Origin of the sequence: Collinsella aerofaciens, from assembly GCF_015555045.1 — a bacterium.
GTDB lineage: Bacteria > Actinomycetota > Coriobacteriia > Coriobacteriales > Coriobacteriaceae > Collinsella > Collinsella aerofaciens_W.
In genome coordinates, this window is the sequence record NZ_JADNJQ010000008.1 from 1 (window position 1) to 48,127 (window position 48,127).

The following is a 48,127-nucleotide window of genomic DNA, read 5'->3' on the forward strand; positions in this document are numbered from 1 at the left end:
CATTGTGGCATCCCGAGCCCGCGGAAAGAAGCTGCGCCGCGGGGGAGGCGACCCAAATGGCTTTCTCATATCGTCTTGCGTTGTATACACGTTGTGCTTTGGGACCTACCTCCCCCGTATGCGCTCTTACTCTTTGGCTGTATTTTGAGTCCTTCTAGTGTATTTGAGCGATAATTACTCGCATTGGCGTTAGGGAGGGCTTGATGTTTACCGTATTTGTCTTGGGCAATATTGCTTCGGGTAAGTCGACGGCCTGCCGCTATTTCGAATCTCGTGGCGCTATGCTTATCGATCTGGATGAGCTTGCAAAATCTCTGTATGTGCCGGGCTCTGATATCGTCAATACTCTCGCGGATGAATTCGGTTGGGACATTTTGGATGAGGAAGGCGGCATTCGCCGCAGCATCCTCGCTTCTCGAGCTTTCGCTTCTCCTGATTCGGTCGCACGGCTCAATGGCATCGTGCATCCCGTTCTGATTGAACAGCTTTCGCTTAGGATTCTCGATCCGGTTTGTTGTACGGTTTCATCTCCCCGTTATCCCTTTGCGGTGGTCGAGGTTTCAGCTCCGACTGGTTTTGAGGATGCATTTGGCTTGGCTGATGAAATTCTGGTCATTAGCGCCCCTTTGTCAGTTCGTCGCGAGCGCGCTATTCAACGTGGCATGGAGCCATCTGATTTCGATGCCCGTTCTGCTTGCCAGCCCGATGAGTCTGCGCTGTGCAATCTCGCTACAACGGTGATTGATAATTCGGCAGCCGATAATTCGCTCTTTGAGCAGCTTGACTCATGGCTTGCATGCCACGGGTTTATAGATACTCCGGATAAGGAGGAGGCCGATGCCTAAGGCACGTTTCTTTACGTGGTATCGCGTGGCGCCACTTGCCGTTGTGTTCGTCTTCGGCCTTATTTCGCTCGTCTACTCGTGTGCCCCTGCCGCTTTCTTTAAGCCGCTGTATCCGATTGACTACGAGGCGTATGTAAAGCAATCCAGTATATCGCATAATCTGGATCCGTATCTGGTGTGCGCTGTCATTAAGTCGGAATCGAATTGGGATCCCGAGGCCGAGTCGAATCAGGGTGCTCAGGGATTGATGCAGCTGATGCCCGAGACTGCCCAGGATATGATTGCCAAGGGCCTTGTCGACGGAGGGGAGTATTCGGCCGACAATCTTAACGATCCGGCTACGAATATCGAGTTTGGCTGCGCATACCTCTCGTATCTTCTCGCCTATTTCAACGGGTCGACGGATAGTGCCATCGCCGCCTATAACGCCGGCATGGGCAATGTCGACGGATGGGCGCAGCAGGGTACGTCGCTTCATAATGCAATTACCTTTCCCGAGACGCAGGTGTATCTGATTCGTGTCAATAATGCCTGGGCTCGCTACAAGACCCTCTATCCCGATCGGTTCGTATAGGACTATGCCTGCCGCCTGCGTATACTGCAGATATATGAGTTAGGAGTATCCATGGCGGAATTTGAAGTAGAACGCGTTGGTGGTGAACTTAAGCGCTTTGGCGTTGAAGGCTCTGACGTGCCGTTTAAGGTCGTGTCTCCCTATGACCCTGCAGGCTCTCAGCCTAAAGCCATTGAGTCGCTTGTGCAGGGTGTGAGGGACGGAGACCGCTATCAGGTTTTGCTGGGCGTGACTGGTTCGGGCAAGACCTTCACGATGGCAAAGACTATTGAGGCCCTGGGAAAGCCGACGCTGGTCATGGCTCCGAATAAAACGCTCGCCGCTCAGCTTGCGAGCGAGCTCAAAGAGTTCTTTCCCAACAACGCTGTGGTCTACTTCGTCTCGTACTACGACTACTATCAGCCCGAGGCGTATGTGCCGCAAAGCGATACATATATCGAGAAAGACTCCTCGATTAACGAAGAGGTTGAGATGCTGCGACATCAGGCGACCGCATCGCTGCTCTCTCGACGCGATGTGATCGTTGTCGCATCGGTCTCGTGTATCTATGGCATTGGCTCTCCTGAGGACTATGCAGGTCTGGCTCCAAACGTCGACAAGAAGGTGCCGCTCGAGCGCGATGACTTTATCCATGCACTTATCGACATTCAATATGATCGCAATGACTATGACCTGGCACGCGGCACGTTCCGCGTGCGCGGCGATGTTGTCGACGTGTATCCGCCTTATGCCGAGCATCCGTTGCGGTTTGAGTTCTTTGGCGACGAGGTCGAGCTGATTGCCGAGATCGATGAGGTCACCGGTGAGATGCTTCGTGAGTACGAGGCCATCCCTGTATGGCCGGCATCGCACTACGTGACCGAGAAGCCGAAGGTCAAGGCGGCTCTGAAATCGATCAGCGAAGAGTGCGAGAAGCGCGTGGCGGAGCTCAAGGCGACCGACAAGTTGCTCGAGGCGCAGCGTCTGCAGCAGCGCACCGATTATGATCTTGAGATGCTCGAGACGATGGGCTTTTGCAACGGCATCGAGAACTACTCGCGTCATCTGGACGGTCGCAAGCCGGGTGAGCCGCCGTTTACCCTAATCGATTACTTTCCCAAGGATATGCTCTGCATCATCGATGAGAGCCATGTGACGGTGCCGCAGATTCGCGGCATGCACGAAGGTGACCGCTCGCGTAAGGTGACGCTGGTGGAACACGGTTTTCGCCTGCCCTCGGCGCTCGATAACCGCCCGCTTCGTTTCGATGAGTTTGAGGCAAGGATACCCCAGTTTATCTATGTTTCGGCCACGCCGGGCGACTACGAGCTGCGGGTGAGCCAAAACGATGTGGAGCAGATTATTCGTCCGACTGGCCTGCTCGACCCCAAGATTGACGTGCGTCCAGTTCGCGGCCAGATTGACGATCTTGAGGACGAGATTCGCGAGCGCGTTGCCCGCAAGGAGCGCGTGCTGGTGACCACGTTGACCAAGCGCATGGCCGAGGACCTGACCGACCATCTGCTCGACGCAGGCATTAAGGTCAATTACATGCACTCTGATACGGCGACAATGGACCGTGTCGAGATCCTGCGAACGCTGCGCGAGGGCAAGATCGATGTTCTCGTTGGCATCAACCTGCTTCGCGAGGGCTTGGATCTCCCCGAGGTCTCACTGGTGGCAATTCTCGATGCCGATAAGGAAGGCTTCTTGCGCAACCGCCGTTCGCTGATTCAGACGATTGGCCGTGCGGCCCGTAACGCCGATGGTGAAGTCATCATGTATGCAGACGTTGTGACCGATTCGATGAAAGAGGCCATCGAGGAGACGCAGCGCCGTCGCGAGATTCAGATGGCATATAACGAAGAACATGGCATTGTGCCCAAGACAGTGCGCAAGGCCATCAACGACATCTCAAGTTTTATTGCCGAGGCCGAAAAAACTGTGGGCTCCAAGGGACGCTCGAAGGGCGACTCTCTTGGCCATGGCGCATTCTATACGCCCGATGAGTCGGGCGAGGGCGGTGTGCCGGAAACGGTGGCGCCCGAGCAGACACTTGCGGAGCAGTTGGAAGAACTGCCGCATGACGAGCTTGTGCGGATCGTCGAAACCATGGAAGAGGATATACGTAACGCTTCTGCCGCTATGGACTTTGAGGAGGCGGCGCGCCTGCGCGATGCCGTCGTTCAGATTCGGGCGATGCTCGAGGGTGCGTCTGAGGACGAGACGATCGAGCGCTTACGCTCGCAGGCCCGCAAGGGTTCCACGTTCGCATCGGGCAGAAAACGCCAGGGTGCACGGTTTAAGAAATAGCGAACAGGCCCCGAGTTCCCTGTGGAGCTCGGGGCCTGTGTCTTTTGCGCGCTGGAATTCGTGCGTTAGAGGTCCGCGATCAGGGCTTCGGCACAACGGATGCCGTCGGTGGCCGCGCTCATGATGCCGCCGGCATATCCAGCTCCCTCACCACAAGGGTAGAGGCCCGGGGTCGACACGGCATGGCACGTTCGGTCTCGGGTGACAGTGACCGGTGAGCTCGAACGAGTCTCCACGCCGGTAAGAACGGCATCGGGACGGTCGTAGCCTCGTAGCTTTTTTCCGAGTAGGGGAAGTCCCAGGCGGAGCGACTCGACGATATGCTGCGGCAGGGCTTCGTCAATTGTCGTCCAGGTCACACCGAGCGGATAGGTGGGCTTTACCTTTCCGGGCGCCTTGCTGGCGCGTCCTGCGAGGAAATCTCCGACGAGTTGTGCCGGTGCGTTCCAGTTGGAACCGCCCAGGCGATAGGCGGCCGCCTCGCAGGCGCGCTGGAGCTCGATGCCGGCGAGCGGGTCATCGTTGGGAAGGTCCTCAGGCGTGACGTTAACGAGCAGGGCGGCGTTTGCGTTGCGTCCGTCGCGGGCATTGAGGCTGGCGCCGTTGACGCACAGGTGGCCCTGCTCGGAAGAGGCGGCGACAACCTGCCCGCCGGGGCACATGCAAAACGAGAACACGCTGCGGCCGTTGGGAAGATGGGCGACGAGCTTGTAGGGGGCTGCTCCGAGGGCAGGATGTCCCGCCAAGGCTCCATATTGGGCTCGGTCGATGTCGCGCTGCGGATGCTCGATGCGAACGCCCATGGCAAAGGTCTTTTGTGCGAGGGCCACGTTGTGGTCCTTAAGGAGCTCAAAAATATCGCGAGCAGAATGCCCACAGGCGAGGATGAGGTGCTTTGTTTCGATTGGCTCGTAAGCGGCGTCTTGGGACGATTGGACATCGATACCGGTGATGGCGCCAGACGCGTCGGTGCGAATGTCGACGAGCTTCGTTCGATAACGGACGACACCTCCGAGCTGCTCGGTGCGCTGGGATATAGCGGTGACAACCTTGGGAAGGATGTCGGAGCCAATGTGCGGCTTGGCATCCCACAGAATATCGCGGGGCGCACCCGCCTCGACGAAGGTTTCGAGGATAAGGCGATGGGCGGGATTTTTTGTTCCCGTATTGAGCTTGCCGTCCGAGAAGGTCCCCGCGCCGCCCAGACCAAACTGAATATTGCTCTCGGGGTCGAGGATGCGCTCCTTTAGAAAGAGGTCGATCGCCTGCGAGCGGCGAAATGCCGGGTCGCCGCGCTCGATAAGCAAGGGCTTAAGACCTGCTTCGGCGAGCGTGAGCGCAGCGAAAAGGCCGGCGCATCCGGCGCCGACAACGACGGGGCGCTCTTTGGATGCGTCGGAAATGGGGGAGGGGAATGAAGGCTCATCGTCTTCTATCGCGCGTACGAGCGAGCGGTCACGTTCGGAAACGCTGTCGACCGCTTCTCGCTCGAGGTGGGGACTGGTCAGCTCAACACGAAAGCTCAGGATAAAATGGACGTCTCGTTTTTTGCGAGCGTCGATTGACTTGCGGTGGAGCTCGATGGACTTGATCTCGGAGTCTTTGCAACGTAGGACGCGCTTGGCGACTCGCTTGCCAACAATGAGGCAGGCATTTTCATCGCCGGCTTCATCGAGCGAAGCGTTGACTTGGGTGATTTCGATCATCGAGGTCTCCTTAGAGGCAAGAAAGAGGCCGTCCGGTATCCCAGACAGCCCGAATGCGTTTTTGATTATAGACTGCGCGGCTACAGGCTGCTTGCAGCGCGAATGCCCGAGAGCCATGCCCACGCAAGGTTAAAGCCTCCGCAATCGGCGTCGATGTCGAGCGCTTCGCCGCAGACGTAAAGCGGGGCGTCGACAACGCTGCGCGCGCGTAGACTGGGTGTTGAGATACTCTCGACAGATACGCCACCACGCGTGACCTGTGCCGAGCGCTCCTCGGCTGTTCCCTCAACGAGCAACTTAAAGTGCTTGAGGATCGAGACCAGGTGGATGACATCGTTGGAGCCTGGATGGCACCGCTCGAACGCCGTGCAGACGACGCGGGAGAGTTGCGGGGCGAGCATGCCGTCGAGCCAACGGGGATCGCGGGGCGAAAAGCCGCCGAGCAGCTCAACGCGCCGGTTGAGCATATCGAGCAGCTCGTCTTTGGAGAGGTCGGGGAAAACGTCGAGCAGGATCGTATCACCGCGCTGGATACGACGGGAGAGGTTGAAGACAGCGACGCCCGAGATGCCGAAGGCTCGAAACAGGACTTCACCGTCTTCGTGCCAGAGCTCATTATGATTGCGGGCGAGCGTCAAGCGGGCGCGGACGCGCAGGCCGTCCAACGTCTTGAGTGCCGCCCGATCGCCGACGACCGTTGCCGATACGGGGCAGAGGATGGGGCGCAGCGAAGTGAGGGGGAGGCTAAACGTATCGGCGATACCGGTGGGGTTGCCACCCGTGGCGATAATTACGGCATGTGCCTCCAGGGCCTCGTTCTTGCGAGGGACATCGGCGAGCGCTTTCCGAAGCGAGCGGAGCTCCGTTTTTCGGTCGTCGTGCTTTTTTGCCTTGAGCGCCCGCGCTGGACGGTCTATTTGGAGTGTCCAGCCTTCGGAAGCTTTGTGCGCCGAGGCAACGTTGGCTCCGCAGATTAAGGTAATACCTAGGCGGTCGCAAACGTTGAGAAGCGCGTCGCGCACCGATTCTGCGCGAAGGGAGCGCGGGTATAGCCGGCCTTCCTCGGAGGTTGTCATGATGCCCAGCGAGGAGAAGAAACCCATAAGCTCTTGTTCGGGTTGGGAGCCCATGACAGATTCGACGAATGCGGGGTGGTTATACCGCTGAGGATCAATCGATTCGTTGGAGAGGTTGCAGCGGCCGTTACCGGTCGCAAGGAGCTTTAGGCCGCAGGCGACATCGCGCTCAACGATGCAGACGCTTTTGCCAGCACGTGCGGCCGTAATGGCGGCGGCGAGGCCTGAAGCCCCGCCGCCGATTACCAGGACGTCATAGAAGGCGCTCGTGTTCACTTAGGCCTCGTCGGTCTCGTGCGGGGTAATAGCCTCGACGGCAGAGACTGCCTTGGGCAACATGCCATCGGGCAGCGCGGTCTCAACCTCGCCCTTATCGCAGGCCTCGGCGAGTGCCGGATTAATGGGAAGCGTGCCCAAGATGTCGAGGTTATAGCGCTCTGCGACCTCGGGGAGCTTGCTTTTGCCAAAGACCTCGATCTTCTTGCCGCAGTCGGGGCACTCGATATAGCTCATGTTCTCGACGATGCCCAGAATGGGGACGTTCATCTTCTCGGCCATGTTGACCGCCTTGGCGACGATCATCGAGACCAGGTCCTGCGGGCTCGTGACGATGACGATGCCGTCGACGGGCAGCGACTGGAAGACGGTGAGCGCGACGTCGCCTGTTCCCGGAGGCATGTCGACCAGCAGGTAGTCGATGGGGCCCCACGAGGTCTCGCTCCAGAACTGCCTAATGGCGCCTGCGATGACCGGACCGCGCCAAAGGACGGGGTCGGTCTCGTTTTGGAGCAGAAGGTTGGAGCTCATGACCTTGACGCCGTGCTCGGAGATTTCGGGCAGCATGAGGTTGCCAAGGGCATGGACGTGGCGTCCGCTCATGCCGAACATCTTGGGGATAGAGGGACCGGTGATGTCGGCATCGAGGACGCCGACCTTGTGGCCGTGACGGGCAAGCTCGGTGGCGATGGCACCGGTGACAAACGACTTGCCGACACCGCCCTTGCCGGAAAGCACGGCGATGACGCGTTTGACCTCGGACAGCGTGTTCTCCTCAAATTGCGACGGCGACGTTTGTCCGCCGGCGGCCTGTGCGTGCTCGCAACCCATGTATGACTCCTTTGTATATGTTGGGGCCGGAGCCCCGTGATGTGACACGAGCGTCATTGTACCCTCGTTTGCGAGCGGGAGTCATTTGCGATGCATTTGGGCCGAGCGTGCTTGCAATACGATGGGCCCAAGCGAATGGGCGGGCTTACTGAACTTTGCTGGCGAACTCGAGGTATTGCATGCGCTGCAGCTTGTCGATCGTCGAGGCGTATGGGCTGTCTTCAGATTCCAAGTCGTAGCGCAGCCCGTCGGCACCAAGGTAGCCGGCGACATTGATGGTGGGCACATCTGACCTTGTTGCAAGCAGGGCCTTTTGATAGTCGGTGAGCGGGGCGCCGATCTTATTAAGGGTAATGGCTGCAACCTCGTTTGCCCCGACGGTGTCGTAGACGTTGAGCTCGGTATTGCCGGCGATTTCATAGTTAGCCCAGACAAAATATGTCGACTGATAGATACGGAAAGCGTGGCTTGCCGTATCTTCCTGAGGGTACAGCTCGTCGTTGAGAGTCGTTGCGGCGCTCGGCTGATGGTCGCCAAAAAAGACAAGGACAACCGGTCTGCCGATATTGCGGAGCTCGTTGATAAAGTACTCGAGGTCCCGGTCGGATGCGTTGATGCAGGTGAGATAGGTGTTGAGCGCGCTATTGGCGCCCTCGCTGGCTCCCTCGACCCAATAGTTTGTCAGCTCCTCGGCGGGAACGGTGCCATAGTCGTAGCCGCCGTGATTTTGCATCGTGACGTCAAAGATGAACTGTGGGGCTTCGTCGGTTCTAAGCAGGTCGAGTATCTTGTCGTAGGTGGCGTAGTCGCATACGCCGGCATGGTAACAGGGCGCACCTTCGAAATCGCCGATCGAAAGAAAGTCTCCAAAGCCCAGCTGCTGATAGATTTTATCTCGATGGTAGTTGACGGGGTTTTGCGGGTGCATAGCGGTAGCGGTATACCCAAGCTCCTTAAGGTCCTTTGCCAGGCTGTTGACACCATTCATCTGATATAGCTGATAGGGGATTTTGCCTAATCCGACAAAGGCCGTTGTCGCTCCGGTCAAAAATTCGAATTCGGAGTTCGCCGTTCCGCCACCGGCGACCGAAGCGAGCATGGTGCCGCGAACAAGTGTGTCGGGAAGCGAGTTGTAGAATGCGGGGCCGGTGTACCCGGCCGCCTGGAGCTGCTCAAAGCACGAAAGGTCGCTAAAACTCTCGTTCATGACGGCAACAATCGTCGGCTTGATTTCATTGAACTGGGCAACGGCCGCCGCGCGCTGCTCGCTCGAGCCATACGTGCTGTCGTAGGTGGCGGCGAGCTCCTGCTCGATGCTCTGCGCCTCATCGGGCGTATAGTCTTCGGGCCTCTCAATAGGCAACTCGTTGACCATTTCGGTGAACGAAGTGATAAAACCCTGAGACGCATACGTGGTGATGGGCTGCCAACGGTCAAATCCAAAATCCAGCGCCTGCTCCAAGTCGATGCTGGAAAAGCCCGAGAGCCCCACAACGGTCACTAGCAGAAAAGCGCAGAGGTTAGCGGCGATTGCGGGGAAGACATGGGTGGGCGTACGGAGCTTTCGCGGTCGGATAAGCGAAAGAAGCCCCAGGGAAATCTCCAGCAGGGCGAGAGAGGTTACGATTCCGGCGGTAAAGGTAAACTCGTATCCCTCGCTCACTTCCATTGCAGTGCCAAGGGCCAAGATATCGCTTGGCAGGATGGCTTCGCCTTTAAACGTTATGACGAAGTGCTCGGCAATGCCAAGGATGCAACAGGCGACGGGCACGAGGGCCATGACGCCCCCATGACGCTGTCCCAGCAGATAAAGGGAGAGCAGAACCGTCGCGAGCAGCCCGACGGAAAACCCGAATGAGTTGGCGGGAATGTGATAGAACGTTTCGTTGCAGGCAATTTCGAGTGAAACGAACGAGAGCGCTGAAACAGCGGCGATGACAAGGATGTCACGGCAAATACAGGCAACCGTTCCCGTCTCAAGATCGGTTTGGTCAATAAGTCCCGAAACCAAGGGCTCGACAAGAAGTATGACGGCGGCAGCACCGAGCGCCGAATAAGAAAGGACCCATAGGGAACTGTCCTCATTTACGAGCAATTGATTCGTAATCCATGCAGCTACCACGCCGAGCGGGATGAGGAGCGTCGCGCACCAAAAGACGCGGGCAATGGGCGGCTTTTCATTGTGTTTGATTGAAAAATACACGCGCACGACGACGGCGGCCACGATAAGGACGGCGATGAATATGGGCAGATTGGCCATGTCGCTCGAAGTGATTTCAAGGGGGATATCTTCGGTCATGGACGTTCCTCTGTTACAGCAAATTAAGTTCAGTATTAGATTACTGTAACCTTTCCACGGCATTTCGAGAAACAAAGCGCCCGATACGCAAAGCTAAAGGTCTGCGAATCTTGTATTACGAACATCTGTGCGCGTCGAGTGCGCTAAACTCATCGGCAGTATGATTCGATGCAATAGGAGGCAAGGAGCTTCCATGTCTGATTCTTCTATCGTTATTCGCGGCGCTCGTGAGCACAACCTCCGTGATATCGATGTTTCCATTCCGCGTGACCAACTCGTGGTCATTACCGGTCTTTCTGGCTCGGGCAAGAGTTCGCTGGCATTTGACACTATCTATGCCGAGGGCCAGCGTCGATACGTCGAGAGCCTTTCGAGCTATGCGCGCCAGTTCTTGGGCCAGATGGACAAACCCGACTTGGATTCAATCGACGGCCTTTCGCCGGCGGTGTCGATCGACCAAAAGACGACGTCTAAAAACCCTCGCTCGACGGTTGGCACCGTAACCGAGATTTATGACTATCTGCGCCTGCTGTTCGCCCGTGTGGGCACCCCGCACTGTCCCGAATGCGGCCGCGTCATTGAGCGCCAGACGACCGACCAGGTTGCCGACAAAGTCTTGGCGGCGGGGGAGGGCCGCCGCGCGTTTGTGCTGGCACCGGTGGTGCGCGGGCGAAAAGGCGAGTACACCAAACTGTTTGAGGACCTTCGCGCCGAGGGCTTTAGCCGCGTGCGTGTCGACGGCGAAGTGCGCTCGCTCGACGATCCGATCGATCTGGACAAGAAGTTCAAGCACGATATCGAGGTCGTGGTCGATCGCATCGTGATCCGTGAGAATTCTCTGGGCCGTATCGCCGAGTCTGTTGAGCAGGCGACCGCGCTGGCTCACGGCAATGTAAACGTGTACATGCTGCCCGATCGTGATGCTCCCGAGGGGACCGAGGGCGAGCTGCTGGAGTATTCGTTGGCCTTGGCGTGCCCGGAGCATGGACACTCCATTGACGATCTTCAGCCGCGTGATTTTTCGTTTAACGCTCCCTATGGCGCATGTCCTGAGTGCGATGGCCTGGGCTTTAAGAAAACCGTTGATGCCGAGGCGCTGATCGAGGACCCCTCGAAGTCCATTGCCGACGGAGTCTTTGGTAGCCTGTTTGGCAATTCGAACTACTACCCGCAGATTTTTGCTGCGGTCTGTAAACACTTTAAGGTGGGCACCGATACGCCGTGGGAGGACTTGCCCCCTCGCGTACGTCGTGCATTCTTGGATGGCCTGGGCGATACGAAGATCTCGGTTGACTACCAAAAGCTCGACGGACGTCGTAGCCAGTGGGATACCAAGTTTTCGGGCGTTCGCAACATCCTGTACGAACGCTATACCGAGACGACGAACGAGAACACCAAGGCGCGCTTGGAGAAGTACATTCGCGAGGAACCGTGCTCGAGCTGCCACGGCGCTCGTTTGCGCCCTGAGATGCTCGCCGTCACCGTGGGCGGCAAGTCCATTTACGAGGTTTGTTGCCTGTCGTGCCGTGAGTCGCTCGAGTTTTTTGAGGGCCTGGAGCTCACCGAGCGCCAACAGTTTATCGGCGGGCGCATCGTCAAGGAAATCCTGGAGCGCTTGCGTTTTCTGGTCGATGTTGGACTCGACTATCTGACGCTCGATCGTGCCTCGGCGACGCTTTCTGGTGGCGAGGCGCAGCGTATTCGCCTGGCAACGCAGATCGGCGCGGGTCTCATGGGCGTGCTCTATATTCTGGATGAGCCCTCGATCGGTCTTCATCAGCGTGACAACGAGCGCCTGATCAAGACGCTCGAGCGCCTGCGCGATATCGGCAATACCGTTATCGTCGTCGAACACGACGAGGATACAATCCGTGCCGCCGACTACGTGATCGACATGGGGCCCGGCGCCGGCGTCAACGGCGGACACGTAGTCGCGGCGGGAACGCCTGCCGATATTATGGCTTGTCCTGAGTCGATGACGGGCGCTTATCTGACCGGCAAACGAATGATCCGGGTGCCTGATGAACGGCGCAAGCCCGGTCGCGGCTGCCTTAAAATTACGGGCGCTCGAGCCAACAACCTCAAAAACGTTACCGCCAAGATCGAGTTTGGTACGCTTACGGTTGTTACCGGCGTGTCGGGATCGGGCAAGAGCTCCCTGGTTACCGACACCATTGCGCCTGCCCTTACGAATGCCATTCACCGTTCGACGCGCCCTGTGGGTCCGTATAAGAAAATCGAGGGCATCGAGTGTATCGATAAGGTTATCGATATCGACCAGTCGCCGATTGGCCGCACGCCGCGTTCCAACCCTGCTACCTATATCGGCCTGTGGGATGATCTTCGCGCGCTGTTTGCGAGTACGCCGGAGTCGAAGGCGCGCGGCTACTCGCCGGGTCGTTTCTCCTTTAATGTGAGTGGCGGGCGCTGTGAAGCGTGCAAGGGCGACGGACAGATCAAGATCGAGATGCACTTCCTTCCCGATATCTACGTTCCCTGCGAAGTTTGCGGCGGTAAACGCTACAACCGCGAGACACTCGAGGTCACCTACCGTGGCAAGACCATCTCGGACGTACTTGACATGAGCGTCACCGAGGCACTGGCTTTCTTTGGGAATATCCCGCAGATTAAGCGCAAGCTTCAGACGCTGTACGATGTAGGCTTGGGCTACGTGAGCCTGGGCCAGCCCGCCACGACGCTTTCGGGTGGCGAGGCGCAGCGTGTGAAACTCGCCAAGGAGCTTCATCGACGCCAGACGGGCAAGACGTTCTATATTTTGGACGAGCCGACGACCGGCCTTCATTTTGAGGACGTCCGCCAGCTGCTCGATGTGCTGCAGCGCTTGGTCGATGCGGGCAACACGGTGCTGGTGATTGAACACAACCTTGATGTCATCAAGGTTGCCGACCGCCTGATCGATATGGGTCCCGAGGGCGGTAACGGCGGCGGAACCGTCGTGGTTTCGGGCACACCGGAGCAGGTTGCGGACTGTCCGCAGAGTTATACGGGCAAGTTTTTGGCGCCGTTGCTCAGGCGTGACCGGGAGCGTCAGGCTCAACTTGATGCTCAATAAATAGGCGATTCAGTTTATGGGCGCCATCGACTCCTTGTGATTCGATGGCGCTTGCTGTGTCGAAGTGACGTATGCAGCCGAATTGGACATATACTTAATCTTTGCGTCCGAATGCGAGGGAAAGGATATGTCATGGCAAAGGCTGTAAAGACGCCAAAAACCAATGCGATGCGCGAGCTGGAAAGCGCCGGCATTTCCTATGTTCTACATACGTACGAAGACGATGGTGATGAGTCGGTGGGCCTGGGGGTCGCGATTTCGGAGCAGCTTGGCGAGGAGCCCGGTCAAGGATTTAAGACTTTGGTCTGCGTGACACCGTCCAACGACTATGTCGTGTGCTGCATCCCTGTTGCCGACGAGCTCGATCTAAAGTCCGCCGCGCGTGCCGCGGGGGAGAAGTCCTTGGCCATGATGCATGTGAAGGATTTGCTTGCGGCGACTGGCTACGTTCGCGGCGGCTGCAGCCCGGTCGGTATGAAAAAACGCTACCGGACGCTCATTGATGAGACATGCGTCCTTTGGGATACCATTTTTATTTCGGGAGGCAAGCGTGGTTATCAGCTCGAGCTTGCACCCGATGATTTAATTGCATTTTGCGGGGCGACGGTTGCCGCGATTACGAGAGAGGACTGAGCGATGCCGCAGGAAGAATTGAAGCGCGGAGCTCATTTTGCAAAAGAATCTGCGCCTCAGACACCCTCATCCGAAGCTTCTTCGTCGCGAGATGACACTGACGACATGGGCTCGTCGGACTACTCCACGGTTGGTCGTTCTGCCGGGCTTATGACCATCCTGACTATCGTGTCTCGCGTCACCGGTTTTATCCGCACGTGGGCAATGGCGGCCGCTATCGGCATGTCGCTGCTCTCGTCCTCCTATCAGGTCGCCAACAACCTGCCCAATATGCTCTACGAACTCGTGATGGGCGGCATGCTCGTGACGGCGTTTTTGCCCGTGTACATGGGCGTGAGGCGTGAGCAGGGTCGCGAGGCCTCGAACGAGTACGTGGGCAACCTGCTCGGCATTCTGCTTTTAGTGCTGGGTGGCATTTCGTTGCTGGGGACCGTGTTCGCCCCGGGCTTTATCTGGACGCAATCGTTCCTTTCGGGTGACGGTGGCAGCATGGATACCGCTGCGTTCATGTTCCGTTTCTTTGCCATCCAGATTCTGTTTTATGGTTTGGGCTCGGTGTTCTCGGGCGTTCTCAACGCACACCGCGACTACTTCTGGTCGACGTTTGCCCCGGTCCTCAACAATGTGATCGTCATTGCGAGCTTTATGGGTTTTGCGCCCGTGTCCGCACAGTTTGGCGAACGTGCCGGCATCATCTTGATTGCGGCCGGTACGACCCTCGGTGTCTTTGTTCAGATGGCATGTCAGATTCCCGCGCTTGGCAAGCACGGCGTGCATCCCCATATCCATATCGACTTTAAGGACCCCGCGCTGCGCCAGACGATTGCGCTCGGTATCCCGACGCTGCTCGCCACGGTGTGCATGTTTGTCTCGACTTCTATCACCAACGCTGCCGCGCTGGTGGTCCAGCCCGAGACGGGTCCTTCCGTCATCGCCTATGCGCGCCTGTGGTACACGCTGCCCTACGCGCTGATTGCCGCCTCGCTTTCGACGGCGCTCTATACCGAGCTCTCTCATGACGCACAGGAGAAGGATTACGACAGCGTTCGCACGGGCATTTCGCGTGGCGTCGCCCAGATGCTGTTCTTCCTGATTCCGTTCGCACTGTACCTGATTGTCTTCGCACGTCCGCTCAATATGATCTACTGTGCTGGCAAGTTCGATGAATCCGGCGTGGCTCTGGTGTCCGAGTACCTTGTCTACCTGGCGCTCTCGCTGCCGCTCTACGGCGTGGTCGTGTTGATGCAGAAGAGCTTCTCTGCCTTGCTCGACATGAAGCCCTATAGCCGCTATTGCCTGTATTCCGCCATCGGCCAGGCCGGCTCGGTTCTGCTGTTTGGCGTTGTGCTGGGCTTCGGTATGCCGGCAATCGCGCTTTCGTATGTCGTCGACTACGTGATCTTGGTCGGCTGTTCGCTGTGGTGGCTGCGTCGTCGCCTGCGTGGCCTTCAGGTCAAATCTATCCTACATGGCGGTTTCTTTGGCCTTTTGCTCGGTGGCCTAGGTGCTGCCGCAGGCGCCGGCGTCATGTGGGCGCTTGAACACTTTGTCGGGGCACTTGGCGGCTCGATTCTGATTACTCTTGGCTACGTTTGCGTTGCGGGTGTCGCCTCGCTTGTTGTTACCTTTGGCCTTGCCGTCGTCCTTAAGATGCCCGAGGTCTCGGCGCTGCTTCGTCGCAAGTAGGTGCGCGTGGCCGGTCACGACAACATACCAACGCTTGCCGAGCAGGTTTCGCGCGTTCCCACACAGCCCGGATGCTACCTTTGGAAGGATGCCAAGGGCGATGTCATCTACGTGGGCAAGGCGAAAAACCTGCGCGCCCGCATGCGTCAATACGTGACACTGCAGGATGAGCGTCAAAAGATCCCGCTGATGATGCAGCTGGTGGCGAGCTTTGACTACATCGTTGTCGAAACCGAGCATGAGGCGCTTGTACTCGAGCGCAACCTGATCGGCCAGTACCATCCGTACTTTAACGTCGACCTCAAGGATGACAAGAGCTACCCCTTTATCGCCATTACAAAGGGCGACCTGTATCCCGCGATCAAATACACGCGTGAGCGTCATAAGCCGGGAACGCGCTATTTTGGACCCTATACCGATAGCCGTGCGGCACGTGAGACGATAGATACGCTGCGCAAGGTTATCCCCATCTGCTCTGCATCCTGTGCGGAGTGGCGTCGTTGTCGCCGTACCATCGAGTCCCACAAGGGCGAGGAAGACATCGTCAATATGATTTGCGCACAAAACGGGCGTCCCTGCTTTGACTACCATGTCGGGCGCGGCCCGGGTGCGTGTGTCGGCGCGATTTCCCCGGCAGACTATGCCAAGAACGTCAAGCGTGTCGAGCGCTTTTTGTCGGGCCATCGCAAGGATGTCGTCGATGAGCTGACCTCCGAGATGACGGATGCCGCCGAGGCGCTCGACTTTGAGCGCGCGGCACGCGTCAAACGTCGTTTGGAGGTCATCAGGGGTCTGGACGATCGTCAGCAAGTCGTTTTTCCCTCCAGTGTCGATATCGATGTCATCGGGTTCTATCGCGAGGAGACCATCTCCGCCGCTTGCGTCTTCGTCGTTCGCGAGGGCCGAACAGTTCGCACCTGCGAGTTCATTCTCGACAAGGGTCTTGATGTTGACGAGGAAGAGCTCCAGTCGGGCTTTCTTAAGCGCTATTACGACGAGACGGCTGATATTCCAGCTGAGGTCAACCTTTCCGTCGAGCTTGAGGATGCGGAGGCGCTGGGGGAGTGGCTTGCGGGCAAGCGTGAGCGTTCCTGCCATCTCCATAGGCCGCAGCGTGGCGAAAAGCACCGTCTGCTCGATATGGCATCCAAAAATGCGCGCCATGCCCTCATGCGCTACATGATGCGAACGGGGTACGCTGACGACCGCACCAATCAAGCGCTCCTGGAGCTCGAAAGTGCGTTGGCGCTGCCATCGCCGCCGTTGCGTATCGAGTGCTTCGATATCTCTACACTGCATGGCACCTTTACGGTCGCCTCGATGGTGGTGTTTACCAACGGGCGCGCCGACAAGAGCCAGTACCGTCGTTTTAAAATTCAGGCCGAATTGGACGAGGCAAACGACTTCGTGTCGATGTCCGAGGTTTTGGGACGACGCTATGCTCCCGAGCGCATGGCCGACGAGCGCTTTGGCTCGCGCCCCGATTTGCTCGTTGTCGATGGCGGTAAGCCGCAATTGACCGCTGCGATCAAGCAACTTGAGGCTCTTGGGCTCGATATACCAGTTTGTGGCTTGGCGAAGGCCGACGAGGAAGTTTTTGTGCCTTGGGACGAGACTCCTGTCGTGCTGCCGACCGGGTCTGCTTCGCTCTATCTAATTAAACAGGTACGCGATGAGTCCCACCGATTTGCCATCACGTTCCACCGTGAGTTGCGCGATAAAGCCATGACGGTTTCGGTGCTCGATGACGTTCCAGGCGTGGGACCCACCAGAAAACGTGCCCTTATGCGCCATTTTGGCTCGATGAAGCGTTTGCGCGCGGCGAGCGAGCAAGAGATCGCGAAAGTTCGCGGCATACCTGCCGATGTTGCCAAGGCGGTCCACGAGGCGCTCGTTGCATGGAATGCCGAGCGCGCCGAGGCGGCGGCTGGCCATTCTGATAGCTAAACACGAGCCTAAACAACTGATATATATGATTGCGCGATTTTCAACCATTTATTTCGCCATGATTGCCTGCTGATTTCGGGTTTTATTAACGCTAAAACGTTTGACTAACCCAAGCGAAAACCCTGCTATCCTGCGGGTTGACGAAGACTGATATCTCACCTCGCCGATACATACTGTCTGGCGAATCATTTGTCAATGAATTCGGTGAACGGTAGTAAATACCGTTCAAGCGTATGTATGTATCGGTCGCCGAGCGCGGCACCTCAGTTGGGTTCGTCGGTAGGTAAGGTATATATCGTCCGCAAGTTGCGCGGGGGCACGTCTAGGTGCTCCCGAGTAAGATTCTCTATTGATAGGAGAAGACATGGCCATCATCAACAAGGGTATGTCCAGGCGTTCGTTCCTCGGCCTCACCGGCAGCGTCGCTGCTGTCGCCGGCCTTGGTCTCACTGGCTGCGGTGGCAGCTCTAGCGACGAGGGTTCCGCTTCCGGCTCCACCGATTCCGCCAACCGTGGCGGCGGCGTGATCACCGCTGGTTCCGCTTACGCTCCGTCCAGCTTCGATCCCGCCAGCACCGGCTCCGCTGTGGGCCTGGGTGCTAACTGGCACGTCGTCGAGGGCCTCTACGGTATCGATTACCACGACTACAGCACCTTCAACGAGCTCGCCACCGACGATCCCAAGTCTGTGGACGACACCACTTTCGAGGTCACCATCCGCAAGGGCGCCAAGTTCTCCGATGGCACCGAGGTCACCGCTGACGATGTCGTTGCCTCCTACACCGCTTGCGCCGCTTCCGCTACCTATGCTCCGTTCTTCCAGCCCTTCGAGTCCATCGAGGCCAAGGACGCCAGCACCGTGACGGTCAAGACTAAGGTCCCCAACTTCTCCCTGCTCAAGGATCGTCTGGCCATCGTCCGCGTTACCCCGGCCACCCAGACCGAGGAGGATCGCGCCAAGCAGCCGATCGGTTCCGGCCCCTGGATGTACGACTCTATCTCCGATACCGAGATCACCTTGGTTCCCAACCCCGAGTACAACGGTGAGTATGCTGCCGAGGATAAGAAGATCCAGTACAGCATCCTGACCGACCCCACCGCTCGCGTTACCGCTCAGCAGGAGGGCTCCACGCTCGTTATGGAGCTCGTTACCGCTGACGCCGTCGACCAGCTCGAGAGCGCCGGCTGCAAGATCGATAACGTTCAGGGTTTCGGCACCCGCTTCATCATGTTCAACGTCGCCAAGGAGCCTTGGAACAACGTCAAGGTCCGTCAGGCTGTCATGTATGCGCTCGACACCGAGAAGATGGTCAGCAACACCTTCGCCGGCCTTGCCACCGCTGCCAGCTGCTACCTGCCCAAGAGCTTCACCAACTATCATGAGGCTTCCACGGTGTACAAGACCGACGCCAAGAAGGCTAAGAAGCTCATCGAGGAGTCTGGCATCACCCCGGGTGCCATCACCCTGCGCACCACCGACAACGAGCAGATTAAGGGCATGGCCGCCCAGGTCAAGAACGACCTCGACGCTCTCGGCTTCGATGTGACCATCCAGACCGATACCTCGCCGGCTACCTACGCTGCCATCGACGGCGGCGAGGCCTACGATATCCTCCTCGCCCCTGGCGATCCTTCCTGCTTCGGCGCCGACCCCGACCTGCTGCTCAACTGGTGGTACGGCGACAACGTCTGGATGCAGACCCGTTGCCCGTGGAAGGAGTCCGCTGAGTGGCAGAAGCTCCATGGTCTCATGGACGAGGCTCTTGCCGCCGAGGGCGACGAGCAGCAGAAGAAGTGGAACGAGTGCTTCGACATCATTGCCGACAACGCCGTTCTGTACCCCGTTGTCCACGTCAAGACCGTCTCCGCTTCCTGGGACGATCCGTCCACTGCGCCCAACGGCGAGGCTCTCGATGGCTTCAAGGGCATCGGCACGACGAGCATGTCCTTCAGGGGCGTTGCGACCGTCAAGGCGTAAGACTCGCTTGAGTCTGTATGCAGGATGTCGGTCGTTGGGACCGTATCCTCATAGTTGAAACAAAGACCCGGGCGGCAACGATGTCGCTCGGGTCTTGTAATGAGTATCCGTACTCATATACCAGTTGGTCCTACCGACAAAAGAAAGGGGAGAGAACGTGAACAACTTGCTACGTTTGATTGGAAGGCGTCTTGTGGCGCTGCCGATCATGGCATTGGGCGTCACCGTCCTGGTGTTCTTCCTTATGTCGTTCTCCAAGACCGACCCCGCCTACACGGCGTTGGGTGACGGTGCCTCGCCCGAGGCGGTTGCCGAGTACCATGAGAAGTATGGTCTGGACGACCCCTGGCCCGTGCGCTACGTGCGCTATATGGGCGATCTGATCCATGGCGACATGGGCACCTATGGTGCTGCTCGCAACTCCGTTGCCAAGCGCATCTCCACGGCCCTGCCCGTCACGATGCAGCTGACCTTTATCGGTCTTGCTATCGGTGCGGTCGTTTCGTTTTTGCTCGGCGTCATCGCGGCACTGTATCGCGACAAATGGCCGGACCAAGTGATCCGCGTCTTTTCCATCGCCGGCTTGGCAACCCCGTCGTTCTGGCTTGCCGTTCTGTTGATCCTGCTGTTCTCTTCCTACCTTAAGGTGCTCCCGGCATCGGGTGCTCTGCCTCACTTCACCACGAATCCGGTTGGCTATCTGGGACGTATGATCATGCCCGCTATCGCCTTGGCATTTCCGCTGACGGGCCAGATGACTCGTATCGTGCGTACCGCCATGGTCGAGGAGCTCGACAAGGATTATGTCCGTATGGCTCGCGGCGCCGGCGTTCCCGAGAAGGTCGTCGTCGGCATCAACGTTCTTCGCAATGCGCTGATCACCCCGGTCACCACCCTCGGTCTTAAGATCGGTTACCTCATGGGCGGCGCCGTCGTCATCGAGGTTATCTTCAACCTCCCCGGCATGGGCACCGCGATTCTGCAGGGCGTTCAGGGCAACGAGGCGAACCTGGTTCAGGGCGTCGTCATCGTCGTTGCTCTTGCCTTCATCATCATCAACATCGTGGTTGACATGCTCTACCTGCTCATCAACCCGCGCATCAGGACGGTGTAGATTATGGTAAAGATTCGAGAGAAGCAAACCGAGCAGCTCGAGAAGGCTGCCTCCAAGGGGCTCAAGCTCGGTGGCTGGAAGAAGATGACACTGTCTTCTAAGATTGCAGCCGTCGTGCTGGTTCTGGTCGCCCTGACTGCGATTCTGGCGCCCCTTCTTGCCCCCTATAGCCCGGTCGAGATCTTTACGGCTCGCCAGGCTCCCGGCAACGGATTTATTTTCGGTACCGACGATAAGGGTCGCGACATTCTGTCGCGTATGCTCTACGGTGGTCGTTACTCGCTGATTATCGGCTTTGGCGCCACTGCCATGGCTCTGGTCTGCGGCTCGGTCGTAGGCGCCCTTGCAGCGGTTTCGCGCAAGGCCGTCTCCGAGACGATCATGCGTATCTTGGACATCATCATGTCCATCCCCGGCATCGCCCTCGCGGCCGTCTTCGTCTCCATCCTGGGCAACTCCGTGCCGTCGATCATCTTCGCCATCGGCTTTATGTACACTCCGCAGATTGCCCGTATCGTGCGCGCCAACATCGTGTCCGAGTACGGCGAGGACTATGTCCGTGCGGTCATCGTTTCCGGCGCCAAGGCTCCGTGGATTTTGATCAAGCATGTTCTGCGTAACTGCATCGCCCCGATCATGGTCTTCACCGTTACCCTGGTCGCCGACGCCATCATCTTCGAGGCCTCGCTGACCTTCATCGGCGCTGGTATTCAGGAGCCCACCGCTACCTGGGGCAACATCCTCGCCGACGCCCGCGGCGGCGTGCTTGCCGGCCGTTGGTGGCAGGCGCTGTTCCCGGGTCTGGCCATCATGATCACCTGCCTGGCGCTTAACATCCTCTCCGAGGGCATTACCGACGCCATGGCCGCTGCTCCCTCCGCCGCCCTGGATCCGACCGATTCCTCCAAGCGTCGCGAGGCCGACCTGCTGGTCTCCGACCCCGTTCGCGCCTACAAGGAGCAGGCCCAGTCCCTCTCCGCTCGCCTTGGCGCTCTGCGCGATGTCGAGCTCAAGCGTGACGATCGCCATGTGCCCGACGAGTCCGTTGAGCCGATCCTTTCGGTACGCGATTTCTGCATCCAGTTTGAGCACCACGGTGACATCAACGTCGTCGACCACGTCAACTTTGACGTCCGTCCCGGCCAGACCATGGGCCTGGTAGGCGAGTCCGGCTGCGGTAAGTCCATCACCACGCTGGCCATCATGGGTCTGACCGATGATGACGAGCACCTTTCCGGTGAGGTTCTCTGGGAGGGCCGTGACCTGCTCAAGATGAGCAAGAAGGAGTGGTTCGGCCTGCGCGGTACCGATATCGCTATGGTCTATCAGGACGCCCTGTCCTCACTCAACCCCTCCATGCTCATCTCTGCCCAGATGAAGCAGCTCACCAAGCGCGGCGGAACCCGCAGCGCCGAGGAGCTCCTGGAGCTCGTCGGCCTCGATCCCAAGCGTACGCTCGAGAGCTATCCGCACGAGCTTTCCGGCGGCCAGCGTCAGCGTGTCCTGATCGCTATGGCCCTTACCCGCGACCCCAAGCTGGTCATCTGCGACGAGCCCACGACCGCTCTGGACGTTACCGTCCAGAAGCAGGTCATCAAGCTGCTCAACGATCTTCAGGCCAAGCTCGGCTTTGCCATGATCTTCGTTTCGCACGACCTGGCGCTGGTCGCCGAGGTCGCCCACAACATCACGGTTATGTACGCTGGTCAGGTTATCGAGCAGGCGCCCACCAAGGAGCTGCTCACCAACCCGATTCACGAGTACACCCGCGGTCTTCTGGGCTCCGTTCTGTCCATCGAGAGCGGTTCGGGCCGCCTGCACCAGGTGCCCGGCGCCGTTCCGAGTCCGCGCGATTTCCCCAAGGGCGATCGCTTCGCGCCCCGCTCGAGCCATCCGCGTATTGGCCTGGACACCCGTCCGGTCTTCAAGCGCGTGCCCGGCACCGAGCACTTCTATTCCGAGCTCCCCGACGAGGTGCTCAAGGCAAATGGTTTGACCCCTCACGCGGAGGTGATGTAGATGAGCGAGACCGCAGTCAACGGCGTCGAGCCGATCATCTTCCTTGATGACGTCCACGTCACCTTTAGGACCCGTACCGGCTCGATTCTGCACCCCAACCTGGTTCACGCCGTCCAGGGTGTAACGATTAAGCTCATGCCCGGTCAGACGATCGGCATCGTCGGCGAGTCCGGTTGCGGTAAGTCCACCACCGCTAACGTCATGTGCGGCCTGCAGGCCCCCACGAGCGGCAAGGTCTACTTTAAGGGCAAGGACGTTACCAAACGTACCGCCGAGGACCGTCGCCATATGGGTCGCGTCATCTCGGTCGTGTTCCAGAACCCGGCCACGGCGCTCAACCCCCGCATGGTCGTTCGCGAGCAGCTGCTCGACCCCATGCGCGTCCACAACTTGGGTACCGAGGCCGAGCAGGAGAAGCGCGTCAAGGAACTCTTGGAGCTCACCGGTCTGCCCAGCTCTGCCGCCGAGGTTCTTCCCGGCCAGCTTTCGGGCGGTCAGCGCCAGCGCGTGGCAATTGCCCGTGCCCTGTCGCTGAACCCCGACGCCATCATCGCCGACGAGCCCACCTCGGCTCTGGACGTTTCGGTCCGCGCACAGATTCTGAACCTGCTGACCGACCTTAAGAAGGAGCTCGGCCTGGCCATGGTGTTCATCAGCCATGACATCCAGACGGTCCGCTATATCTCTGACGACATCATCGTTATGAATGGCGGCAAGATCGTCGAGCAGGGCGAGGCCAAGCAGGTCTTCCAGCACCCCCAGGACCCCTACACCAAGATGCTGCTCGGCGCTGCGCCGTCGCTGCTGCATCCCAAGCTCGGCGAGTAGCCTCGCTTTCCCTCCCGTGCGCCCGGTTCCCTTGCCGGGCGCACCTCCGTTGCGAATTCGAAAGGTTGGGTTCACGAGCCATGCCAAGTGCTCAGGAGCTACAACATCAATTTGGTGAATATCGAGGCGCCATGCCCCGTCCATCAGATTTCGATCTCTTTTGGAAGGATCGCATGGCCGAGGCCGACGCCGTCGGGCTTGACTATGCGATCGAGACGGCATCGGTCACCGATGCCGCGACCTGCCAGCTTTTCGACCTCTGGTATACCGGCATGTGTGGCGCGCGCCTGCATGCCAAGTACCTTAAACCCGTCTCGGACGAGCCCGTGCCATTGGTACTTCAGTTCCATGGGTATCCGGGTGCAAGCCGCAGCTGGTTTGAGCAGGCGTCGTTTGCGGGCATGGGCATGGCACTCATCGCCCTCGACTGCCCCGGCCAAGGAGGTCCCTCCGAGGACATTGGTGGATTTGAGGGCACAACGGTTGCCGGTCATATCGTCGCCGGTATCGACGGCGACCCGGCCAACCTCTACTATGTCCGCTTGCACCAAGATATTCGCATCCTGTGCCGCATCGTTCGCGAGCTCGAGGGCATCGATCTTGCGCGTGTGTTTGTGAACGGCGCGTCGCAGGGCGGCGGTTTGGGCATTGCGACCTGTGCGCTTAACAGCGAGCTTATTAATCGTGCCGCCATCCTCTATCCCTTCCTGTCAGATTTCCGCCTAGTCTGGGATTTGGATGCCGACGACATTGCCTACGAGGGCCTGCGCTATTGGTCTCGCTGGTTTGACGAGGACTCGACTCGTATTGACGAAGCCTATGCCAAGCTGGCGTACTTCGATTCCAAGAACTTTGCCCCTATGGTCAAATGCCCCGTGCTGTTTGGCACCGGCACAGCCGATATCGTCTGTCCGCCAGCGACGCAGTTTGCGGTCTATAACAACCTGTCCTGTGACAAGCGTCATGAGTTCTTTGAAGGCTTTGGCCACGAGGAGATTCAGGATTTTGACGATCTGATCATTCCGTTTTTCTGCAAGGGAGGGGAGGCTCATGTCTAAGTGCGAGAGCAATGTTGACGAGCTGATAGTCCCCGGGCTCGTGGGAATTCCTGGAACGGTTTCGTCAAGGCTCGCAGAATATCGGGACTGGCACGGTGATGTCCAAGCAGATATTTCTGATTTAGAGACATGCGCTTCGAATCTTGAGATTCAAGGCCTGGCCATTACGGCGATTGACTTTGTTAACCCCTGCGCCCGTTACTCGGAGGTTTCCTTTGAGCTCGGTGACCATGCGGTCCACGCTCGTTTGATTGAGCCTGTTGGTCGTGCCCGAGTATCTGAGCGCGTGCCGCTGTGCCTGATGTTCCACGACATCGATCGGCCTGTGCGCGGCTGGCATCACATGACGAGATTTGCCGCCATGGGATATGCCGTGCTTGCACTGGACGACGGTGTTGCTGGTACGGACGACCTGCAGCGGGGGATTGCTTCGCCCGCTTTTGTCGAGCGCGTCCGTTGGGGCTGCGCGTTGGCGAAGGTCGCGCGCAATCTTGACGGCGTGGACTCCGATCGCATTTTTGCGTGGGGCGAGGGCCTTGGCGGCGGCGTCGCGCTGGCGGTTTCTGCTCTGGACGAGCGGGGCCTTACCTGCACGGCGGTTGCCAATCCAATTCCCGGTGGCCTCGAGGCGCTGTCGTCTCGGGTGCGCGGATCGGTGCTCATGGGCACATCGCTCATGGATGCCGTAAGCGACCCCAAGGGCCAGTTTGCCGTATTCAACGGTTTTGAGTGTGACCGGAGGCATATCATCTATGCCAAATACGCTCACGAGCGCATCAATGCGTTCGAAAACGAAGTCGTCGACTTCTTTAACCAAACGTTCTACCCGTGTTCTTTGGCCTAGACGGCCTGGACACTGCCAACAAGAGTGGGCGGCATAGGGCTGCCCGCCAGACAACTAAGGAGATTCTTGTGGCAACTCAGAAATTCACCGGCGTTATCCCTCCCGTCGTTGTTCCCGATACCGAAGACCACCAGCTCGATGTTGCCTCCTTTGAGCGCAGCATCAACCGCATGATCGACGCCGGCGTCGATGGCCTGTTCTTCCTGGGCTCCTCGGGCGAGGTCGTCTTCTCCACCGACGAGCGTCGTCGTCAGATCATCGCCGAGGCCGTGCGCATCGTCGACCACCGCGTTCCCGTTCTGGTCGGCATCATCGATACCGAGACCGAGCGCATGATCGAGCATGGTAAGGTCGCTCAGGAGCTGGGCGCCGATGCGCTTGTCGCCACCTGCCCGTTCTATGCCCTGCAGGGCATGACCGAGGTCGAGGAGCACTTCCGCATCCTGCACGAGGAACTCGACCTGCCCATCTTCGCCTACGACATCCCCGTGTGCGTCCACACCAAGCTCCCCTGGAAGCTCCTTGCTAAGCTCGGCGCCGAGGGCGTCCTGGCCGGCGTCAAGGATTCCTCGGGCGATGACATCTCGTTCCGCTACCTCGTTCAGGAGAACGAGAAGAACGGCCATCCGATGAGCATCCTCACCGGTCACGAGGTCGTTGTCGACGGCGCTTACCTCGGTGGCGCCGACGGTTCTGTCCCGGGTCTCGCTAACGTTGAGCCCGAGGGCTACGTGCGCCAGTGGAAGGCCGCTCAGGCCGGCGACTGGGCTACCGTCAAGGCCGAGCAGGATCGCCTCAACGAGATTTCCCACATCTGGGATGTCACCTCGGGCGTTCAGGGCTATGCCGGCGGCGTTGGTGCCTTCAAGACCGCTATGAATCTCATGGGCATCTTCGACAGCCCGACCATGCCGCGCCCGGTGAAGGCCATGACCGGCGAGAACGTCGAGGCGATTAAGAAGGTCCTCCAGGACAACGGTCTCCTGTAAAGCTTCCCCAGGCACCCGATCTTGGGGCTCAAGTGGTCGGGCGTGACCCATTAGGTCAACGCCCGACCACTTTCACCCCAACCTCGGGCACCTGGGAAACCTTTATCATGCTGCGGCGATAACACCGCCTTCATTTCCTGTAGTTGTTTTTATCTCCTAAGGAGAACGACATGGAGAACAAGTACGTCTGCTCTGTCGACATCGGCGGAACTAAGATCGCGACCGCCATTATGGAGTACCCGGCTGACGGCAGCGTGCCCCATCCCGTATTTGAGGCCGAGGTTCCTACTGAGGCCCAGGAGGGCGGCGAGGCCGTCTTCCAGCGTATCGAGGCGTCCATCAAGGCCGCTCTTGAGGCGAATCCCGATGTCGAGGTCCTCGGTGTCGGTATCGGTGCCGCAGGCGTCGTCGATCCCAAGACGGGCGCCATCGCGTATGCCAACGAGATCATGCCCGGCTGGTCCGGCGTTCAGTTGGGGCCGCGCCTGCGCGAGGACCTTGGTCTTCCCGTTGCCGTGGTGGGCGACGTGCAGGCTCATGCTCTGGGCGAGGCCCACTGGGGCGTCGGCAAGGGCAAGTTCTCCGTCTTGTGTCTGGGCATCGGTACGGGCATCGGCGGCGCATATGTCGAGAACGGCCGCGTGATGCAGGGCTTCCATGGTGCTGCCGGCCATATGGGCCACATCGAGTGTTCGGCTGCCGCCGGCATTCCCTGCGCCTGCGGGCGTTCTGGCCATCTTGAGTCGGTAGCCTCGGGCACCTCGATTGGCCGTATGTACGACGAGCGCTTCGGTCGCGTCGACCCCAGCCGTCCTTCGGTCGGTCGCGACGTGAACGACCTGTGCCGTGCTGGCGACGCAAAGGCGACCGAGGTCATCCATGACGCCGGCTTTGCGCTGGGTGCCAGCTTGGGCTCGCTCGCTAACATCCTGGACCCTGAGGTCATCGTGCTTTCGGGTGGCGTGATTCACCAAGGTCCCGATTGGCGTTCGCAGACGTGGAAGGATTCGGTGCACGAGGGCTATGCCAGCCAGGCGCTCGATCCGCTTCAGGACACGCCGATCCTCATCGGTTCTCTGGAGGGCGATGCTCCGCTCATCGGTGCCGCCGAACACCTTCTTGCATCGTTGAAGTAAACATAACTACCAAGTGCGCCTTCTGAGGTGCCGCAGATTGACGTGAAAGAGGAGCGAAGCGTACTTCGGTACGCGAGCGACGGTTTGAACGTCAAGGTGCGGTGTCTCAGAAGGCTGTTTTGAGAAAGGTTGAGTCGAACATGACCGTTGATCCTTTGATCCAGTCCCTGAAGGGCAAGCTCGTCGTGAGTGTTCAGGCGTATATGGGCGAGCCGCTTCGTACGCCCGAGACCATGGCTCAAATGTCTCGCGCCTGCGAGCTTGGCGGCGCCGCCGCTATTCGCTGCCAGGGTCTTGCCGACATCGCCGCCATTAAGGGCCGCTGTGAGGTCCCCGTCATCGGCTTGTGGAAGGATGGACACGAGGGCGTCTACATCACGCCGACGCTGCGTCATGCTCGCGCCTGCGTTGCTGCGGGTGCCGACATCGTGGCAATTGATGCCACTGATCGCCCGCGTCCTGATGGCAAGACCGTCGAGGACACCTTCCGTCCGCTGCACGAGGAGGGTGTGCTCCTGATGGCCGACTGCGCCACCATCGAGGACATTCGCCGTGCGGTTGATATGGGCTTTGACCTGGTATCCACTACGCTTTCTCATGGTGTCGCCGCCATCGACTGCACCATGGCCGATGGCCCCGATCTGCCGCTCCTGCGTCAGGCGACCGAGGAATTCCCCGGTCTTCCCATCATCTGCGAGGGCCGCGTGCACACGCCCGAGGAAGCCCGCGCCGCGATTGATGCGGGCGCCTGGGCCGTTGTCGTCGGCACCGCCATCACGCACCCCACGAGTATTACAAGTTGGTTCAAGGCTGCGCTTGAGGCGTAAGACAGGCCTCGTATCCGCTTGGGGCGGTATACTCAATAAAGGCAATTGATCGCGCGGGATCCGCTGGCCGGGTCCCGCGCTTGTTTTAGGAGGCACACATGCAAAAGGGAGATGCCATGGATGCGGCGGAGCGCTCGGAGCGCATCCCCGATATCGTCATCATCACCGGAATGTCCGGATCGGGCCGAACGCAGGCCATGCATGTGTTTGAGGACATGGGCTACTTTTGCATCGACAACTTGCCTCCGCGTCTGATCGCCCAGCTTGCCGAACTCGTCGGCATCAATACGGGCGTGGGCAGGCATCTTGCCGTCACCTGCGACCTGCGCAGCCAGGGTTTGTTCGATGAGCTGCTCGATGCCGTTGCCGCGCTCGAGGAGCGCGAGATGAGCTGTGACATCGTGTTTCTCGAGGCCTCTGACGAGGTGCTGATCCGTCGTTATAGCGAAAACCGCCGCCGCCACCCCATTGCCAAGCCGGGAGAGACTACGGCCGATGCGATTCAGCGCGAGCGCCTGCAGCTGCAGGGCGTGCGCGATCGAGCCGATATGATCATCGACACGAGCCGCCTGCGCACCTCTGCCCTGCGCAACAAATTGCGCATGGCGTTCTCCGAGCTGTCCGACCAGCAGCTCATGGACGTTCACGTGTTCTCGTTTGGCTTTAAGCACGGCATGCCCGTCGAGGCGGACATTATGATCGACGTCCGCTTCCTGCCCAATCCGTTCTACGATCCCGAGATGCGCACCATGACCGGTCTCGATAAGAAAGTCTCCGACTTTGTTCTGGACCATCCCAAGACCCAGGAGTTCTGGAAGGCCTGGACGCAGCTGCTCGATACGGTCATGCCCGGCTATATCGCGGAGGGCAAGCCACAGCTTTCTATTGCCATCGGCTGCACGGGCGGTCAACACCGCAGCGTTGCCATCGCCGAGGCCACGGCACGTTATTTAGAAGGTGCCCAGTATCACGTGAGTATTTCCCATCGCGACCTGTCGCGCGCCAACACGAAAGCATAGGTCTGCATGTCGTTTACCGCCGAGGTGCGTGACGAGCTCGCGCGCTGCGAACCCGAATGTGAATACTGCGATTTGTCGACGCTTGCCGCCCTGACGCGTGTGAGCGGTACACTTTCGCTGGCCGGCTCCGGGCGGTATCGTTTGACGGTCGCGACCGAGACGGGTGCCGTCGCGCGCACGATGATCACACTGACGCATCGCATCCTTAAGCTCAAAACGGAATTCACCGTTCGTAAATCGGTCTTGCATAAGGTCCGTAACTATCTCATTACCCTGCCCGATCAGCCCGACCTGGACAAGGCTCTGGTGCTGCTGGGCATTCTCGACCGCAGGGGAGGGCTCGTCGCTGGTGTTCCCCGGCACATCGTTGCCCGTCCCTGCTGCAGGCTTGCCTACATCCGCGGCGCGCTCATCGCCGGCGGTTTCGTGGCCGATCCACGCGGCGATTTTCATTTGGAGATTGCGGTGCAGGGCGAGCAGTATGCCCGGGGGCTTTGCGATCTATTGGAGCAGATTGGGGTCCATGCGCGCGTTAACGCGCGGCGCGGATCCTTTGCCGTCTACATTAAGAGCGCCGAGGAGATCGAGCAGCTTCTAAAGCTGGTCGGCGCCAAGCGCAGCGTTGCCGAGATCGAGGAAGCGCGCGCGGTCAAATTGGTTAAGAACGACGTAAACCGTCGCGTGAATGCCGAGCTGGCCAATCAGACCAGAAGTGCGGGTGCCGCCCAGCATCAGCTTGCGTTGATCGATGAGCTCGAACAGCGGGGTTTGCGCGACACGCTTCCGGACGCCTTGGCGGTCTTTTGCGACCTGCGCGAGCGCTATCCTGATCTGTCACTGCGCGATCTGGGGGAGATGGCTGACCCTCCCTTGTCGAAGTCGGCCCTCTACCATCGAGTTTTGAGGCTTGAAAAGCTCATTGAAGCAAACAGGTAGTTGAGCGAAACTGCTTATATAGGGATTGAACTGCTGTTTTACTCTTTAAAACGTTTTAACGTAAATTTGATTTTCAATTTCGAGCATTCTCGTGAAATTCAAGTCAAAAAAAAGGTATATTAGGCGAGTGGTTAGTTTGTGGGCCTCAACGGCGGGCGCTGTAGCTCGCGGGGGCCTTACGAAAGGAGACACAATGGCAGTAAAGGTTGCTATTAACGGCTTCGGTCGCATCGGTCGTCTGGCTTTCCGTCAGATGTTCGGTCATGAGGGCTCCGAGATCGTCGCTATCAACGACCTCACCTCTCCCGATATGCTCGCTTACCTGCTGAAGTACGACTCCACGCAGGGCAACTACGCTCGCGATCACGAGGTCGTTGCTGGCGAGGATTCCATCACCGTTGACGGCAAGGAGATCAAGATCTACAAGGAGGCCGACGCCAACAACCTGCCTTGGGGCGACCTCGACGTCGACGTCGTTCTCGAGTGCACCGGCTTCTACACCAGCAAGGCTAAGGCTCAGGCCCACATCAACGCTGGCGCCAAGAAGGTCGTCATCTCCGCTCCGGCCGGCAGCGATCTGCCCACCATCGTGTACAACGTCAACCATGAGACGCTGACCGCTGAGGACAACATCATCTCCGCTGCTTCCTGCACCACCAACTGCCTCGCCCCGATGGCCAAGGGTCTGAACGACTTCGCTCCCATCGTGTCCGGCATCATGACCACCATTCACGCCTGGACTGGCGACCAGATGCCGCTCGACGGCCCGCAGCGCAAGGGCAACAAGCGTCGTAGCCGCGCCTGCGCCGTCAACATCGTCCCCAACACCACCGGTGCTGCCAAGGCTATCGGCCTGGTTCTCCCCGAGCTCAACGGTAAGCTCATCGGTGCCGCCCAGCGCGTCCCGACGCCGACCGGCTCCATCACCAACCTCTACGCTGTCGTTGACAAGAAGGTCACCGTCGACGAGGTCAACGCTGCTATGAAGGCCTACGCTGCCACCATCTCCGAGACCTTCGGTTACAACGAGGACGACATCGTCTCCACCGACATCATCGGCGAGACCCACGGCTCCATCTTCGACGCCACTCAGACCATGTGCTCTGACCTCGGCAACGGCCAGACCCTCGTTCAGGTCACCTCTTGGTACGACAACGAGAACTCCTACACCTCTCAGATGGTCCGCACCATCAAGTACTTCGAGAAGTTCGTTGCTTAATTTAGCTTTTAGCGAATAGCTCGTTGAGCGTCTAAAGAAGGGCGCGGCCTTATAGGGCTTACACCCTAGGGTCGCGCCCTTTTTATAAGAAATCGTCTGCCGTAATGGGAGGCAGACACGTACGAAAGGTAGAAGCAAACATGGCCTTTACCAAGAAGACCGTCCGCGACATCGATGTCGACGGCAAGCGCGTTCTCGTCCGCGTTGACTTTAACGTGCCTATCAAGGATGGCGTCGTTGGCGACACCACCCGTATCAAGGCTGCCCTGCCCACCATCAACTACCTCGTTGAGCACAACGCTCGCGTCATCCTCATGAGCCACCTCGGCCGTCCCGAGGGCACCGGCTTCCAGCCCGAGCTGTCCCTCGAGCCCGTCGCCAAGAAGCTCGCTGAGCTCTCTGGTCTCGACGTTGCCTTTGTCGCCGACACCTACGGCGAGAAGGCTGCCGAGGCTGTCGCCGCCGTCGAGCCGGGCAAGGTTCTCGTTCTCGAGAACGTCCGTTTTGACAAGCGTGAGAAGAAGAACGATCCCGAGATCGCCAAGAAGCTCGCTTCCTATGGTGACGTCTTCGTTCTCGATGCCTTCGGTACCGCTCATCGCGCCCAGGGTTCCGTCGTGGGCCCCGCCGCTTATCTGCCCGCAGTCGCCGGTTTCCTTCTCGAGAAGGAGGTCGACACGCTGACCGGCATCTTCGCCGAGCCCGAGCGTCCCTTCGTCGCCATCGTCGGTGGTTCCAAGGTTTCCTCCAAGATCGGCGTTCTCGATCACCTCATCGACTCCGCTGACACCCTGATCATCGGTGGCGGCATGGCCTACACCTTCTTCCTGGCTCAGGGCCTGTCCGTCGGTCAGTCCCTCAAGGAAGAGGACTGGGTCGAGCGCGCCGGCGAGATGCTTAAGAAGGCCGAGGAGAAGGGCGTCAAGATCCTGCTCCCCATCGACAACCGCGTTGCCGATCACTTTGGCGAGGACGCTGTCCCCGAGGTTGTCGCTTCCGACGCTATCCCCGACGATCGTGAGGGCATGGACATCGGTCCTAAGACCGAGGAACTCTACGCCGAGGCTGTCAAGGGCGCCAAGACCGTGTTCTGGAATGGCCCCATGGGCGTCTTCGAGTTCGACAACTTCGCTCACGGCACCCAGGCTATCGCCGAGGCTGTCGCCGAGGCCGATTGCACCTCGATTATCGGCGGTGGCGACTCCGTCGCAGCTGTCAACAAGTTCAACCTGGCCGACAAGATGAGCTGGATCTCCACCGGTGGTGGCGCTTCCATGGAGCTCGTCGAGGGTAAGGCCCTGCCCGGAGTGGAGGCGCTTCTCGATGCCTAATCGCACCCTTCTTATCGCTGGTAACTGGAAGATGAACAACGACGTCGCCGAGGCCGCCAAGCTCGCCGACGAGCTGGCTCAGGCTCTGCCCGAGGTTCCGGCTGGCGTCGAGGTGCTCGTCTGCCCTCCGACCATCGACATCACCATGGTTCATGACCGCATTCAGGCTGCCCCCATCGCCCTCGGTGCACAGAACGTGTACTGGGAGGCCAAGGGTGCCTTCACCGGTGAGTCCTCTTGCGACATGCTCAAGTCCGCTGGCTGCACCTACTGCATCATCGGTCACTCTGAGCGTCGCGACTACTTCCACGAGACCGACGAGGATCAGAACATGAAGGCCAAGGCCCTCGTTGCCGCAGGTCTTGTTCCCGTCTTCTGCTGCGGCGAGTCCCTTGAGGTCCGCGAGGCTGGCACCTATGTCGAGCACGTCGTGAACCAGGTCAAGGCTGGCCTTGCTGGTCTTGAGATCACCTGCCCCAAGCAGGTCGTCGTGGCCTACGAGCCCATCTGGGCCATCGGCACCGGCAAGACCGCTACCGCCGAGGACGCTCAGGAGGTCTGCGGCGCTATCCGTGAGACCCTCAAGGAGATGTTCGGCGAGGAGCTCGCTAACGGCATTCGCGTTCTCTATGGTGGCTCTGCCAAGCCCGGTAACATCGCCGAGCTCGTCGCCAAGCCCGACGTTGACGGCGCCCTCGTGGGCGGCGCTTCGCTCAAGGCTGCCGACTTCGCCTCTATGGTCGTCAAGGCAGGCGAGTAGGACATATGGCACAACGTCATCTTCCTGCACTCCTGATCATCATGGACGGCTGCGGTCTGGCTCCGTCCGATGGCGAGAACGCCGTCGCCGCTGCCAAGACGCCCTTCCTTGATAGCCTGTATGAGAAGTACCCCCACACCACGCTCGGCGCTTCGGGCGAGGACGTGGGTCTTCCCGATGGCCAGATGGGCAACTCCGAGGTGGGTCACCTCAACATCGGTGCCGGCCGCATCGTGTTCCAGGAGCTTTCGCGCATCAACAACGCCATCAAGGACGGCTCCATCGCCAAGAACGAGGTCTTCGTCAAGGCTATGGACGACGTCAAGGCTGACGGCAAGACTCTTCACCTCATGGGCCTTATGAGCCCTGGCGGTGTTCATTCTCACATGAACCACGTCGAGGCTCTGGTCAAGATGGCTGCCGAGCACGGTGTCAAGACCGTTCGCGTCCACGCCTTCATGGATGGCCGCGACGTTGACCCGCAGTCCGGCGCTGGCTACATGAGTGAGTTCTGCGCCTTCCTGGCTAAGATCTCCGAGGAGACCGGTTGCGACGCTCGCGTTGCCACCGTCTCGGGCCGTTATTGGGCCATGGACCGCGACAACCGTTGGGAGCGCATCCAGCGTGCCTACAACGTCATGGTCAACGCGTCCGATGCCGATGTCGACCCTGTTGCCGGTATCAAGGCCTACTACGAGAAGGATCCGCGCGGCGACGAGTTCGTCGAGCCCTTCGCTGCCCACAACGAGGGCATCCACGAGGGAGACGCGGCCATCTTCTTCAACTTCCGTCCCGACCGCGCTCGTCAGATGACCCGCGTATTCACGGACAAGGAGTTCGACGGCTTTGAGCGCGAGCAGATCAAGCTTTCGCACTTTGTGACGATGACCGAGTACGATCCGACGTTTGACGTCGAGGTCGCCTTCCCCAAGACGTTCCCCGAGAACGTCCTGGCCGACGTTATCGCCGCCAACGGCCTGAAGCAGCTGCACACCGCCGAGACCGAGAAGTACGCCCACGTGACGTTCTTCCTCAACGGCGGCATCGAGGAGCCCAAGGAGGGCGAGGAGCGCGTGCTCGTCGCTTCCCCCAAGGTCGCTACCTACGATCTGCAGCCCGAGATGAGCGCTCCCGAGGTTACCGAGAAGCTTGTCGCCGCCATCAACGAGGATCGCGCTGATTTCTACATCGTGAACTTCGCGAACTGCGACATGGTTGGTCACACCGGTGTCTTCGACGCCGCCGTTAAGGCCGTCGAAGCCGTTGACGATGCCCTGTCTAAGGTTGTCCCGGCGATTCTCGCCAAGGGCGGCTTTGCGCTGATCACCGCCGACCACGGCAACGCCGATCACATGTTTGACGTTGCTTCCGACGGTTCCAAGCATCCGTTTACGGCTCACACCACCAACCGCGTTCCGTTCATCATCGTTGATGAGAAGGCCAAGCTCACCGGTATCGAGGACGGCCGTCTTTCCGATATCGCTCCGACCATGCTCACCATGGCTGGTATTGAGCCTTCCGCCGAGATGACGGGCCGCGTGCTCGCCACCGAGGCCTAATAGAAAACAAATACCGTTTTCTAGTAAGGGGGTTGTCCACAACCGGACAACCCCCTTTTTGGTATTTCTGCCATTTCCACCCCGTCCTTGAGTGGCAGGTAGGGGAGAGCGGGGGATTGTGGTACAGTACTGTAGTTAAACTGTTCTATTAAGGAGCTTATCTATGGGTCCGTTCCAGATTCTTCTGTTTGTCGTTTGGGCTGTCTCTGCCGTGGCGCTGACGATTCTCGTCCTGATGCATTCCGGTAAGGGCACCGGCGTTTCGGATATGATCGCTAGCTCGCTGTATAACTCCAGCTCTGCCACGGGCGTCATGGAGCAGAACCTCGACCGCCTGACCGTCATCATGGCTGTCGTGTTTGCCGTGTGCGTCGTGCTGTGCATGTTCTTCTTCCCGCAGGGCATCGTCGGCTACTAAGCACGAGCCGCATAAATATTCAAAAAGGGTCCCGTAAGTGCGGGACCCTTTTTGTTTACATATTTGTAACAGAGTCAAAATATCCCCACATACTTCGCCCAACTAAAGAAATTCTCGACCGTTAACCGGAATTAGCCCCAAATTGTGTATAAAATGCGCTACTGTATTGCAAAACGTTGGTCCGTTGTGCATAACCAGCCATAGCAGCGGGCGGCGTTTTGATGGTTCGGATCGGATTGTTTCGACATGTGTCCGACTGAACATTTCTTTGTCCTATCTCATAAGGAGGATGGCATGGCTGATTCTATGTTCCACCAGCCCGTTATGGGTCGTCGCGCCTTTGTTGGCGGCACCCTTGCTGCGAGCTCCATGGCTTTTCTTGCCGCATGTGGCAAGAAGGGTGGCGACGCTTCCGGTTCTGAGTCCGGTTCGACGCTGAACTTCTACATCAACAACCCGGTCTGCATCGACCCCTACAATGTCCAGGAGGACCAGGGCACTCAGGTCGAGTACCAGCTCTTTGACGCTCTGACCTCTTACGACGCCGAGAAGGGCGAGATCGTTCCGCTGGCTTGCGAGTCCTTTGAGTCCAACGACGACGCCACCGAGTTTACCTTCAAGATCAAGAAGGCCAAGTTCCACAACGGTGACGACGTTACCTCCAAGTCCTTCAAGCTCGGTTGGGAGCGTCTGGTCAACACCAAGTCGGCTGTCGCTACCGAGTACGGTCCTTCCGAGGTCTCCTATCACCTTTCCATGGTCGAGGGTTATGACGACCTGCTTGCCGGTAACGCTACCGAGCTCAGCGGTGTTACGTGCCCCGACGATGAGACCCTCGTCGTCAAGCTGTCTTCCGCTTACGCTGACTTCCCCTTCGTCGCCTCTCATCCGGCTCTGGCCCCGGTTCCCGAGTGCGCCGAGTCCGATGTCAAGAGCTTCTATCTTGCCCCGGTCGGTAACGGCCCGTTCATGATGGACGGCAAGTGGGAGGATGGCCAGGAGATCAACGTCAAGAAGTTCGACGATTACTATGGCGACAAGGCCAAGATCGATGGCATCCACTTCCAGGTCATCAAGGACATGGAGACCGCTTACAAGGAGTTCCAGGCCGGTAACCTCGATGTCTGCGACGTTCCCGTCGCTCAGATCGATGCCGCCAAGAAGGATCGCGGCGTGTCCAAGGACGGCTACACCATGGGTGACGGCGAGCGCATGCTGCTCGGCGCCGAGCCTTCCACGTACTATCTGACCTGCAACACCACGGCCGAGCCGTTCAACAACGCCGACCTGCGTAGGGGCATCTCCCTGGCCATCAACCGTGAGGCCATCTGCAAGACCATCTTCAAGGGTACCCGTACCCCTGCCGACGGCATTGTTCCTCCGGGCATCGATGGCTACAAGGAGGGCGCATGGGAGTTCTGCGACTACGATGTCGACAAGGCTAACGAGTACCTCGACAAGGTTGCTCCCGCTGGCGCTAACGGGGATCGTGGCATTAGCGTGACCCTGTCCTACAACCAGGACGGCGGTCACAAGGAGATCATGGAGTCCATCATCGGCGACCTCGCCAAGGTTGGCGTTACCGCTGTCTCCGATACCCCTGAGTGGTCTGCCCTGCTCGAGCAGTATCAGAACTTTAACTATCAGTTCGGTCGTCTGGGTTGGATTGCCGACTACCCGATCATGGACAACTTCCTGTATCCGCTGTTCCACTCCGACTCCCTCGGTGGCGACAACCGCTCCGGTTACAACAACCCCGAGTTCGACGCCAAGGTCGACGAGGCTCGTACTATTGTTGACGACGAGGAGCGCGTCGCTAAGATGCAGGAGGCCGACGCAATGGTCGCTGCCGACTGCCCGGTCATCCCGATTATGTTCTACACGCACACCATCGCCGGCTCCGATCGCATCAAGCACCTCTATGTCGATCCGCAGAAGCACGCCGATCTGGGTACCGCTGAGCTCGCCTAAGAGTTTGCAGCTTCCGTGAGGGTCAAGTATTTACGTAGACCTCATGGGAAACATACAGTTCTCCCTAACCTGGGGTAAACTGGCTGATGGTAATTTTGGGATGCCGGTCTGGCGATCGGCATCCCATTTAGGTTAATCCCTAGATAGGGGAGTGGTATGGGTAAGTACATCGTTAAACGTGTGCTTCAGTTCATCCCGGTGTTTTTGGGCGTTACGCTGATTCTGTTCGCCCTTCAGAATATCGTGCCGGGAGATCCGATCAAGCTGATCGGTGGAGACAAGGCTCTGTCCCCCGAGGTGGAGCTTCAGCTTCGCGTCCGCTATCACCTGGTCCAGACGGACGAGGACGGCAACGCGATCCTTGACGAGAACGGCGACCCCGTTCAAACGTCGCTCGTGGACCGTTACTTGTATTACATGAACGGCCTGCTTCATGGCGATCTGGGCAATTCGTATCAGCGCAAGCTGCCGGTTACGGAAATCTTCGCCCAGAAGTATCCGTATACGGTCAAACTTGCCGCGTGCGCCATCGTGCTCGAGGCAATCATGGGTATCGGTGCGGGTATCATTTCGGCGGTAAAGCGTTATTCCTTCTGGGATATTTTGGTAACGCTCACCACGTCGATCCTCGTTGCGGTCCCGGCCTTCTGGCTCGGTATGTTGCTGCAGCTGTTCTTTGGCGTCATCCTCAAGGACGCCACGGGCGGTGCATTCTCCATGCCGATCTCGGGTGCCGGCGGTTCCAGCTCTCAGTATCAGGATTGGATGCACTATGTGCTTCCGACCATTACGCTGGCTTCGGTTTCGACCGCTTATGCCGCGCGCATTATGCGCTCGCAGCTGCTTGACGTCATGAACCAGGATTACATCCGTACGGCAAAGGCCAAGGGTCTCTCCAATCGCGCGATCATCATCAAGCATGCGCTTAAGAATGCACTCATCCCCGTCGTTACCTATATTGGTGTCGACTTTGGTGGCATGCTTTCGGGCGCCATCCTGACCGAGACGGTCTTTAACTGGCCCGGTATCGGCTATGAGGTCTATCGCGCCATTAGCATGCGTGACTGGCCCATCGTTATGGGCGGCGTTACGCTCATCGTTGTCGTCGTCATGGTGATCAACCTGCTCGTCGACATTAGCTATGCATTCCTCGACCCGCGCATCCGCCTTGGCGGTCCGTCGGATAAGGCCTAAGGGAGGTACGTCTCATGCAGGAAACTGATTCTCAGTCTCAGGAGCAGGCTACCGCCACCAAGGTCGCATCTGCTCCCGCCAAGTCCCGCACGCTGTGGGGCGACGCTTTTAAGCGTCTTCGTAAGAACAAGCTCGCCGTTATCGGTGTCTGCTGGATCATCATCGTCGTTGTGGTTGCCCTGACCGCAGATCTGTGGGCTAAGCCCTGGCTCGGTTCTCCGACGGCTTCCGACTCGACCACTATGGCCGAGACGTCGCTGCTGGCTCCGTGTGCAGAGCATCCGTTTGGCACCGACGCCCTTGGTCGTGACATTCTCGTCCGCGTTATCTACGGTGCGCGCGTTTCGCTGTCCGTCGGAATTATGGCCACCGCGATCTCCACGCTGATTGGTCTGGTCATGGGTGCTCTGGCCGGTTTCTACGGCGGCATCTGGGATACGATCATCATGCGCTGTGCGGACATCTTCCTGGCGTTCCCGTACGTGCTGTTCGTTGTCGCCATGATCGCCGTTATTGGCCGTGGTCTTCAGAACGTCTTTATCGCCATCGGTATTCTCGGCTGGCCTTCGATTGCGCGCGTCTTCCGCTCTGCGATCTTGACCGTCAAGGAAAACGACTATGTTGATGCTGCGCGCGCGATGGGTGCATCTGATGCTCGTATCGTTGTACGTCACATCTTCCCGAACTCCGTCGCCTCCATCGTGGTCTACGCGACCATGAACATTGGTGGCGCCATTCTGACCGAGTCCGCTCTGTCCTTCCTCGGCATGGGCGTTATTCCGCCTACGCCTTCGTGGGGCTCCATGATTCAGGACGGTCAGCAGTATCTTCTGACTGCTCCCTGGATGATGATCATGCCCGGTCTGGCAATTCTCTCGACGGTGCTCGCCTTCACCCTGTTGGGTGATGGTCTGCGCGACGCCCTCGACGTCAAGATGAAGGACGCATAAGGATGAAGAAGAACAAGAACTATGTGGACCTGAAGGACCAGCCGGTTCCCGAGGGCCAGCATCTGCTCGAGGTCGATGACCTTAAGATGTATTTCCACACCGAGGATGGCGTCGTTCGCGCTGTCGACGGTGTCTCCTACACGCTCGATCGCGGCGAGACCCTGGGCGTCGTCGGTGAGTCCGGCTCCGGTAAGTCCGTGACCGCCATGACCATCATGGGCCTTATCTCGATGCCTCCGGGAAAGATTGAGGGCGGTGACGTTCGATATCGCGGTCGCTCCATCCTCGAAATGACCGAGGAAGAGATGCAGCACATTCGCGGTAACGACATCGCGATGATCTTCCAGGATCCTATGACCTCCTTGAACCCGGTTTATAAGATCGGCAAGCAGGTGGGCGAGGGCCTTCGTCTGCACCGTGGCTACTCCAAGCAGGAGGCGCTCAAGCGTGCCACCGAGCTTTTGGACCTCGTTGGTATTCCCGAGCCCGAGAAGCGCGTCAATGAGTATCCGCACCAGTTCTCTGGCGGTATGCGTCAGCGCGTCATGATTGCCATGGCTCTTGCCTGCGATCCCGATATTCTGATTGCCGACGAGCCCACGACGGCTCTGGACGTTACCATTCAGGCTCAGATTATCGAGCTCATGCAGGAAATGCAGGAGAAGAACGGCAACGCCATCATCATGATTACCCATGACCTGGGCGTCGTCGCCGACATGGCCGACAAGATCATGGTTATGTACGCCGGCCGTCCCGTCGAGTTCGGTACTGCTGAGGAAATCTTCTACGAGAGCCGCCACCCCTACACCTGGGGCCTTATCCGCTCCATCCCGGAGCAGGCCATCGAAGAGAAGAAGCCGCTTACGCCGATTCACGGCAACCCGCCTTCGCTCATGAACCTGCCCGAGGGCTGCGTGTTCTCGCCTCGTTGTCCCTATGCGACCGATAAGTGCCGCAAGCAGCGCCCCGAGCGCGTTGTCACCGAGTCTGGTCATTACTCTGCGTGCCACTACTCCGGTGACCCCGAGTTTCTCAAGAACGCTCCTGAGACGTCCCGTACGCGCAAGGATTCCAAGAAGGGAGGCGAGGCGTAATGGCAGATACCAACGAGCGTACTCCGTTGCTGAAAGTCGAGCACCTCTCTAAGGAGTTCCCCGCTGAGTCCGGCATGTTCGCCAAGCGTTTTTCCAAGCGTGTCGTCTCTGCAGTGAATGACATTTCGTTCGAGATTTATCCGGGCGAGACCTTTGGCCTGGTTGGCGAGTCTGGTTGCGGTAAGTCCACGACGGGTCGAACCATCATGCGCTTGACCAAGCCGACGGCAGGCAAAGTGTTCTTCCAGGGCAAAGACGTTGCCGAGATGAGCAAGCACGAGATCAAGGATATGCGTCGCGAGATGCAGTTCATCTTCCAGGATCCCTATGCTTCGCTCAACCCTCGTATGACCATCGGCGAGATTGTTTCTGAGCCCATGACCATTCATGGCGTTGGCACCAAGGAAGAGCGTATCGAGCGTGTCCGCGAGCTGCTGGACGTCGTCGGTCTGAACCCCGAGCACATCAACCGCTATCCGCACGAGTTCTCGGGCGGCCAGCGCCAGCGTGTCGGCATCGCCCGCGCGTTCGCTCTGAAGCCCAAGCTGATCATCTGCGACGAGCCTGTCTCTGCACTTGACGTTTCCATTCAGGCCCAGGTTTTGAACCTGCTAAAGGAGCTTCAGGATAAGTTCGGTACGGCTTATCTCTTCATTGCTCACGACCTCTCTGTCGTACAGCATATCTCCGACCGTGTTGCCGTTATGTATCTGGGTAAGATGGTTGAGGTTTCGGACTGGAAGACGCTCTACAGTGAGCCGCACCATCCGTACACGCAGTCGCTGCTGTCTGCCGTGCCGGTGCCCGATCCTGATATCCAGAAGACCCGCAAGCGCATCATCCTCGCCGGCGATCCGCCGTCACCGCTGGATCCGCCGACCGGCTGCCGTTTCCACACGCGCTGCCCGATCGCTCAGGGTATCTGCTCCGAGAAGCTTCCTGAGTTTAAGGAAGTTGCCCCGGGCCACTGCTGTGCCTGCCACTTCGCGGAGCCGTTCCCGATCAAGGAATCGCACATCGACCTGTAGTCGGTTGTTCTCGTCCGGGCCCGCGCTGGACTTAGTTTTCAGAACGTCCTCGACCATGGAAACCCCCTTATCCTGCTCCTTCGGAGCTGCGGATAAGGGGGTTTCCTGGTCTGCGGAATGTTCTGAAAACTAAGTCCAGCACGGGCCCTGCGGCAACGCGGCAGGGAGGGGTGCGATTCCTTGATCGCTCACTTAATCTAATAGGAAAGTTAGTGAGGCCGGAGCTTTAGCTCCGGCCTCTTTATATAAGGGCTCGGCAAGGCCGAGCCACTAAATTTATATCAGCCCTCAGAACATGTTTGAGAATTGTGCCTGAAGTACGTATTTGCAGGCCCCGAATCGGTGTTGCCTCCCGGCGCATTCCGCAGGGGGAGCGATATTTTGCAGCACGAAGTGCGCAGCAAAATATCGCTCATGCCCGAGGACGCGCCGGGAGGCAACACCGATTCGGGGCCGGACATACGGATCTACCTGCTCATTTACAAATTCGTAAACTTTTTTGAAAAAAGTGCTTGCACAGTTCTCGAATCATAGGTTATTATCTTCCTCGTTGAACGCGCGGGTCCAACAAAGTGAACCGCAAATCAACAACATAGCATGTCGGAGTGGCGGAATTGGCAGACGCGCTAGCTTGAGGTGCTAGTGACCGCTTTTTGGTCATGCGGGTTCAAGTCCCGCCTCCGACACCATCGCATTTGAGAAGCCTCTTCGGAGGCTTTTTTGTTACCGATAGACGGTGGGGTCCACGATGGAAACGCTTGAACGCAACGAGTGGGCAGACGTTGCCCAACTAGTCGAGATCACGAGCGATGCTGTCATCATCTGCGAGCTCGACGGAACCATTCTGCATGTGAATAATCGCTTACTTGGGTTGATGTGCGAGGAACGCGCCGATGTCATCGGTGGAGATGTTAAAGACGTCCTGTACTCGTCCGCTTTTGAACGTGCGACGGAACATCGTCTGCCATTTGAAACTGATGGCTTCGAGAACGAACTGATGCTCAAGCTGAGTGACGGCTCTTTTATCCCCGTCTTGGTTCGCGCGGGCTCCGTAACGCCTCCACGCATCTTTGGGCGCCGCGCACCACGTGTCCTAGTGGCGCTTCACAGTATCGAGGAACAGTATTCTCACGACCGTCAACTTAAGCGTGCGTTATCGGAGCTTAGAGTTGCGAACAAGCGTCTCTCTGGCACTCTCTCGGTCATTATGAGTACCGTGGGCTCCGATGAGCTGCCCAGCCTACTTGATACCGTTTTGAACCAGCTTGTAGGAACGCTCGATGCTTCGGGTGCCGCTATCTATTTTTCTGAGAGCGGCGGTTTTAAACTTCGCGGTGTTTCCAAGGAGCTGTACGACAGCTACCTGCCTGAGTTTTTGCCGTATGGCGCTGGCATTCCGACGTATGTTCTTCGTGAGTCGCGTGCCTGTCGCTTGTCGATTCAACAGGACCTTGAGGGTGATAAGGCCGCCTCCGGTATGTTCATGGACCTGGACAATCGTTCTAAGCACCTGTTGCGCATGCAGGATATGCCTCCGTACCGCAGCGAGATCTGTCTTCCCGTTTTTTACGGTACGCAGATTCTTGGCGTGCTGGAAGTTGGTTGGAAACGCCCCCAGGCACCGCTCGCCTATGACGTTAATGTGCTCGAGGTCATTTGCGATTACCTGTCTATCCAGCTGGTCGGCATGGCATCGAGCCTTCGCTCCCGTCGCACGGCCGAGCTTGGCCGCTCGCTCAATGTCTTGCGTGATGAGTTGTTTACCTTTCTAGACGATTCCGCCGCGGCTACCCAGGCGGTATCGTCCGAGATCTGCAATATGCTTAACTGCCATTTTTGCCCTGTTGAGTATGACGCCAGTCTGGATTCCTACGTCATAGATTTTGAAGGTGGCAGTCGCGTTGCTTTGCCGGACGATCCCGAGAAGCTTTTCTTTTCCACGACGGCGCCAGCGGCACGTCTGGGGGCTGGCCCTGATGGCTTTGAGGCATCTGTTTTGGGCGGTACGAGTGCCGAGGACCTTAAACACGTCCGTATAACTCGCGTTGATGAATCGATGCCTATGGGAGGCTGGCTTAGGGCGCATGGCCTGCCTTGTCAAGGTCTCTACGTCGACTCCGGCATCGAGGCGGGGCGCCCGCGCTCTGAGGGTGATGGCAAGCACAGTAACGACGCGATTGTTCCTGCTTCTGTTGCGAAGAGCCCGACGACGCGCGCGCTGCTGCTTCGTGATGGTAGCCAAGAGCCGATTGATGATCTTGAATATGACTACTTGGTGCACTTGGCGCATGACTTTGAACTGATCTACGAAGGCGAATCTCAAAAGCGCGAGGAGCGCCATATCGCTCAGACCCTTCAGATCGGCATGAGAAATTCCCTGGGGGATGTTCCGGGTATCGCAACCGATTCGGTGTACCTGTCAGCCACGAACTCGGCGTTGGTCGGCGGCGATTTCTATACGCTCATCCGTCTTCCCGACGACTGCGCCGTCATGATTCTGGGTGATGTGTCTGGCAAAGGCATTGAGGCCGCATCGATGTCCGCGCTCGTCAAGACGGCCCTGACGACATATGCGTGGGAGGGCGCTGGACCGGCCCGCATGGCACGCTCTCTTAACAGTATGCTCATGGGCTTTTCGAGGGTCGAGACGTTCGTGACGGCCTTTATCGCCAAGATTGACCTTAAAGCCGGACGCGCAACGTATTGTTCGGCGGGCCATCCTCCGACCATGGTCATTAGGCCAGAGTCGATGCCGCTGGGTGGCGGCGAGGCCCGTGGGGGAGAGGTCGAGCTGCTTGGATGCCAATCGGGCGTAATCGGTGCCTTTGAGAGCATGGTGTACGAGACAGGCGTGTTTACGTTCGCTCCTGGCGACATGCTCTTCATGTATACGGACGGAACGATTGAGGCCCGCGACCGCACCGGAGCGTTCTTTGGTGAGCAGCGCCTTCGTGACCTTCTGCTCTCTGTCTCGGGTGAGGGCGTATCGGGAATCTGCGGCAAGGTCTTGGGCGAGCTTGACCGATTTACCGAATCGGCGCTGGACGATGACATTGCATTGGTGTCCCTTGAGTTTTTACGGGGTCGTTCATAGACGACGCTGGGCGGGCTGAATCCGTACGGTTGGGGAAACGAATGCATCGAGTGGGCTTTTTTGGGGAACCATGGTCGTATGAATGAGTGGAATGACATAGCGGTTTTGACGCCACCAGGCGATATCGACATCGCCACGGTGCCTGCGCTGCGTCGGCGGTTGGATGCTTTGATTGGCCGCGGCGTGCGTCGTGTTGTCATCAACTGTCAGGCTGTTAGCTTTATCGATTCGACGGGCTTGGCATTCCTGCTTACGCGCGCTCGTGAGCTCATGAGGCGAGAAGGCCTGCTTTCGCTCGTCAATGCATCGGGTGAAGTTGTTCGCTTTTTGGAGATTGCTCGTCTTGTCGATATCCTTCATGTCGCGGGGCCGGCACGGGAGTCTATTCCCGCCATTCCGGTGGGGGAGCTGCCTCGCTGGAGTAAGAGCGTCGAGGTCCGTCAGGGTATCGAGAATCTTCCATACTACCGACATCGCATCGCCGAACTCCTTGAATCGCTTCCGTTGCGCCGTGACGAGCGCTACGATGTCGCATTGGCGTCGGGGGAGGCGCTGGGTAATGCCTATGACCATGCGGGCGGTATCGGGTGCGTCCTGACGGTTCAGGCCTATGGCGATCGCGTTGTGGTTGAGGTGCTTGATCGAGGTGCCGGCTATTCTATCGATGAAACGAGCGAGCCGGTCGCATCCGAGGAGCGCGGCCGTGGCATCAAGCTTATGCGTATGCTCGTCGATAACGTGGAGGTTGCTCGTCGTACGGACGGCGCCGGCACGCGCGTACAGATGGTGAAGCTGTTTAGCGGAGCGCTGGAATCGTGTGCCTAGCCAATCGCTTTAGCGCGTTTAGCTACTAAGAACATGCGGCAGACAAGTTTTTTGAAAAAAGTACTTGCGTCTTTTGGACAACTCGCGTAAATTAATAACCCGCAAGCGGACATGGCTCAGTTGGTAGAGCACAACCTTGCCAAGGTTGGGGTCGCGGGTTCGAGCCCCGTTGTCCGCTCCATTGCATTTCCGGACCGTTTAGGCGGTCCTTTTTCGGCGAAGTGGCCAAGTGGTAAGGCAGAGGCCTGCAAAGCCTTTACCCCCGGTTCGAATCCGGGCTTCGCCTCCAGGCAACATCCGGGCGCTCCGGCGCCCGTTTTGTTTTACATATGCGGACATGGCTCAGTTGGTAGAGCACAACCTTGCCAAGGTTGGGGTCGCGGGTTCGAGCCCCGTTGTCCGCTCCAACTATCTTATGCGGTTCTAACGAACCGCGTTTTTTGTTGACGCTGCGCGGGCCCCGGGCACCCCATCTTGCCCCTCAATCGTCGGTCGCGTACATAAAGTACGCTTCCCTCCTCTTTCGCGGCAACCTGGGGCACCCGGAGCCCGCTCGCTGTCGTGGCCGGGAAAGTGGGTCTTCCGTTCTTTTCATTAATCGGTCGATTCGTCCCAGGAGGCTTGAACCCGAGAGGGAGCGAGCGTTTTGGGTCGTGGCTGTGGCGTTGTTTGCCGCGAATGTCCGCTTTGGGCGTATCATCGTGGGCATCTCGCATAACCTCGTTGCAAGGGAGATACGCCCCATGGCTACAGAAAAGTCTTCTTCGCGCTCATGGATGTCCGACGCTGCGATCTATCAGATCTACCCGCGCTCGTTTAAGGATTCGACTGGTTCGGGTCTGGGCGATATCGCGGGCATTACCCAGCAGATGGACTATCTTGAGCGGCTGGGTATCGAGGCCATCTGGCTGAGCCCGTTTTACCCATCGCCTCTTGTCGATGGCGGCTATGATGTGGCGGACTACTGCGATGTCGACCCACGTCTCGGCTCGCTTGACGACTTCGATGACATGATCGCTGCGGCTCACGCGCGCGGCATCAAGGTCATCGTCGACATCGTGCCCAACCATTCATCCAACCAGCACCCCTGGTTCAAAGCCGCTCTTGCCGCCGGCCCCGGATCTCCCGAGCGCGCCCGTTATATCTTCCGCGATGGTTGCGGCGAGCATGGCGAGCTGCCTCCCACCAATTGGAATGCCAACTTTGGCGGCCCCGCATGGACGCGTGTTGCGGACGGTCAGTGGTATCTGCACATGTTTACGCCCGAGCAGCCGGACTTTGACTGGTCATGCCCTGAGGTTCACGCGCTCTTTTGCGACGTCCTGGCGTTTTGGAGCGATCGAGGCGTCGACGGCTTTCGCATTGATGTGGCGCAGGGTCTCGCCAAGGATCTCGACCGCGATGACCTCGACCGGTGGCATCTCGCCGAGGGCGATGACATGGTTGACGACGGCACCCATCCGCTGTGGGACCGCAATGAGGTCCACGAGATCTATCGCGAGTGGCGCCGCGTGTTCGACCACTATAATCCGCCGCGCAGCGCCGTTGCCGAGGCGTGGGTGTTGCCCGAGCGCCAGTATCTCTACGCGCGTCCCAGCGAGCTTGGCCAGACATTCAACTTTGAGTTTGCCAAGGCCACTTGGACCTATAATGACATGCACACTGCAATCGAGAAGGGCTTGAAGGCAGCCGTCGAATCCGATTCCGCCTCGACCTGGGTACTCTCCAACCACGACGTGCCGCGCGTGGCGACACGCTATGCCCTGCCGCAAATCAAGGCGACGCGCTACCACCAGATTGCGCTCGACTGGCTCTTACGCGACGGGTCGTCTTATGACGAGGACCGTGAACTCGGCGAGCGCCGCGCGCGGGCGGCCCTTTTGCTTGAACTGGCGCTTCCGGGCTCGGCATACGTGTATCAGGGTGAGGAGCTCGGCCTTTTTGAGGTGGCTGATATCCCGTGGGCTGCACTCGAAGACCCTACTGCGACCAATACGCACGGACCGAAGCGTGAGAAGGGGCGCGACGGCTGTCGTGTGCCCCTGCCGTGGGTGGCGGCGGACGATTCCGCGCATGGCGGATCGTTTGGGTTTTCGCCGGCAGACGCCGATGCGGCGCCCCATCTGCCGCAGCCTGCATGGTTTTCCGATTACGCTGCCGATAGGGAAGAGGCGGACCCGACATCGATGCTTTCGCTCTATCGTGACGCCCTCTGGCTGCGGCGCAAACTGCGCGGGTGTACCAACGATCTTTTGTGGCTCGATCTTGACGGGCGCACCGGTCTTGCGGATGGTGCCGAGGGCGCTGAGGGCGGCGTCATCGCCTATCGCCGTGACAACGGCTGGGCGTGTGTGACGAACTTTGGTGCAGCACCCGTGGAGCTGCCGGCGGGCAGGGTCCTGCTCACCTCATCACCGCTTGCAGACGGCAGACTCGCGCAGGACAGCTCTGCCTGGATCATGCTCGGTGAGATGTAGGTGCCTCTTGCGGAGAGTTTGCGTTTGCCTGTACCTTCCGCGGCGGCTGATGCCTTCGCGAGGCTCGCGAGGGCGTCGCAAAACTTTTCAAAAAAAGTTCTTGCATAGGATGCGGGCATCACGTAAGATTAATCCTCGTAAGCGGACATGGCTCAGTTGGTAGAGCACAACCTTGCCAAGGTTGGGGTCGCGGGTTCGAGCCCCGTTGTCCGCTCCATTTG

The 48,127-nt window shown here is 58.7% G+C and carries 35 protein-coding genes and 5 tRNA genes; 36 read left to right on the forward strand and 4 right to left on the reverse strand.

Annotated features, from left to right (window positions below; genetic code table 11):
- Positions 1-203: 203 nt before the first annotated feature.
- From coaE to uvrB, 3 genes are read left to right on the forward strand one after another with little or no spacing between them, the layout of a single operon-like run.
- A complete protein-coding gene (coaE, locus tag I2E45_RS04125; protein WP_195444457.1) occupies positions 204-845 on the forward strand; it encodes a dephospho-CoA kinase in 642 nt (213 codons plus the stop codon).
- On the forward strand, positions 838-1,419 hold the full coding sequence (locus I2E45_RS04130; RefSeq protein WP_195444458.1) for a lytic transglycosylase domain-containing protein: 582 nt from the start codon (positions 838-840) through the stop codon (positions 1,417-1,419). The genes coaE and I2E45_RS04130 overlap by 8 nt, the downstream gene beginning before the upstream one ends.
- A gap of 51 nt (positions 1,420-1,470) precedes the next feature.
- Entirely contained in the window at positions 1,471-3,711 is a 2,241-nt protein-coding gene (gene uvrB, locus I2E45_RS04135; protein WP_195444459.1) for an excinuclease ABC subunit UvrB, read from the forward strand.
- A 65-nt stretch (positions 3,712-3,776) separates the two neighbouring features.
- On the opposite strand, the gene I2E45_RS04140 is transcribed toward uvrB, so the two are convergent.
- The 4 genes from I2E45_RS04140 to I2E45_RS04155 all read right to left on the reverse strand — a co-directional run bounded on the left by I2E45_RS04140 (position 3,777) and on the right by I2E45_RS04155 (position 9,899).
- A complete protein-coding gene (locus I2E45_RS04140) occupies positions 3,777-5,417 on the reverse strand; it encodes an NAD(P)/FAD-dependent oxidoreductase (RefSeq protein WP_195444460.1) in 1,641 nt (546 codons plus the stop codon).
- 80 nt (positions 5,418-5,497) lie between these two features.
- Positions 5,498-6,769, reverse strand: coding sequence for an NAD(P)/FAD-dependent oxidoreductase (locus tag I2E45_RS04145; protein ID WP_195444461.1), 1,272 nt, complete (start codon positions 6,767-6,769; stop codon positions 5,498-5,500).
- Positions 6,770-7,600, reverse strand: a complete 831-nt coding sequence (locus I2E45_RS04150) for an Mrp/NBP35 family ATP-binding protein (protein ID WP_006236172.1) — start codon at positions 7,598-7,600, stop codon at positions 6,770-6,772.
- Between the two features lie 145 nt (positions 7,601-7,745).
- A complete protein-coding gene (locus I2E45_RS04155; protein ID WP_195444462.1) occupies positions 7,746-9,899 on the reverse strand; it encodes an LTA synthase family protein in 2,154 nt (717 codons plus the stop codon).
- 193 nt (positions 9,900-10,092) lie between these two features.
- Between I2E45_RS04155 and uvrA the strand changes: the two genes are divergently transcribed.
- The 33 genes from uvrA (at position 10,093) to I2E45_RS04320 (ending at position 48,123) form a co-directional block, all read left to right on the forward strand.
- Positions 10,093-12,972, forward strand: a complete 2,880-nt coding sequence (gene uvrA, locus I2E45_RS04160) for an excinuclease ABC subunit UvrA (RefSeq protein ID WP_138112013.1) — start codon at positions 10,093-10,095, stop codon at positions 12,970-12,972.
- Between the two features lie 132 nt (positions 12,973-13,104).
- Positions 13,105-13,605 (forward strand): Cys-tRNA(Pro) deacylase, encoded by a 501-nt coding sequence (ybaK, locus tag I2E45_RS04165; protein WP_006236166.1) that lies wholly within the window; start codon positions 13,105-13,107, stop codon positions 13,603-13,605.
- 105 nt (positions 13,606-13,710) lie between these two features.
- Positions 13,711-15,291, forward strand: a complete 1,581-nt coding sequence (gene murJ / locus I2E45_RS04170; protein ID WP_117848727.1) for a murein biosynthesis integral membrane protein MurJ — start codon at positions 13,711-13,713, stop codon at positions 15,289-15,291.
- A 6-nt stretch (positions 15,292-15,297) separates the two neighbouring features.
- Positions 15,298-17,238, forward strand: a complete 1,941-nt coding sequence (gene uvrC / locus I2E45_RS04175; protein WP_324249326.1) for an excinuclease ABC subunit UvrC — start codon at positions 15,298-15,300, stop codon at positions 17,236-17,238.
- Positions 17,239-17,602: 364 nt separating this feature from the next.
- A complete protein-coding gene (locus I2E45_RS04180) occupies positions 17,603-19,216 on the forward strand; it encodes an ABC transporter substrate-binding protein (protein WP_035138897.1) in 1,614 nt (537 codons plus the stop codon).
- Positions 19,217-19,373: 157 nt separating this feature from the next.
- Positions 19,374-20,330, forward strand: coding sequence for an ABC transporter permease (locus I2E45_RS04185; protein WP_035138896.1), 957 nt, complete (start codon positions 19,374-19,376; stop codon positions 20,328-20,330).
- A 3-nt stretch (positions 20,331-20,333) separates the two neighbouring features.
- Positions 20,334-22,349 carry a dipeptide/oligopeptide/nickel ABC transporter permease/ATP-binding protein gene (locus I2E45_RS04190; protein WP_035138893.1) on the forward strand — a complete coding sequence of 672 codons (2,016 nt, stop codon included), beginning with the start codon at positions 20,334-20,336 and terminating at the stop codon, positions 22,347-22,349.
- Positions 22,350-23,177, forward strand: a complete 828-nt coding sequence (locus tag I2E45_RS04195) for an ABC transporter ATP-binding protein (RefSeq protein ID WP_006236159.1) — start codon at positions 22,350-22,352, stop codon at positions 23,175-23,177.
- A gap of 80 nt (positions 23,178-23,257) precedes the next feature.
- Positions 23,258-24,235, forward strand: a complete 978-nt coding sequence (locus tag I2E45_RS04200) for an acetylxylan esterase (RefSeq protein WP_195444464.1) — start codon at positions 23,258-23,260, stop codon at positions 24,233-24,235.
- Positions 24,228-25,079 (forward strand): acetylxylan esterase, encoded by an 852-nt coding sequence (locus I2E45_RS04205; RefSeq protein ID WP_195444466.1) that lies wholly within the window; start codon positions 24,228-24,230, stop codon positions 25,077-25,079. Before I2E45_RS04200 ends, I2E45_RS04205 begins: the two co-directional genes overlap by 8 nt.
- A gap of 68 nt (positions 25,080-25,147) precedes the next feature.
- Positions 25,148-26,068, forward strand: a complete 921-nt coding sequence (locus I2E45_RS04210) for a dihydrodipicolinate synthase family protein (protein ID WP_035138887.1) — start codon at positions 25,148-25,150, stop codon at positions 26,066-26,068.
- 170 nt (positions 26,069-26,238) lie between these two features.
- On the forward strand, positions 26,239-27,204 hold the full coding sequence (locus I2E45_RS04215; protein ID WP_022094876.1) for an ROK family protein: 966 nt from the start codon (positions 26,239-26,241) through the stop codon (positions 27,202-27,204).
- A 140-nt stretch (positions 27,205-27,344) separates the two neighbouring features.
- Complete coding sequence (locus I2E45_RS04220) at positions 27,345-28,031, forward strand: N-acetylmannosamine-6-phosphate 2-epimerase (RefSeq protein WP_022094877.1); 687 nt, start codon at positions 27,345-27,347, stop codon at positions 28,029-28,031.
- A gap of 98 nt (positions 28,032-28,129) precedes the next feature.
- The gene (gene rapZ, locus I2E45_RS04225; protein WP_022094878.1) at positions 28,130-29,050 is read left to right on the forward strand and encodes an RNase adapter RapZ; all 921 of its coding nucleotides are present in this window, start codon (positions 28,130-28,132) and stop codon (positions 29,048-29,050) included.
- 6 nt (positions 29,051-29,056) lie between these two features.
- On the forward strand, positions 29,057-29,986 hold the full coding sequence (whiA, locus tag I2E45_RS04230; protein WP_035138886.1) for a DNA-binding protein WhiA: 930 nt from the start codon (positions 29,057-29,059) through the stop codon (positions 29,984-29,986).
- 193 nt (positions 29,987-30,179) lie between these two features.
- Positions 30,180-31,205, forward strand: a complete 1,026-nt coding sequence (gene gap / locus I2E45_RS04235; RefSeq protein ID WP_022094880.1) for a type I glyceraldehyde-3-phosphate dehydrogenase — start codon at positions 30,180-30,182, stop codon at positions 31,203-31,205.
- A 140-nt stretch (positions 31,206-31,345) separates the two neighbouring features.
- Positions 31,346-32,536 carry a phosphoglycerate kinase gene (locus I2E45_RS04240; RefSeq protein ID WP_006236149.1) on the forward strand — a complete coding sequence of 397 codons (1,191 nt, stop codon included), beginning with the start codon at positions 31,346-31,348 and terminating at the stop codon, positions 32,534-32,536.
- Positions 32,529-33,296, forward strand: coding sequence for a triose-phosphate isomerase (gene tpiA / locus I2E45_RS04245; protein ID WP_195444468.1), 768 nt, complete (start codon positions 32,529-32,531; stop codon positions 33,294-33,296). Before I2E45_RS04240 ends, tpiA begins: the two co-directional genes overlap by 8 nt.
- Before the next feature lie 5 nt (positions 33,297-33,301).
- The gene (gene gpmI, locus I2E45_RS04250; protein WP_195444469.1) at positions 33,302-34,855 is read left to right on the forward strand and encodes a 2,3-bisphosphoglycerate-independent phosphoglycerate mutase; all 1,554 of its coding nucleotides are present in this window, start codon (positions 33,302-33,304) and stop codon (positions 34,853-34,855) included.
- A 163-nt stretch (positions 34,856-35,018) separates the two neighbouring features.
- A complete protein-coding gene (gene secG / locus I2E45_RS04255) occupies positions 35,019-35,273 on the forward strand; it encodes a preprotein translocase subunit SecG (RefSeq protein WP_006236144.1) in 255 nt (84 codons plus the stop codon).
- A gap of 294 nt (positions 35,274-35,567) precedes the next feature.
- Positions 35,568-37,244, forward strand: a complete 1,677-nt coding sequence (locus I2E45_RS04260; RefSeq protein WP_229058820.1) for a peptide ABC transporter substrate-binding protein — start codon at positions 35,568-35,570, stop codon at positions 37,242-37,244.
- Positions 37,245-37,400: 156 nt separating this feature from the next.
- On the forward strand, positions 37,401-38,438 hold the full coding sequence (locus I2E45_RS04265; RefSeq protein ID WP_117637996.1) for an ABC transporter permease: 1,038 nt from the start codon (positions 37,401-37,403) through the stop codon (positions 38,436-38,438).
- Between the two features lie 14 nt (positions 38,439-38,452).
- Complete coding sequence (locus I2E45_RS04270) at positions 38,453-39,388, forward strand: ABC transporter permease (protein ID WP_006236141.1); 936 nt, start codon at positions 38,453-38,455, stop codon at positions 39,386-39,388.
- A gap of 2 nt (positions 39,389-39,390) precedes the next feature.
- The gene (locus tag I2E45_RS04275) at positions 39,391-40,482 is read left to right on the forward strand and encodes an ABC transporter ATP-binding protein (protein WP_022094887.1); all 1,092 of its coding nucleotides are present in this window, start codon (positions 39,391-39,393) and stop codon (positions 40,480-40,482) included.
- On the forward strand, positions 40,482-41,510 hold the full coding sequence (locus I2E45_RS04280) for an ABC transporter ATP-binding protein (RefSeq protein WP_022094888.1): 1,029 nt from the start codon (positions 40,482-40,484) through the stop codon (positions 41,508-41,510). Before I2E45_RS04275 ends, I2E45_RS04280 begins: the two co-directional genes overlap by 1 nt.
- A 599-nt stretch (positions 41,511-42,109) precedes the next feature.
- Positions 42,110-42,199 (forward strand) — tRNA-Leu (locus tag I2E45_RS04285).
- A gap of 59 nt (positions 42,200-42,258) precedes the next feature.
- The gene (locus tag I2E45_RS04290; protein WP_195444472.1) at positions 42,259-44,604 is read left to right on the forward strand and encodes a GAF domain-containing SpoIIE family protein phosphatase; all 2,346 of its coding nucleotides are present in this window, start codon (positions 42,259-42,261) and stop codon (positions 44,602-44,604) included.
- 78 nt (positions 44,605-44,682) lie between these two features.
- Complete coding sequence (locus I2E45_RS04295; protein WP_055286928.1) at positions 44,683-45,429, forward strand: anti-sigma factor antagonist; 747 nt, start codon at positions 44,683-44,685, stop codon at positions 45,427-45,429.
- A gap of 105 nt (positions 45,430-45,534) precedes the next feature.
- Positions 45,535-45,610, forward strand: a tRNA-Gly gene (locus tag I2E45_RS04300).
- Between the two features lie 34 nt (positions 45,611-45,644).
- Positions 45,645-45,718, forward strand: a tRNA-Cys gene (locus I2E45_RS04305).
- Positions 45,719-45,760: 42 nt separating this feature from the next.
- Positions 45,761-45,836 (forward strand) — tRNA-Gly (locus tag I2E45_RS04310).
- A gap of 336 nt (positions 45,837-46,172) precedes the next feature.
- Entirely contained in the window at positions 46,173-47,906 is a 1,734-nt protein-coding gene (locus tag I2E45_RS04315; RefSeq protein ID WP_229058821.1) for a glycoside hydrolase family 13 protein, read from the forward strand.
- Between the two features lie 141 nt (positions 47,907-48,047).
- A tRNA-Gly gene (locus I2E45_RS04320) sits at positions 48,048-48,123 on the forward strand.
- Positions 48,124-48,127 lie beyond the last annotated feature (4 nt).

Bases quoted from the DNA above. Each gene is read 5' to 3' on its own strand.
- coaE (WP_195444457.1), top strand. From the start codon at position 204: ATGTTTACCGTATTTGTCTTGGGCAATATTGCTTCGGGTAAGTCGACG.
- I2E45_RS04130 (WP_195444458.1), top strand. From the start codon at position 838: ATGCCTAAGGCACGTTTCTTTACGTGGTATCGCGTGGCGCCACTTGCC.
- uvrB (WP_195444459.1), top strand. From the start codon at position 1,471: ATGGCGGAATTTGAAGTAGAACGCGTTGGTGGTGAACTTAAGCGCTTT.
- I2E45_RS04140 (WP_195444460.1), bottom strand. From the start codon at position 5,417: ATGATCGAAATCACCCAAGTCAACGCTTCGCTCGATGAAGCCGGCGAT.
- I2E45_RS04150 (WP_006236172.1), bottom strand. From the start codon at position 7,600: ATGGGTTGCGAGCACGCACAGGCCGCCGGCGGACAAACGTCGCCGTCG.
- I2E45_RS04155 (WP_195444462.1), bottom strand. From the start codon at position 9,899: ATGACCGAAGATATCCCCCTTGAAATCACTTCGAGCGACATGGCCAAT.
- uvrA (WP_138112013.1), top strand. From the start codon at position 10,093: ATGTCTGATTCTTCTATCGTTATTCGCGGCGCTCGTGAGCACAACCTC.
- ybaK (WP_006236166.1), top strand. From the start codon at position 13,105: ATGGCAAAGGCTGTAAAGACGCCAAAAACCAATGCGATGCGCGAGCTG.
- murJ (WP_117848727.1), top strand. From the start codon at position 13,711: ATGGGCTCGTCGGACTACTCCACGGTTGGTCGTTCTGCCGGGCTTATG.
- I2E45_RS04180 (WP_035138897.1), top strand. From the start codon at position 17,603: ATGGCCATCATCAACAAGGGTATGTCCAGGCGTTCGTTCCTCGGCCTC.
- I2E45_RS04190 (WP_035138893.1), top strand. From the start codon at position 20,334: ATGGTAAAGATTCGAGAGAAGCAAACCGAGCAGCTCGAGAAGGCTGCC.
- I2E45_RS04195 (WP_006236159.1), top strand. From the start codon at position 22,350: ATGAGCGAGACCGCAGTCAACGGCGTCGAGCCGATCATCTTCCTTGAT.
- I2E45_RS04200 (WP_195444464.1), top strand. From the start codon at position 23,258: ATGCCAAGTGCTCAGGAGCTACAACATCAATTTGGTGAATATCGAGGC.
- I2E45_RS04205 (WP_195444466.1), top strand. From the start codon at position 24,228: ATGTCTAAGTGCGAGAGCAATGTTGACGAGCTGATAGTCCCCGGGCTC.
- I2E45_RS04215 (WP_022094876.1), top strand. From the start codon at position 26,239: ATGGAGAACAAGTACGTCTGCTCTGTCGACATCGGCGGAACTAAGATC.
- I2E45_RS04220 (WP_022094877.1), top strand. From the start codon at position 27,345: ATGACCGTTGATCCTTTGATCCAGTCCCTGAAGGGCAAGCTCGTCGTG.
- rapZ (WP_022094878.1), top strand. From the start codon at position 28,130: ATGCAAAAGGGAGATGCCATGGATGCGGCGGAGCGCTCGGAGCGCATC.
- whiA (WP_035138886.1), top strand. From the start codon at position 29,057: ATGTCGTTTACCGCCGAGGTGCGTGACGAGCTCGCGCGCTGCGAACCC.
- gap (WP_022094880.1), top strand. From the start codon at position 30,180: ATGGCAGTAAAGGTTGCTATTAACGGCTTCGGTCGCATCGGTCGTCTG.
- I2E45_RS04240 (WP_006236149.1), top strand. From the start codon at position 31,346: ATGGCCTTTACCAAGAAGACCGTCCGCGACATCGATGTCGACGGCAAG.
- tpiA (WP_195444468.1), top strand. From the start codon at position 32,529: ATGCCTAATCGCACCCTTCTTATCGCTGGTAACTGGAAGATGAACAAC.
- gpmI (WP_195444469.1), top strand. From the start codon at position 33,302: ATGGCACAACGTCATCTTCCTGCACTCCTGATCATCATGGACGGCTGC.
- secG (WP_006236144.1), top strand. From the start codon at position 35,019: ATGGGTCCGTTCCAGATTCTTCTGTTTGTCGTTTGGGCTGTCTCTGCC.
- I2E45_RS04260 (WP_229058820.1), top strand. From the start codon at position 35,568: ATGGCTGATTCTATGTTCCACCAGCCCGTTATGGGTCGTCGCGCCTTT.
- I2E45_RS04265 (WP_117637996.1), top strand. From the start codon at position 37,401: ATGGGTAAGTACATCGTTAAACGTGTGCTTCAGTTCATCCCGGTGTTT.
- I2E45_RS04270 (WP_006236141.1), top strand. From the start codon at position 38,453: ATGCAGGAAACTGATTCTCAGTCTCAGGAGCAGGCTACCGCCACCAAG.
- I2E45_RS04275 (WP_022094887.1), top strand. From the start codon at position 39,391: ATGAAGAAGAACAAGAACTATGTGGACCTGAAGGACCAGCCGGTTCCC.
- I2E45_RS04280 (WP_022094888.1), top strand. From the start codon at position 40,482: ATGGCAGATACCAACGAGCGTACTCCGTTGCTGAAAGTCGAGCACCTC.
- I2E45_RS04290 (WP_195444472.1), top strand. From the start codon at position 42,259: ATGGAAACGCTTGAACGCAACGAGTGGGCAGACGTTGCCCAACTAGTC.
- I2E45_RS04295 (WP_055286928.1), top strand. From the start codon at position 44,683: ATGAATGAGTGGAATGACATAGCGGTTTTGACGCCACCAGGCGATATC.
- I2E45_RS04315 (WP_229058821.1), top strand. From the start codon at position 46,173: ATGGCTACAGAAAAGTCTTCTTCGCGCTCATGGATGTCCGACGCTGCG.